Origin of the sequence: Aurantimonas endophytica, from assembly GCF_014196845.1 — a bacterium.
GTDB lineage: Bacteria > Pseudomonadota > Alphaproteobacteria > Rhizobiales > Rhizobiaceae > Aurantimonas > Aurantimonas endophytica.
The window spans coordinates 111,781-169,163 of the sequence record NZ_JACIEM010000007.1; the positions used below are offsets into that span (position 1 = coordinate 111,781).

Annotated in this window: 49 protein-coding genes, 1 tRNA gene and 7 pseudogenes (1 of these 57 running past the window's edge); 23 read left to right on the forward strand and 34 right to left on the reverse strand. The window is 62.2% G+C overall.

All coding sequences use genetic code 11. The annotated features are described in order from the left end of the window. The 7 genes and pseudogenes from GGR03_RS23230 to GGR03_RS23260 all read right to left on the reverse strand — a co-directional run. Positions 1 to 281: pseudogene (locus GGR03_RS23230) on the reverse strand (transposase) (its annotated part extends 234 nt beyond the left edge of the window); the annotation flags it as partial. Positions 282 to 471: 190 nt separating this feature from the next. After that, complete coding sequence (locus GGR03_RS23235; protein WP_246368447.1) at positions 472 to 1,137, reverse strand: NrsF family protein; 666 nt, start codon at positions 1,135 to 1,137, stop codon at positions 472 to 474. Continuing rightward, the gene (locus GGR03_RS23240; RefSeq protein ID WP_183211214.1) at positions 1,137 to 1,688 is read right to left on the reverse strand and encodes a sigma-70 family RNA polymerase sigma factor; all 552 of its coding nucleotides are present in this window, start codon (positions 1,686 to 1,688) and stop codon (positions 1,137 to 1,139) included. Before GGR03_RS23240 ends, GGR03_RS23235 begins: the two co-directional genes overlap by 1 nt. Before the next feature lie 207 nt (positions 1,689 to 1,895). Then, positions 1,896 to 2,663, reverse strand: a complete 768-nt coding sequence (locus GGR03_RS23245; protein WP_183211215.1) for a molybdopterin-binding protein — start codon at positions 2,661 to 2,663, stop codon at positions 1,896 to 1,898. A gap of 4 nt (positions 2,664 to 2,667) precedes the next feature. Further along, a complete protein-coding gene (locus GGR03_RS23250; protein WP_183211216.1) occupies positions 2,668 to 3,519 on the reverse strand; it encodes a cytochrome b/b6 domain-containing protein in 852 nt (283 codons plus the stop codon). 71 nt (positions 3,520 to 3,590) lie between these two features. After that, a complete protein-coding gene (locus GGR03_RS23255) occupies positions 3,591 to 3,911 on the reverse strand; it encodes a hypothetical protein (protein ID WP_183211217.1) in 321 nt (106 codons plus the stop codon). Further along, positions 3,908 to 4,786: a DUF1223 domain-containing protein gene (locus GGR03_RS23260; protein ID WP_183211218.1), complete on the reverse strand. Its 879-nt coding sequence runs from the start codon at positions 4,784 to 4,786 to the stop codon at positions 3,908 to 3,910. Before GGR03_RS23260 ends, GGR03_RS23255 begins: the two co-directional genes overlap by 4 nt. A gap of 201 nt (positions 4,787 to 4,987) precedes the next feature. Between GGR03_RS23260 and GGR03_RS24540 the strand changes: the two are divergent. The 3 genes and pseudogenes from GGR03_RS24540 to GGR03_RS24965 form a co-directional block, all read left to right on the forward strand. Next, positions 4,988 to 5,535 (forward strand): annotated as a pseudogene (locus GGR03_RS24540) (transposase); the annotation flags it as partial. A 401-nt stretch (positions 5,536 to 5,936) separates the two neighbouring features. Then, positions 5,937 to 6,479 carry a Ros/MucR family transcriptional regulator gene (locus GGR03_RS23270; RefSeq protein ID WP_343058977.1) on the forward strand — a complete coding sequence of 181 codons (543 nt, stop codon included), beginning with the start codon at positions 5,937 to 5,939 and terminating at the stop codon, positions 6,477 to 6,479. A gap of 181 nt (positions 6,480 to 6,660) precedes the next feature. Then, positions 6,661 to 6,753: pseudogene (locus GGR03_RS24965) on the forward strand (integrase core domain-containing protein); the annotation flags it as partial. A 108-nt stretch (positions 6,754 to 6,861) separates the two neighbouring features. On the opposite strand, the pseudogene GGR03_RS23280 reads toward GGR03_RS24965, so the two are convergent. Next, positions 6,862 to 7,110 (reverse strand): annotated as a pseudogene (locus GGR03_RS23280) (GMC oxidoreductase); the annotation flags it as partial. Between GGR03_RS23280 and GGR03_RS23285 the strand changes: the two are divergent. Continuing rightward, positions 7,057 to 7,407, forward strand: coding sequence for a hypothetical protein (locus GGR03_RS23285; RefSeq protein ID WP_246368495.1), 351 nt, complete (start codon positions 7,057 to 7,059; stop codon positions 7,405 to 7,407). The pseudogene GGR03_RS23280 and the gene GGR03_RS23285 overlap by 54 nt on opposite strands. 13 nt (positions 7,408 to 7,420) lie before the next feature. Beyond that, a complete protein-coding gene (locus tag GGR03_RS23290; protein WP_246368449.1) occupies positions 7,421 to 7,963 on the forward strand; it encodes an SDR family NAD(P)-dependent oxidoreductase in 543 nt (180 codons plus the stop codon). On the opposite strand, the gene GGR03_RS23295 is transcribed toward GGR03_RS23290, so the two are convergent. From GGR03_RS23295 to GGR03_RS23345, 11 genes are all read right to left on the reverse strand, one after another. Beyond that, a complete protein-coding gene (locus GGR03_RS23295) occupies positions 7,879 to 9,096 on the reverse strand; it encodes a YfcC family protein (RefSeq protein ID WP_183211220.1) in 1,218 nt (405 codons plus the stop codon). The two genes, GGR03_RS23290 and GGR03_RS23295, sit on opposite strands and share 85 nt — an antisense overlap. A 2-nt stretch (positions 9,097 to 9,098) precedes the next feature. Continuing rightward, positions 9,099 to 10,427: a BatD family protein gene (locus GGR03_RS23300; RefSeq protein ID WP_183211221.1), complete on the reverse strand. Its 1,329-nt coding sequence runs from the start codon at positions 10,425 to 10,427 to the stop codon at positions 9,099 to 9,101. Continuing rightward, positions 10,424 to 11,875, reverse strand: a complete 1,452-nt coding sequence (locus GGR03_RS23305; protein ID WP_210292272.1) for a VWA domain-containing protein — start codon at positions 11,873 to 11,875, stop codon at positions 10,424 to 10,426. Before GGR03_RS23305 ends, GGR03_RS23300 begins: the two co-directional genes overlap by 4 nt. 59 nt (positions 11,876 to 11,934) lie before the next feature. After that, a complete protein-coding gene (locus GGR03_RS23310; RefSeq protein ID WP_183211223.1) occupies positions 11,935 to 12,921 on the reverse strand; it encodes a VWA domain-containing protein in 987 nt (328 codons plus the stop codon). Continuing rightward, positions 12,918 to 13,391, reverse strand: coding sequence for a DUF4381 domain-containing protein (locus GGR03_RS23315; protein ID WP_183211224.1), 474 nt, complete (start codon positions 13,389 to 13,391; stop codon positions 12,918 to 12,920). Before GGR03_RS23315 ends, GGR03_RS23310 begins: the two co-directional genes overlap by 4 nt. Beyond that, the gene (locus tag GGR03_RS23320) at positions 13,388 to 14,374 is read right to left on the reverse strand and encodes a DUF58 domain-containing protein (RefSeq protein ID WP_183211225.1); all 987 of its coding nucleotides are present in this window, start codon (positions 14,372 to 14,374) and stop codon (positions 13,388 to 13,390) included. The genes GGR03_RS23315 and GGR03_RS23320 overlap by 4 nt, the downstream gene beginning before the upstream one ends. 8 nt (positions 14,375 to 14,382) lie before the next feature. Continuing rightward, positions 14,383 to 15,387: an AAA family ATPase gene (locus GGR03_RS23325; protein WP_183211226.1), complete on the reverse strand. Its 1,005-nt coding sequence runs from the start codon at positions 15,385 to 15,387 to the stop codon at positions 14,383 to 14,385. A gap of 284 nt (positions 15,388 to 15,671) precedes the next feature. Further along, the gene (locus GGR03_RS23330; RefSeq protein WP_246368450.1) at positions 15,672 to 17,324 is read right to left on the reverse strand and encodes an arylsulfatase; all 1,653 of its coding nucleotides are present in this window, start codon (positions 17,322 to 17,324) and stop codon (positions 15,672 to 15,674) included. A 418-nt stretch (positions 17,325 to 17,742) separates the two neighbouring features. Continuing rightward, positions 17,743 to 18,726 (reverse strand): formylglycine-generating enzyme family protein, encoded by a 984-nt coding sequence (locus tag GGR03_RS23335; protein WP_183211353.1) that lies wholly within the window; start codon positions 18,724 to 18,726, stop codon positions 17,743 to 17,745. Between the two features lie 190 nt (positions 18,727 to 18,916). After that, complete coding sequence (locus GGR03_RS23340) at positions 18,917 to 19,549, reverse strand: response regulator (protein WP_183211227.1); 633 nt, start codon at positions 19,547 to 19,549, stop codon at positions 18,917 to 18,919. 33 nt (positions 19,550 to 19,582) lie between these two features. After that, entirely contained in the window at positions 19,583 to 21,643 is a 2,061-nt protein-coding gene (locus GGR03_RS23345) for a sensor histidine kinase (protein ID WP_252920363.1), read from the reverse strand. A 610-nt stretch (positions 21,644 to 22,253) separates the two neighbouring features. Here GGR03_RS23345 and GGR03_RS23350 point away from each other — a divergent pair. The 9 genes and pseudogenes from GGR03_RS23350 to GGR03_RS23385 all read left to right on the forward strand — a co-directional run. Continuing rightward, the gene (locus GGR03_RS23350) at positions 22,254 to 24,239 is read left to right on the forward strand and encodes an alkyl/aryl-sulfatase (protein WP_183211229.1); all 1,986 of its coding nucleotides are present in this window, start codon (positions 22,254 to 22,256) and stop codon (positions 24,237 to 24,239) included. Positions 24,240 to 24,417: 178 nt separating this feature from the next. Then, positions 24,418 to 25,311, forward strand: a complete 894-nt coding sequence (locus tag GGR03_RS23355; protein ID WP_183211230.1) for a hypothetical protein — start codon at positions 24,418 to 24,420, stop codon at positions 25,309 to 25,311. A gap of 290 nt (positions 25,312 to 25,601) precedes the next feature. Next, entirely contained in the window at positions 25,602 to 26,423 is an 822-nt protein-coding gene (locus GGR03_RS23360; protein WP_246368451.1) for a DUF2092 domain-containing protein, read from the forward strand. Further along, positions 26,420 to 26,764 (forward strand): hypothetical protein, encoded by a 345-nt coding sequence (locus tag GGR03_RS24545; RefSeq protein ID WP_425486741.1) that lies wholly within the window; start codon positions 26,420 to 26,422, stop codon positions 26,762 to 26,764. Before GGR03_RS23360 ends, GGR03_RS24545 begins: the two co-directional genes overlap by 4 nt. Beyond that, positions 26,661 to 26,948 (forward strand): hypothetical protein, encoded by a 288-nt coding sequence (locus tag GGR03_RS23365; RefSeq protein WP_183211231.1) that lies wholly within the window; start codon positions 26,661 to 26,663, stop codon positions 26,946 to 26,948. The genes GGR03_RS24545 and GGR03_RS23365 overlap by 104 nt, the downstream gene beginning before the upstream one ends. A 66-nt stretch (positions 26,949 to 27,014) precedes the next feature. Further along, entirely contained in the window at positions 27,015 to 28,007 is a 993-nt protein-coding gene (locus GGR03_RS23370; protein WP_183211232.1) for an HAD family hydrolase, read from the forward strand. A gap of 449 nt (positions 28,008 to 28,456) precedes the next feature. Then, complete coding sequence (locus GGR03_RS23375; protein ID WP_425486751.1) at positions 28,457 to 29,863, forward strand: DUF3300 domain-containing protein; 1,407 nt, start codon at positions 28,457 to 28,459, stop codon at positions 29,861 to 29,863. 20 nt (positions 29,864 to 29,883) lie between these two features. Continuing rightward, on the forward strand, positions 29,884 to 30,855 hold the full coding sequence (locus tag GGR03_RS23380; protein ID WP_183211233.1) for a DUF2950 family protein: 972 nt from the start codon (positions 29,884 to 29,886) through the stop codon (positions 30,853 to 30,855). Positions 30,856 to 30,925: 70 nt separating this feature from the next. Next, a pseudogene (locus GGR03_RS23385) lies at positions 30,926 to 31,053 on the forward strand (IS3 family transposase); the annotation flags it as partial. 233 nt (positions 31,054 to 31,286) lie between these two features. Here GGR03_RS23385 and GGR03_RS23390 read toward each other — a convergent pair. After that, positions 31,287 to 32,181, reverse strand: a pseudogene (locus GGR03_RS23390) (IS110 family RNA-guided transposase); the annotation flags it as partial. On the opposite strand from GGR03_RS23390, the gene GGR03_RS23395 reads away from it, so the two are divergent. Then, a complete protein-coding gene (locus tag GGR03_RS23395; protein ID WP_210292273.1) occupies positions 32,178 to 32,732 on the forward strand; it encodes a hypothetical protein in 555 nt (184 codons plus the stop codon). The pseudogene GGR03_RS23390 and the gene GGR03_RS23395 sit on opposite strands and share 4 nt — an antisense overlap. Positions 32,733 to 32,887: 155 nt before the next feature. Then, entirely contained in the window at positions 32,888 to 33,127 is a 240-nt protein-coding gene (locus tag GGR03_RS23400) for a DUF202 domain-containing protein (protein ID WP_246368453.1), read from the forward strand. A gap of 15 nt (positions 33,128 to 33,142) precedes the next feature. Here GGR03_RS23400 and GGR03_RS23405 read toward each other — a convergent pair whose 3' ends face one another. The 4 genes from GGR03_RS23405 to GGR03_RS23420 form a co-directional block, all read right to left on the reverse strand. Then, a complete protein-coding gene (locus GGR03_RS23405) occupies positions 33,143 to 33,400 on the reverse strand; it encodes a hypothetical protein (protein ID WP_183211235.1) in 258 nt (85 codons plus the stop codon). Positions 33,401 to 33,447: 47 nt separating this feature from the next. Continuing rightward, positions 33,448 to 33,720 carry a mechanosensitive ion channel domain-containing protein gene (locus GGR03_RS23410; RefSeq protein ID WP_252920350.1) on the reverse strand — a complete coding sequence of 91 codons (273 nt, stop codon included), beginning with the start codon at positions 33,718 to 33,720 and terminating at the stop codon, positions 33,448 to 33,450. A gap of 1 nt (position 33,721) precedes the next feature. After that, positions 33,722 to 34,177, reverse strand: a complete 456-nt coding sequence (locus tag GGR03_RS24845; RefSeq protein WP_252920349.1) for a hypothetical protein — start codon at positions 34,175 to 34,177, stop codon at positions 33,722 to 33,724. Positions 34,178 to 34,386: 209 nt separating this feature from the next. Then, positions 34,387 to 34,722 (reverse strand): hypothetical protein, encoded by a 336-nt coding sequence (locus GGR03_RS23420; protein ID WP_183211238.1) that lies wholly within the window; start codon positions 34,720 to 34,722, stop codon positions 34,387 to 34,389. A 638-nt stretch (positions 34,723 to 35,360) separates the two neighbouring features. Between GGR03_RS23420 and GGR03_RS23425 the strand changes: the two genes are divergently transcribed. The 4 genes and pseudogenes from GGR03_RS23425 (at position 35,361) to GGR03_RS23440 (ending at position 39,153) form a co-directional block, all read left to right on the forward strand. Further along, entirely contained in the window at positions 35,361 to 35,771 is a 411-nt protein-coding gene (locus GGR03_RS23425; RefSeq protein WP_183211239.1) for a hypothetical protein, read from the forward strand. 2 nt (positions 35,772 to 35,773) lie between these two features. Continuing rightward, positions 35,774 to 37,008: pseudogene (locus tag GGR03_RS23430) on the forward strand (alpha/beta hydrolase). Between the two features lie 665 nt (positions 37,009 to 37,673). Further along, positions 37,674 to 38,480 carry a transporter gene (locus tag GGR03_RS23435; protein ID WP_183211240.1) on the forward strand — a complete coding sequence of 269 codons (807 nt, stop codon included), beginning with the start codon at positions 37,674 to 37,676 and terminating at the stop codon, positions 38,478 to 38,480. A 112-nt stretch (positions 38,481 to 38,592) separates the two neighbouring features. Next, on the forward strand, positions 38,593 to 39,153 hold the full coding sequence (locus tag GGR03_RS23440) for a hypothetical protein (RefSeq protein WP_183211241.1): 561 nt from the start codon (positions 38,593 to 38,595) through the stop codon (positions 39,151 to 39,153). A 150-nt stretch (positions 39,154 to 39,303) separates the two neighbouring features. On the opposite strand, the gene GGR03_RS23445 is transcribed toward GGR03_RS23440, so the two are convergent. The 3 genes from GGR03_RS23445 to GGR03_RS23455 form a co-directional block, all read right to left on the reverse strand. Next, positions 39,304 to 40,038: a DUF6065 family protein gene (locus tag GGR03_RS23445; protein WP_183211242.1), complete on the reverse strand. Its 735-nt coding sequence runs from the start codon at positions 40,036 to 40,038 to the stop codon at positions 39,304 to 39,306. 192 nt (positions 40,039 to 40,230) lie between these two features. After that, positions 40,231 to 43,209 carry an autotransporter family protein gene (locus GGR03_RS23450; RefSeq protein ID WP_183211243.1) on the reverse strand — a complete coding sequence of 993 codons (2,979 nt, stop codon included), beginning with the start codon at positions 43,207 to 43,209 and terminating at the stop codon, positions 40,231 to 40,233. A 798-nt stretch (positions 43,210 to 44,007) separates the two neighbouring features. Then, the gene (locus GGR03_RS23455) at positions 44,008 to 45,297 is read right to left on the reverse strand and encodes an SAM-dependent methyltransferase (protein WP_183211244.1); all 1,290 of its coding nucleotides are present in this window, start codon (positions 45,295 to 45,297) and stop codon (positions 44,008 to 44,010) included. Between the two features lie 464 nt (positions 45,298 to 45,761). On the opposite strand from GGR03_RS23455, the gene fabF reads away from it, so the two are divergent. Continuing rightward, positions 45,762 to 47,042, forward strand: coding sequence for a beta-ketoacyl-ACP synthase II (gene fabF, locus GGR03_RS23460; protein WP_183211245.1), 1,281 nt, complete (start codon positions 45,762 to 45,764; stop codon positions 47,040 to 47,042). Between the two features lie 369 nt (positions 47,043 to 47,411). On the opposite strand, the gene GGR03_RS23465 is transcribed toward fabF, so the two are convergent. The 4 genes from GGR03_RS23465 to GGR03_RS23480 all read right to left on the reverse strand — a co-directional run bounded on the left by GGR03_RS23465 (position 47,412) and on the right by GGR03_RS23480 (position 52,623). Then, positions 47,412 to 48,134, reverse strand: a complete 723-nt coding sequence (locus GGR03_RS23465) for a hypothetical protein (RefSeq protein ID WP_183211246.1) — start codon at positions 48,132 to 48,134, stop codon at positions 47,412 to 47,414. Positions 48,135 to 48,136: 2 nt separating this feature from the next. After that, entirely contained in the window at positions 48,137 to 50,380 is a 2,244-nt protein-coding gene (gene cap2-3 / locus GGR03_RS23470) for an anti-phage 6A-MBL system cap2_3 protein (protein WP_183211247.1), read from the reverse strand. A gap of 11 nt (positions 50,381 to 50,391) precedes the next feature. After that, positions 50,392 to 51,591, reverse strand: coding sequence for an anti-phage 6A-MBL system MBL-fold protein (gene mblB, locus GGR03_RS23475; protein WP_183211248.1), 1,200 nt, complete (start codon positions 51,589 to 51,591; stop codon positions 50,392 to 50,394). A gap of 947 nt (positions 51,592 to 52,538) precedes the next feature. Continuing rightward, positions 52,539 to 52,623: transfer RNA gene (locus tag GGR03_RS23480), tRNA-Leu, on the reverse strand. A gap of 409 nt (positions 52,624 to 53,032) precedes the next feature. Between GGR03_RS23480 and GGR03_RS23485 the strand changes: the two genes are divergently transcribed. Both GGR03_RS23485 and GGR03_RS23490 read left to right on the forward strand, forming a co-directional pair. Beyond that, positions 53,033 to 53,614: a YqaA family protein gene (locus GGR03_RS23485; RefSeq protein WP_183211249.1), complete on the forward strand. Its 582-nt coding sequence runs from the start codon at positions 53,033 to 53,035 to the stop codon at positions 53,612 to 53,614. A gap of 8 nt (positions 53,615 to 53,622) precedes the next feature. After that, positions 53,623 to 54,156, forward strand: coding sequence for a disulfide bond formation protein B (locus GGR03_RS23490; protein ID WP_183211250.1), 534 nt, complete (start codon positions 53,623 to 53,625; stop codon positions 54,154 to 54,156). Positions 54,157 to 54,164: 8 nt separating this feature from the next. Here GGR03_RS23490 and GGR03_RS23495 read toward each other — a convergent pair whose 3' ends face one another. The 3 genes from GGR03_RS23495 to GGR03_RS23505 form a co-directional block, all read right to left on the reverse strand. After that, on the reverse strand, positions 54,165 to 55,352 hold the full coding sequence (locus GGR03_RS23495; protein ID WP_252920348.1) for a DUF3095 family protein: 1,188 nt from the start codon (positions 55,350 to 55,352) through the stop codon (positions 54,165 to 54,167). 82 nt (positions 55,353 to 55,434) lie between these two features. Next, positions 55,435 to 56,577, reverse strand: coding sequence for a GGDEF domain-containing protein (locus tag GGR03_RS23500; RefSeq protein ID WP_183211251.1), 1,143 nt, complete (start codon positions 56,575 to 56,577; stop codon positions 55,435 to 55,437). A 163-nt stretch (positions 56,578 to 56,740) separates the two neighbouring features. Beyond that, positions 56,741 to 57,301, reverse strand: coding sequence for an HNH endonuclease (locus GGR03_RS23505; protein ID WP_183211252.1), 561 nt, complete (start codon positions 57,299 to 57,301; stop codon positions 56,741 to 56,743). Between the last annotated feature and the right edge of the window lie 82 nt (positions 57,302 to 57,383).

Sequence of the window (57,383 nt, forward strand, 5' to 3'; positions counted from 1 at the left end):
TTGGCGAAAAAAGTCGCGGCCCGCTTCAGGATCTCACGCTCCTGCCGCAGGATCTCGTTCTCGCGCCGCAACCGCTTTAGCTCCGCCGCCAGATCTTCCTGCCGATCAGGTGGGGGCGCTTCCAGATCGCGCTCGCGGCGTTTGTCGAGCCAGCGACGCAGCGTCGAAAGCCCGATGCCAAGATCCTCCGCGATCTCGCGCTGTGTTCGCCCGCTCGTCTCGACCAGACGCACGGCCTCCGCCTCGAATTCCTTGCCGAATCGGCGATGTGGCTTGCCCATGGCATGCTCCTCCTTCCATCAGAAGAGCTCTCCAGTATTGCGAGGCAAGTCCAGTGGGCCGCTCGATCTCGCGCAGGACGCCATTCAGGGCGACCTAGTTACCTCCTTTGTATGTTCTGCAGGCGGGGGCTGCGGCGATGCCACTGATATGACTTCAGAGAGGTCGAAGGTCGAAAGCGTCCGCCTGGGTTCACAGAAACCGCCGGCCAGCGGCATAGCCGCAGGCGGCGACGATGCAGGTGGCGAGCGTGTACCAGGTGGCCACGAACAACGGGCTGTCGTCCGGGCAGTGGGATGCGTAGAAGGCGGCGGCGATCGCACCTGACGCAATGCCCGCCGCAGCGCCGGCAAGCCCAGGATGCGTCGGCATTCCCTGGCGAAGCGCCACGATGAAGCAGAAAAGCGGTCCTATCGCGATCAGCGGAATGAACAGCATACAGTAACGGGCATTCGTGCCGATGAGGCTTGTAGCCCACTCTTCCGGGGGCAGCAACGCGAGTTCGGCACCGACGCCGACAGCGAGCATGGCGCCGATTCCGCCCAGCAGCCAGGGCCACGGCCCAAGCGGCGCGGCCGGGCGACCGATGCGGTCCAGAAGCCCGATCATGGCAATGGCGAGCGGTACGGTGATGATAAACTTGAAAAGAACGCGGGCGGTTCGCGCGGCAAGTTCGAGATCGGGGCGTGGTTGAACCAGGACGAAGAACACGATCGCGGCAATGCCTACCGCGAATGTCACCGCCCTCAGCAGGATCTTCTCGAAACGTCGCCGCCCACGAGCGTCCTTCGACAGCATCTCGATAAGACGATCGGTGCCCGTGGCAGGGCCGCTGGAGCTATCGTTGTCAGACATCATCATTCTCCTCCACGGTAGATGGCGGCCAGGCTTCGGAGCGCCCGATGCAACGCGACACGCACGGCGTTCTCCGTCATCGAGAGCCGCATGGCCGTGTCGCGGACGCTGTATCCGTCCAGCGATACGGATTTGACGATGTCTCTCTGCACCGGCCTGAGATGCGCCATCATCCGGCCGATGTCCTGCAGATCGGTGGAGGTGTCGGACTGTTCGTCCGCAATCGTATCGATGACGTCGTCGATCGGCACATTCACCAGGTGTCCCCGGCGGCGAAGCGCGTCAATAAGCTTGTTGCGCAAGATCACCGAGATCCACGGTCCGATCGGACGGCGAACGTCCCAGGTGCCGCGTTTGAGGTGGATGGCGAGAAGCGCCTCCTGCACGACGTCCTCATGGTCGTGAATGCCCACTCCGAATGCAGCAAGTCGTCTTCGAGCCAGCATCCGCAGATGCGGCGTTACTGCCTCCAGAAAGCGCCGGTAGGCGACTTCGTCACCGTGCAACGCTGCGGCCATCCAGGCGGACCATTCCGTCTCGCGTCGATGCGTCATCGAAAAGCCTCGCCTGCCACTACGCGGCGCGTTCGACATGCGACGATCATGCGAAGGCAGACCGCTTGCCTTTCCGCCATCCGTCGGATCCTTTCGGCTGCCAGACTGCCGGTTGCCATCACATCACGCATCGCAAAGTTCGCTACACATGAACGTCGAGGTCAGCGGAGGGAATGCGCTGACCTGATTTTGAAGACGAGCCGGCAATCAGATGCCCGCGTACCAGTCGTAGCCGATTGCGTCCTCCCAATAGCCACCGCGGCCGCCGCCAATCCCGGCAAGGCTGGAGACGACCTCGATCCGCATCACGAATTTCGCATGTTTGTAGCCAAGCTGCCGCTCGACCCGCAGGCGCAACGGTGCGCCGTGTCCAATGGGAAGGGGTGCTCCGTTCATGGCGTAGGCCAGGATCGTCTGTGGATGGTCCTTGTCGACCAGGTCGATGCTCTCGTAGTACTGCGCACCGTTGAAATCATCCGCGCAGTGGAAGACGACATACCGCGCCTGCGGCCGTAAGCCGGCCTCGTCGAGGAGCCTTGCAAGCGGCACGCCGGTCCATTTGCCTATCGCGCTCCAGCCCTCGACGCAGTCGTGCCGGGTGATCTGGGTCCTGGAGGGCATTGCCATGATCTGGGCCAGAGAGAAGCGGACCGGCCGCTCGACAAGGCCGTCAACGGCAAGCGACCAGTCGACAAAGTTGCGTTCCGCCAGCGCCTGATAGGCCGGGTCTGCAGGCATCGTATTCCCGTTCATCCGAAAGATCGGCGACATTTCCGAATCTTCGAATTCCGGTGCAAGCGCATTCCCGCCCAGCAAGCGCTGCACCCGCCGCGCAAGATTGTCAGCGGAGCCAAGCGCTTCGGTGACACGCTGCGACTGCGCAAGGCCGAAAACGTCGCAACCCGACAGAACCATGGGGGCGGCGCCGACAAGTCCCGCTGTCAGAAATCCGCGACGCGTTGGTGAAAAGACCATCCGATCATTCCTTTGGAAGACGATACCGGCCGGTGACCATCGAACGGAGCTCATTGATGGGTCCGGCAAGTAGGACCATCGCCACATGGACGAGGATGAAGAGCACGAGGAGGACTGCGGCGATGAAGTGGATCGAGCGTGCCGATTGCCGGCCGCCGAACAGATCCAGCAACCACGGCCAGGCGGCGTTCATCGCCGGCGACATCGTCAGACCTGTCAGCACGATGGCGGGCAGGAGCACCAGCAACACGCCGCAATAGGCGAGCTTCTGAAGAACGTTGTAGTGGCGCGCTGCTTCGCCTTTCGGAAAGCGCAACCGGGCGTGTTGCGCCAGATCGTGGAGGATATGAGACGGCGCGATTTCCGCGCGTGGGGGCACGAGGTCCCTCGTCAGATGTCGGCTGGCTAGGCTCCACAAGCCGTAAAGCAGAATGCCACCGGCGAAGATCCACGCAAAGAACAGGTGCCAAAGCCGGGCCAGGGCGAGGTTGTAGCTGGACGGAATCGTCGCCCAGGAGGGAAAGGCGCGGTTGACCGTATTGCCTGAGGGGTTCGTCCAGCGCCCGAGCACGCCCGTCGTATCGACGGTGACGCTGCCGACCCGCAGGTAGCCTCGATCCTCTGCCGCGCCTATCTGGAGCCAGGCATAATCGTGGTTCGCGCCGTATGAACCCCAGTAGAGGCGAGGGTGGGCGTTGAAGATCGTGAGCCCGCTCATCAGCATGATGAAGAGCGCCACGACATTCGTCCAATGCCAGATCCGGGTCGGGAGTCTGTGCCGATAAACGGTGGTTGGCTCACCTGTCTTCAGATGGCCCGGAACAGTCTCGTCGATGTGCAGGCCGGTGTCAGTCATATCCGCCATCCTCTTATGGGAAACACGCCCGGGCCGAAGGCCCGGACGCTGAAGCCCCGTTAGTTCTTCGGCTACGGCTGATCCGGCGCCATGGCATCGGGTGCCATCGCATCATCGGCCTGCATGGCTCCGTCCGGGGCCATAGCCGCATCGGGCTCCATGCTGTCTTCCGGCGCCATCGCGTCGGCCGGCGCCATCTCATCTGGCGCCATGGCATCGGGAGCCATCGCGTCCGGCGCCATTGCGTCCGGTGCCATTGCATCCGGCGCCATTGCGTCTTCGGAATGCGGTGTCATGGCGTCCTGTGCGGATGCGGCCGGCGCGAATGCTGCGCCTACAGCAATCAGAACTGCGCCGAATGGCAGCGCAAGACGGTTTGAGACCTTGGTCATACGTCTACTCCTGGAAGAGGGAAGCCGTGCCCTTCAGGCAGCTTCCGATTGAGCCGGCCATCAGGCGCGGCATGGGAACGGCGTAGCCGTCGGCCTCGGGTTGGCGCGGTCCCGGGCTGTTCAAGGCGTCTGGTCTGCGCTCGGGTAGGGTAGTTGGTTGCCGCCGACAGGATCGGCCCACCGGGCTCTTGAACAAGCACAGCAGTGCGCACCCCTTCCTCGAAGGATGGCGCGGAAAACGACATCGCTTCGCCGAGCCAGCGCCCGACATGTCGGATGCCTGTCATGACGTTCGGAACACCAAGTGTCGTGCCGGCATTCTCGCCGCGCTCGATGTCGACGGTCTGGACTCCGGGTTTGTAGCGGACAACCCAGACGTCAGCACCGGATGCCGGTACCGTACCCAACCCGATCTCGATGAAATTCGCCTGGATATCGATCGAGACCGCGGCGGGCGGCCTGGCGCCTGCCACCATTGCGCGCAGGGCATCGGCCTTGTTGCCGGCGGTGTCACGGGCGCCGTTAACGACCACCTGCGGGGTAAACGGGCCTTCATTCCCAAGACCTTGCGCGTAGTCGCGTTGCCGTCTCGTAAAGGCCTCGGAGCCGAACGTGTGCTTCCAGCCGAGACGATCCCAGTAGGTTACGCTGAAGCTCAGCGGCAGGAGATCGGGTTCTTTCTGCAACTCCATCACGTTGCGGTTTGCCGGTGGAACCGAACTGCACCCCTGGCTCGTGAAAAGTTCGACAACCGTGACAGGCCGGCTTGCGGCAGCAGACGGATGGGTCAGCGTCGCGGTAGTCAACAAGGATGCCAATACGAAACTCACCGGCTTGGCGAGATGAATACGATTTCTCATGGCTGATGGGGTCATCGAAAGTCTCCCGGAAATCGGGCCATCACCGAGGGTGATAGCCGTGTCTATGGGGGACTACGCAAGGCCATATCGAAGCATTACACTGCGCAGCGAACTATTTTAACTTTCTCTATTCATGTGACGTGCCTCCCGGAATTCGGACCGTTCTGAGTTGGATTTTTCCATTTATGATCCCGGGATCGGAACGAGGAGAATTCCATGAAGAAGTCGAAGTTCACCGAGGCGCAGATCGCGTTCGTTCTGAAGCAGGCCGATGAGGGCACGGCGGTGGCGGAGGTCTGCCGCAAGGCCGGGATTTCGGATGCCACCTTCTACAATTGGCGCAAGCGCTACGGCGGAATGATGCCGTCGGAGGTGAAGAAGCTGCGCCAGCTCGAGGAGGAGAACGGCAAGCTGAAGCGGCTGGTGGCGGACCTGTCTCTCGACAAGGCGATGTTGCAGGACGTGCTGCAAAAAAAGCTCTGAGGCCTGCTCGTCGGCGCCGGCTGGTGGACGAGGTTCGAGCGTACTGGAAGGTGTCGGTCAGGCGGGCCTGCTCTGCCCTGAAGATCGATCGCTCGCTCTACACCTACCGATCCCGGCGCGGCGATCAGGCCGCTCTCATGAAGCGTATCCGGGAGATCACCGAGACGCGGGTGCGCTATGGCTATCGCCGCGTCCACGTCCTGCTGCGGCGGGAGGGCTGGCCGGTGAACCCAAAACGAATCTACAGGCTTTACGAGATGGGCGCCGCGCTTCGCCACCGCATGGAACTCCTCTACGGCGCTGGGGGAACTTGAAGTGCTGCAGCACGGCGTTTACCGGCGAGACATCGCGCCGGATCGCCACATGAGGTTCGCGCACGCGGCGTCCTTGCGCAACAGCGGCGCAAACCGCCGGGGTCAATCAACTGTACCTGGGCCGGTTCGGCGAGAGTCTTTTGAGCCGCCATTCCGATGGTCTTGCCGTTTCAGAACCAGATGCGAAGGCCCTTGCCCACCTGTTGGGGGTCAGCCTCAGAAGTGTGCCCTGCATCTTCGCCGCAACCGGGTGGTGAAATGAGAATGCGTGACTTGCTTCTTGTGATGTGTGTCTACGGTTGTGCGCGGGGGTATGTTAAAGGTTGGTTATTCAGATTCTTCGGACGACAACAAGGATGGCGAGAAGCATGAACATGACCGGCAGGAATGTGCAAAAGGGATTCGATGAGGCGGTGGCGGATGGGAACATTTCGATCGAGCTGGCCGCAAGGATCGTGGCAGCTTTTGTTTCGCAAAATTCGCTGCCCGCCGCGGGCGTTCCTGATCTAATTGCCACAGTTCAGAGCGCTTTGGCGGATTTGGGGCACTCAACCTTATCTGAGGTCGAGACGCTTGTTCCGGCTGTCTCCATCCGGAAGTCAATAAAGGGCGAACAGATCTTCTGCATGGATTGCGGAAAGCCACATGCTTCGCTGAAACGACATCTCGGGAAAGCCCATGGCCTTGATCCCGCAGAGTATCGTGAGAAATGGGGCCTTCGTCCGGATTACCCAATGGTTGCACCAGCGTACTCGGCACGACGGTCTGCTCTGGCGAAGCAACTCGGGCTGGGACGCAGACCCAACGCCCCTGCTGCTTCTGAGGCTAGCTCGAAAGTCGAAACGACGAGCAGTCCTTCCAAGGAAAAGAAGGCGCGGCCAGCCCCCCGTCGGAAAGTGGCCAAGTCGTAGAGACATTTCCCCAACGGCCAGGGGCGGATAAGTAGCCAAGCCCGGCATGCCGTGACGCTGCACCTACTAAGACCCGACACCACCTCCTTAGTGCCGAAGCTCCGACGGATTGCAGCCGGTGCTGACGGATCTCACGGCACGACCGGAGAGGCGTCCACTAGCACTACTTTGGCAGTATTTCGCCGAGGCCCGGATCCTCATCAAGAGCTGGCGCCGCCATTACAACAACGTGCGTCGGCGCTCCTCGATCGGCAAGATGCCAGCGGTGCTGGAAGTCTATCTTTCGGCCTTTGCTTCAGTGTAAACCGTTCAGTTACCATCTGCTAGCAATCCACTGAAAGTCTAACCGGATTCGTCGGTGGGGCCGATCACTATAGTCTGCTCAAGATTCTATGTTCATGGTCCGTGCGAAGGTCTCGGCGATCACGAGAACGGCAGCGTGAATCGGCCCGGCGGTTAGGCTGGGCATGATCGATGCGTCCACGACAAAGAGATTGTCGAGCGCTTTGAGCCGCAGATCGGCGTCGACGACGGCGCCCGCGTCCTTGCCCATCCGGCAGGTGCCGCAGGGATGATGGTGCGTGATGACCGACTGCGCGATGAAGTCGTCGATCTCGGCTGCACTGTTCGCGAGGAGATCGCCTCGCCGACGACCACAGCGTTCAGGACGCCCCAGGGCATCGACGAGGCAGTCCTTCGGCGCGAGGTGCGTTCGCGCTATGGCGTCGTCTTCTCGTCGGGCCGGGGCGAGACGCTCGGCAAGCTGACGCGCATCGGGCACATGGGCCCGACGGCCCAGCCGATCTACGCCGTCGCCGCGCTCGCAGCCCTTGGCGGGTCGCTCGACGCGGCTGGTGTGAAGACAGATACAGCGGCCGGCGTCGCGGCCGCCATCGCCGAAATCAACGCAGATGAACCAGTCGGGTAACAGGGGATCCAGGATGAGCGGAAGACTTTCAGGGCGCACGGCGCTGGTCAAGGGCGCGGCACAGGGCATCGGCAAGGCGATCGCCGCAAGGCTGGCGGCCGATGGCGCGACGGTCGTGGTGAGCGATATCAATGCCGAAGGCGCAGCCGCCGCGGCCGCGTCGATCGGCAATGGGGCGTTCGCGATCGCCGCGGACATTTCGGACCCCGATGCCGTCGCATCCATGTTCGCGCAGATCGACAGCAGGACCGGTGGCGTCGATGTCCTCGTCAACAACGCCGCCATCGTGCCCTTCGTGGCATGGGACGACGTGGACCTTGCCCACTGGCGCAAGATCATCGACGTCAACCTGACCGGAACGTTCATCGTCACGCGCGCCGCGACGGACCAGATGCGCGCGAAGAAGAAGGCCGGGCGGGTGATCTCCATCGCATCCAACACCTTCTTCGCCGGCACGCCCAACATGGCCGCCTATGTGGACAGCGGCGCCAGGATCGGCATGGTCAGTACGGCCAAGCCCGAAGATGAGGGAACGAGGAACGACAGGATCATTTGAAAGAAGAGCATCGTGTTGATGAAGAGCACGTTGCCGAGCCCTGCTAGCGAGCCTGCCAGCGTATGCAGGATCGTGTCGGTGATCTTACCCGCGTCCATGACGACGACGATGCCGCGGGCCACGCCTATGATGAGGGCGACACCGAGCAGATCCCGCGCGCCGTTGAGAAAAGTGTCAACGAAGGCATGCTCATCCATCCGCGTGCTGTCGTCGATCTTGCCGACAAGCCAGGTGAGGATCGCCATTCCGAGGAACAGCGCAGACATTTCGCCCATCCACCAGTCCAGGGCGACGACGCCGTAAAGCATCGTCACGAAAGTCAGCCCGAACAGGGCCAGGATAATGCCGCGAGCGCGATTGAGTTCGGGCAGCGCCGCGCCCTTCCCGGCGCCCTTGAGGAAATGTCCGATGTTCTCCTCGCGCTGGGCGGCGACGATGGACGATTCGGGGTCGTCTCTCACACGCATCGCATAGCGCATCACGAACAGGATGCCCGCGGCCAGGCAAACAGTCAGGATGAAGACGCGCAGCAGCAGTCCCTCGGTGAAAGGCACGCCGGCAGCGTTCGAGGCAATGACGGTGGCAAAGGCGTTGAAGGTCGAGCCGAGCGTGCCGATCCCGGCGCCGAGCATGATCACCGCCACGCCCGTGAGAGCATCGTAGCCCGCGCGGATGAACACCGGCAGCACGATCGTATAGAAGGCGAGACTTTCCTCCGCCATGCCGTAACTGGTGCCGCCGGCAGCGAAGGCCGTCATGAGGATGGGGACCATCCAGATCTCGCGACCCTTTAGGGCGTTGAGCAGCGCGCCGATGCGAGCATCGATAGCCCCGGTCTTGGTGACGACGCCAAGAAAGCCGCCGATAACCAGCACGAAGACCGCAATGTCCACGGCATTGGCGGTCTTGGTGGCCGGGTCGTAAAGGCCGCCAATCGGCGCCATCAGGATGGCTAGCAGGCCCTGTGGGCTAGGCTCGACCTCTTTATACGTGCCTGCCACCGGGGCTTCGTGCCCGATCGCCTCGTTGTATGCGCGGTCGAATTGACCAGCCGGAATAACCCAGGTCAGGGCGGCCACGACCGCGATAAGGATGAACAGGATCGTAAAGGCGGTCGGAAATTTTTTGGCCATGGCTATGCCTCCCCGAAAGAAACGGGAGCATCCGCAGGATGCGTAGCTTGGGCAACAGCCGGGGCAGTTCCCGGATTGAGGGGCGGAAGCAAATAAACGCCGTTGCCGACAGGCGCAGCCAAGGCCCGCCTCACCGCTTCACTTACGGCTCGCCAGTCGCTGGACCGAGGTCTCCCTTTGGTTTGACCGTAGATCGATCGGCCGATTCCCGTCAGAGCCTGATGGACGGGGGCGAGCCGCGCCGCCTCCGTGACCGGCGGGCGTGAGGCCCATTCATCGACCGCGCGCAATGTCGCAGGATAGTCGTGCCTGTGAATGGCCTTCAACATCACGCTTTGCGCCCAGGCCTTGCTGGCAAGGCGACGGGCACGCCTGAGATGATATGCGGACGCTGCCCGGGGCCAGGCCCACCGGATCAGGAGCGCGAGCACTGCAAGTCCGACAAGGGCCGCAAGCCCGGCAGCCGCCAACATCAGCGTCGAGCGTTCGGGAGCCGGCCTCGAGGCAGGCGGCCCCTCGACGGATATGTCGAAGCCGTCGAGCGTGGCCATTTCGATCGCGCCCGACTTCAGGTTGAACCAGCGCAGCTCGATTCCAGACACATGGCCCGCAGAGCCTCCTTCTGCCATCAGGGTGACGGTCTCGGTCCGCGTCCCTGAAAGGACGCTGCGATCGTCCACTTCGCTGACCGACGGCTCATCGGGGTAGACGGCGATCCCGTCGATCCGGACTTCGGGCATCAGTTGGGGAAGCACGATCGGCGATGCGCCAACGATTTGCGCCGTCACGGTCCGCTTGACGCTCTGCCCCGGCTGCAGGACGGTCGTAGGTTGTGTCACCTCCTGCGTCAGCTCCAGGCTGTCTGCCGCAATGAAGGGGGCAAGACCCTCGGCGCCTTGCGGCACGATGCCCGTGATCCTGACGGGTTGCGTTTGCAGAATCGCCTGAGCGACGTCGGAACTTCCGGGAATGGCGTATGTGACGACGATATTCTGGGCAGGAATGTCAAACCTTCCCGCCAGCATGGGCGAAATCAGGTAGCTCCGGCTCACTCCCGACCATTCCGTGCCGTCGATTGTGCGGCTCGTCGGATTGGTCGACCGCTCCGGCAGGCGCACCCGCATGTTGGGCGTCTCCATGGAGGGAAATTCCACCGGACGCGGCAGCCAGGTCGGCACGAGGACCCTCACGCGAAGCGTCGCGTACTGGCCCGGCACTACTTCCGACTTGTCCAACTCGGTTTCGACAATTGGCTGCTGGTCCAGCTGCTGCGCGCGAACAGCGCCGACCGACATCGCAATCGAAATGATGATGCAAAAGAGCAGCCTCATTGTCTTGTCGCGTCCTCGATTGCGAAGCGCTGGCGCAGAAAGTCGCCGGGATCGGTGTCGACCGTGTTCATCCACTGGTCGGCAGTCAGCAGTTCGCCTTCGTCTCCGCTCTGGATCTGGGTATCGGCCCCGCGTGCATCCTCATTGTCCAGGACGATGTCGTCAGCGCCCTCGCCGGATTCTTCGCCAGTATCGGACTGCTCCCGGCTTGTTTCGACGTAGTCGAGGATCTCCTTGGCGGTCTCGAGATTTTCGGCCGCACCAGGGAAATTCGGGTCCCGCTCGAGAGCGGTTTCGAAAGCGGCGATCCCTTCCCGGTATTCGCGCCCCCTTAGATGCGCCATCCCTGCGTGGAAGGCGGCATCCGCCGTGTCCAGACGGGCGAATACTTTCGCGGCCTCGCTATACTGGCCGTCCCGGTAGAGCGCCTCGCCCTTCCACATCGGATCGGCGAACAGTTCCGCTGCGCGATCGTAATCCTTGCGCTGATAAGCCAGGCGGCCTTGCTGGTCCAAAGTCAGGAACCAGTCTGCGATGCCTTCGGCATGAGCGGGCGGGGACGGCATCATGCCAATGCAAAGCGCAAGCAGGAACGACCAGCGCATCGTCCAGCCGTGGCGAAACCAGAGGAGACCAAGCAACGCGGCCGGCCAGCCGAGCATCCACCCGCGATCGTCCCAGGGCTGGCTCCCCTCCTCGGTCAAGGCGCGCTCATAGGCGGCATTCAGCGTGCCTTCGAGCGTGTGCACATCGTCGTCATCCGGAGTGACGCGGACAACTGGGATGCTGAGGCGGTCCATGCCCTGGTCGTTCACGCCCTCCGGCAGCATGGCGAGCAGCGCGAGGCTGGTGCCCTCTATATTGCCGAGTGCGTTGACATCGGCCGTGTCGACGGAATCGGCCACGAACAATATTCCTCCGAGCGAATTCTCCTTGGCGAGTGTGCTGCGGGCGAGTTCGAGAGCCGCTGCCGCATCGGCGCCGTCCTTCGGCATGACGTCGGGTGTCAGGCCTTGGAGGTAAGGCCGCACGACGCCCGGATCTTCGGTCATGGGCACCACCGAATGCGCCGAGCCGGCATAGGCGATCAGGGCGGTGCGCCCGCCGGCCCGCAATTCTAGGAGATCGCGGATCTTCTGCTTCGCCCGTTCCAGCCGAGTAGGGGCCAGGTCGTCATCCGTCATGGACGAAGTGACTTTCAGCGCAACCACAAGGGGAGCGGTCTGCGCAACAAAGGGGTCGGGCATGCGCGACCAGGTCGGCCCGGCGGCTCCGAGCGCCGCGAGCATCAGACCCAGCGCCACTCCGTCGATTGGCAGCACATGGCCCTTGCGCCTGCCGCCGACTGTCAGCGCCTTGCGCAGATGCGAAGCGATCCCTTCCGTCTCCTGCACGGGACGCGACGCGCGATGCCGCACGAAGAACCAGATCAATCCGATCACCGGCACCAGCAGGAGCCCAGCAGGTCGGAGGAAATGGAACGCGTCGAGGAAGAGCTGGATTTCCGTCATGCCCGCAGCCTCCTGCGCGCACTGCCCAGGGAAAGCCATGCAATGGTGATCGTTCCGATCACGCCGGCCGCCGCCAGGGGCAGGAAGGCGAGGGCCTGCCGCGGCCGGTAGGATAGTGTCTCCACCTGGCGCGGCGCGAGTTGGTCGATCCTGTCGTAGACCTGCTGCAGGCCTGCCTCGTTTTCGGCAAAGAAATACGCTCCGCCTGTGCGGCTTGCGATGTCTTTCAGCGTCGCGAGATCGACGCGATTCTCGCCTGAGGCGTTCGGATCGCCAACCCCGATCGTGTAAATTTCAATATCCTGATCATTCGCGATTTCGGCAGCGTTCACGGGGCTCATGCGGCTGCCCGTATCCGTTCCGTCCGAAAGCAGGATCAGGAGCCGCTGTTCGATATTGCTGGCCTCGAAGGTGCGGATCGCCAGGCCGATCGCATCGCCGAGCGCCGTGTGCGGCCCAGCCATGCCCACCTCCGTCTGGCTTAACAGCTCGCTGATGGTCTGGAGGTCTTCCGTCAGCGGGGCCTGCACATAGGCCTTGGAACCGAACACGATGAGCGCCATGCGGTCGCCTTCGCGCCCGGCGATGAAATTTTCGACGACGCCGCGAACTCCCTCCAGCCGCTGCTTTTGCGTGCCGTTGGGGGCGATGAAGTCCTTCGCGTCCATCGAGCCCGATATGTCTATGGCGAGAATGACGTCCCTCGCGGATTTGTTGATTTCGACCGGCTCGCCCAAGCGCTCCGGCCGGGCCAGGGCGAGGACCAGCAGTGCCCACACCAATATGGCCGCAGCCATCTGCAGGCGCGTTCGCGACAGAACGACTGCGCCCTCGCCCGGCCTGAAGCCGGCGGTCTCGACGATCTGCCTGAAGAAGGGGAAGCGCAGCGCCGGCACACGCTCGCGATGCGGCGGAAACAACAGCCATAGGAGAAGCGGCAGTGGCAGTAGAAGCAGCGCCCAGGGAAAAGCCAGCGTGATCATGGCATCTTCTCCGGCCGGTGCCGAACGATCCAGTCTTTCGCGACTGCGTAGAGCGCCGGCTCGCGTTGCGTGGCTCGATACGGAGCGGCCGCCACCAACCGCCCGGACCCTTCCGAAAAGTCTTTCCTGGAAACCTGCGCGTCCAGAAAATACAGCCAGTCGTCGCCGGCAAGCCCCGCGACCTCGCTCCGCGGATAGGCGGCGAGCGCGGTGCGCCGGAGGATTGCAGCGATCGCTGCGGGGTCATTCCTCGCCGCTTCCAGTTCCTTGATCGCATACCGGCGATAGGCGTTGGCGCGGTAACGGCGCCGCATGTGAATCGCGACGAAAATGCAGACTGCCAGGAGGATCAGCGCCAGCACCGCCCAGCCCCAGGTCTGCGGCATCATCGAGACTGGCGGCGGCTCCGATGGCTCGACCAGCCGATCGAGCAGATCGAGCAGCGTGACGGGTTGAGACTCGCCATTCATCGCCTTCGCCCGGGCAGGCCCATCAGCCGCCGCATCTGCTCGACGCTGTCTTGGGCCGTCGTCAGCGGCAGCACCGGCACCCCGAGTTGCCGCTGCCAATTGAGGATCTCGGCCAGCCGGCCCTGCGCCATATCCTTGAGCCGGCGGTGCACCGTCTTGTCGGCGGTGTCGATTTCTGCCTGCAGCATGCCGTCCGAGACGACCACTTTCACGCCCGACGGCATCTCTTCGACATACGGGTCGGAGACGAGCACGATCACCAGGTCGTTATGTTGCGACAAGCCGGTGACCAGAAGACGCGTGGTCTCGTCGACCTGATCGAAATCGCTGAACAGCAGCACCAGGTGATTGCGTGGCGCGATCCGCGCCACCGATTGCAGAACCTGGTTCATCGATATCGGCGTCACCGCAGGCTGGTTGGCGTTCAGCAACCCATTGGCGTCGCTCAGTGCCGTCAGGAAGACCGTCAGCGACTTGCGGCTGCGCCCGGGCCGGATCTCGGCAATCGCCGTGTCGCCGAATACGATTCCTCCCACCCGGTCGCCCTGGTCGAAGATGCGGAAGGCGGCAAGCGCGGCGCATTCGGCGGCGGTCACCGATTTCATGTTCAGGACCGACCCAAAGAACATCGACATGCGTTGATCAACCACGATCAGGGCCGGACGGTCGCGCTCCTCCGTGTATACGCGGACGTGGGGCTTGCCGGTGCGGGCCGTCACTTTCCAGTCGATGGTGCGGACATCGTCGCCTGGAAGGTAGCCGCGCAATTCCTCGAAATTCAGTCCCCGTCCGCGCAGCCGCGAGGCATGCCGGCCGTTGAGCACGCTGCGCGCGGGCTGGCGCGGCAGAAAGTCGATCCGGCGAGCACGCGCCTCCAGCGCCCGCAGATGTGCGAGATCGACATGGATGCGCGCATCCTCGACCTCAGTCGCGCCTGCCGGGCGTACGGTGCCTGCGCGTATTCGTGCCGGCCTGTCGTGCATGTTTCAGCTCAGGTTAGTGCGACTTGCTTGAGCAACTCGCTGACCACTTTATTCGGGGTGACGCCTTCGCCCTGCGCCTCGAATGTAAGACCCAACCGATGGCGAAGGACATCGGGTGCAATGGCGCGCACATCCTCGGGATCGACATAGTCGCGACCGGCCAGCCATGCATGGGTGCGACCGCATTTGTCGAGCGCGAGCGAGGCGCGAGGGCTAGCGCCGATCTCGATCCAGCGCGCCAAGTCTTCGCCAAATTTGGAGGGAATGCGCGTGGCGTTCACCAAATCCGCCATGTAGCGTTCGATCGCTTCGGACGCGTGGATCGCGCCAATCTCGCGCCGTGCCGCGAAGACGGCATCCTGCGGAATGGCGGACGGAGTTTCGGAAACCGTCTTTGTCTGCTGCACCTCCATCGCGGCGATCTCCTCGCCGCGTACAAGACGGATCACCTCCACCTCGTCTTCAACTGGCGGATAGGTGATGAGCACATGCATGAGGAAGCGGTCCATCTGCGCCTCCGGCAGCGGATAGGTGCCTTCCTGCTCAATCGGATTCTGCGTCGCCATCACCATGAACAGCGGCTCCATGGTGTGGGTATTGCCCGCCACTGTGACCTGACGTTCCTCCATCGCCTCGAGAAGCGCCGCCTGCACCTTTGCCGGTGCGCGGTTGATCTCGTCCGCTAGCACGATGTTGGCGAAGATAGGGCCCGGTTCGAAGCGGAACTCGGCCTTATCGCCTGACTGGTGGTAAACCTCAGTGCCCGTCACGTCCGACGGAAGAAGGTCGGGTGTGAACTGGATGCGGCTGAATTTGGCTTCTAGATTGTGCGCGAGCGCCTTAATAGCCCGGGTCTTGGCAAGGCCCGGAAGGCCCTCTACCAGCAGATTGCCGTTAGCCAGCAGCCCAATCAGCAGCCGGTCGATCACCTCCCGCTGACCGATAATGGCGTGCCCCATACGAGTACTGAGGTCCTTAATCTGCTCCCGCGCGTCTGTTACTTGCCCGACCATATATGGCTCCAACCTTTGGCCAATTCGACGAGCAGCCAACCGAGCATTTCTGCCTCATCCTGATCCATTAACAGGATGCCGAAAATGGCTGCCGGAGCTATTGGAGAATTCGTGCTCGGCTTCGATGTGAGGCACGATCAGGGGGAAGCATGATCCCTCGCCGGATGTCGACCACCCGAGCATTTCATGATCGTCGCTCTATACCTACGGGCAGCTCGCGAGCTGTACCGGTTCAAATGCCCGCGGGGAGGCAGTCCCCCCGCGGGAGCCAGGCTGGTAGATTCTCACTGCCCGTGAAAGCTACTAAAGCTGTTCTCGAGCTGCTCCTGAATCTGGTCGACCGTGAAGCTTGCCGCCCGCTGTGACGGCGGATACTCTCCGAAGGTCGATAGGAACTGCGCAACCTGAGCTTGCGCTGGGACGACTAGGAAAGCGTGCTCGAACACCCAGTCCCAATAGGTGTTAGATGTTATGTCGGCCACCTCGTACGGATCGGCGCGCAGGTCGAACATCTTCGGAATACGAAGGTTGGTGAAGGGCTCGGCCCAAATCTGCAGCGTACCTCTCGCGCGCTGCTCGGCGAAAACGAGCTTCCAGTTCTCGTACCGCATCGCGACGAGAGCACCGTCATCGTTGAAGTAGAAGAACTCGTTGCGCGCGGACTCGTCGGTTTCACCGGTCAGATACGGCAACTGGTTGTAGCCGTCGAGATGGACCTTATAGTCACGACCGTCGATTGTGGTGCCTTCGAGCAGCCGGTCTTTGATGTCCTCGTCGCCGGCGGCCGTCAGGAGCGTCGGGAACCAGTCGAGGCCGGAGAAGATGCCGTTTCTGACCGTTCCGGGCTCGATGCGTCCCGGCCAGCGGATCATGGCGGGCACGCGGAAGGCGCCTTCCCAGTTCGTGTTCTTTTCGCTGCGGAATGGGGAGGTTCCGGCATCGGGCCACGTGTTCTTGTGCGGGCCGTTGTCGGTCGTGTAGATCACGATCGTATTGTCCGCGACGCCCATCTCGTCAAGCGAACCGAGCACCTCTCCGATCAGCGCGTCGTGCTCGATCATACCGTCCGCATACTCAGTCAACGCGGTCAACCCGGGTTCGCTGCGGTTCTCCTCACGCACATGGGTTCGGGCGTGCATCCGCGTCGTGTTGTACCAGACGAAAAACGGCGTGCCCTGGTCCGCCTGGCGCTGCATGAAGTCGGTCGCGGCGGCGGCGGTCTCTTCGTCGACCGTTTCCATCCGCTGCCTGGTCAGCGGCCCGGTATCCTCGATCTCTCCATCGGCGGACGAGCGGATCACCCCGCGCGGGCCGAACTGCTCGCGGAAGGCCGGATCTCTCGGATAGTTGCGGTTCTCGGGCTCCTCCTCGGCGTTGAGGTGATAGAGATTTCCGAAGAACTCGTCGAAACCGTGGTTCGTCGGCAGGAACTCGTCCCTGTCGCCGAGGTGGTTCTTGCCGAACTGGCCGGTGGCATAGCCGAGATCCTTAAGGGCAGACGCTATGGTCACGTCGTCGGCACGCAGCCCCAGATCGGCACCGGGCAGACCGACCTTAGACAGGCCGGTACGCAACGTCGACTGCCCGGTGATGAAAGTCGACCGGCCTGCCGTGCAGCTTTGCTCAGCGTAGTAATCGGTGAATAAAACTCCTTCTTCAGCGATTCTGTTGATATTCGGCGTCTCATAGCCCATCACCCCGAAGCTGAAGGCCGAAACGTTGGTCCGGCCTATATCGTCGCCGAAGATGACCAGAATGTTTGGTTTTTGCTGCTCACCTTCGGCGGCGGGCCGCTGCTGCTGCCCTGGTGTCGCAGGCTGCTGCCCTTCCGGGGCGGGCTGCTCCTGCGTGAGGCCCGAACCGGACATAAAAAGACACATCGTACCCAGCGCAATCGCCGTAGTCCGAAGCGTGGTCGTTAAAGCTGCAGTTTTCATCGATGACTCCCGATTTTCACTCGCAAGGACTCGCGTCTGAAGGCGGGCGGGCCGCCTCCGGAGCGCCTTGCTGCTTTGTACATCGCCGACATTCTTGAATGAATCTTCCATGTTCTCCTGTATCTGGGATCTCCTGGATCTGTCATTGAGAAGCTCGCCGAACGCTGCGGCGCTTGCGCACTTGCTTCGGCTCTCACGGTCATATTGCTAGCCAGGCGTTCCCTGCTGGCCTGTAAGATGTTCGAGAATTTCGTATTCCAGTTCCCTTATCAGTTGGCCGTCGTCCTCCGCTTTCGAATGGTCATTCTGCCAATATTCGAGCGCCCGCGTCGCGACCGCATAGTCTTCGCAAATCGCTCTGTATTCTGGGTCGCGTGCATATCGGCGATTATCCGGGTGGGCGTGACTGTCTCCGCCATCATGCACCGCCATTTGGACGGACCACGCACCGGAAACCGATGTGGCTGGTCGACGTATCGACGGGTTGGGCATGACGCGCGGCAGGACGGTACCGGCGGCAGTAGTTCGGGGCGCACAGGTGGGAGCCGCCCTTCAGGACCCGGCGCGGGATGCGGATCTCCGGCTGGCGCGGGTCGTAGCTCTGGTCCTCGTTTCCGCCGCGAGGATTTTCGGGGATGCAGCAGGCTTTCGGAGCGTCGGCGGGGTGCTTCGGCCTGTACCAGTCCGAGGTCCACTCCCAGACATTGCCGATCATGTCGACGAGGCCGTAGCCGTTGGACGGAAACGCGCCGATCGGCGTTGTGCGCTTGTAGGACTGGAGGGAGAGGTTCCGGTGGGGGAACTCGCCCTGCCAGGTATTGGCCATCTGGCGACCATCCGGCTCAAGCTCGTCACCCCAAGCGAATTCGGCGCCGTCGAAACCGCCACGGGCAGCGAACTCCCATTCGGCCTCCGTCGGCAGGCTGCGGCACGCCCATGCCGCGTAGGCTTCGGCATCGGCAGAGGTCACGTGCACCACGGGGTGGTCGTCCAACCCCTTGATTGATGAGCCCGAGCCGTACGGCTTGCGCCACGTTGCGCCGAAACGGAAGCTCCACCACTGACTCCAGTTGCGAAGGTCGACCGGATGGCCAGGCGGGCTGAAGACGAGCGAACCCGCCTTTAGCATGTGCGGCAGGGCGCCGGGGTACTCACGGGGATCGGGATCGCGCTCGGCGAAGGTGACATGACCCGTCGACTCGACGAAGCGACGGAACTCGCGATTGGTCACAGGCGCCCGGTCGATCCAGAAACCGTTGACCGTCACTCGGTGCACCGGAGACTCCTCGGGATAGTGGCGGTCGGAGCCCATTCGGAAGGTGCCACCGGGAATCCAGACCATGTTCCGACCCTGGACGTCATGTGGGACAGGATCGACATCAATCCGCTGGCTGGGCGTCATGACACTCATGACTTGAGCTCCCCAGATCGCGTTGGCGCGTGAGCTGGCGGATGAGAGGCAAGGACACGAGACCGTTGCATGGACGGCGCCCCTTACGAACGTTTCCGATGCGCCATGATGGACAGGACTCGAATGCGGCTTCTATCGGGGTAGACCCCGAGTTCGCCTCAGGTTCTTGCGACTTTTTCGCCTATACTTCGATCATGCGGTTGCGGATCGCGTAGCGGATCAGATCGGCCGTGTTCCTGGCACCGAGCTTGCGCAAGGCGGAGGCTCGGTGTGTCTCGACCGTTTTGATGCTGATGCGGAGGATCGGGCCGATCTCCTTGTTCGTCCGCCCTTCGCCAATGAGCTGGACGATGGTGCGCTCGCGTGGGGTGAGCGGACTTGCCGCCCTGCTTCGACCGTCCAGGGCGGCATCGAGAAGCGCCCCAGAAACCTTGCCAGAGATGTAGGGCTTGTGCCGGGCCAGTGTTTCGATCGCCTCGAACAGGTGACTGCGGGCATCGGCCTTGAGCAGACACCCCCTTACCCCTGCCTGGAGTGCATCGCGTATCAAGGCATCGTCGTCGTGCATGGTAAATATCAGCACTTCCGCCCGGAGGCGGCGTGCCCGGAGTTGTCTTGCCACCTCGACCCCATTCATAATCGGCATCGCGTAGTCGAGGATGACGACGTCCGGCTGGGTCGCGGTCGCGAGCTCCAGGGCCTCTTGGCCGTTGCGGGCCTCTGCCACTACCGTCCAGTCGCCCCGGGTTTCGATCAGAGCGCGCAGTCCGTCCCGGACAACGTCGTGGTCGTCGGCGATCAGGATTCGGGTCATTGGGCCGCCCCCGTTCTCAAGCGGTAGACGAGACTACCGTGGTGGTTTGTTCCCCGCCATTGGTGCAAACCCTGAGTTCGGTTCAGGCCACTCCTCCGGGAATCGCGATACCTCGCCAACCGGCGGGGCCGACAAGGGCATCGTTGCGCTGACAGTCACGCCCTTCCGACCACCTGTCACCGACAGCTCGCCTCCGAGTTGCCGGACCCGAGCCTGCATGCCGGGAATACCCACACCAAGCTTTGGTCGGGAGGCCGAGGACGACATTTGCGGCAACCCGACTCCGTCGTCCGCTACGCGCAGGCGAAGCATGTTGCCTTCGGTACGGGCGTCGACGGTAATCCGGGTCGCCCGGGCGTGACGGCGGACGTTCGCCAGGCACTCCTGCGTCACCCGGAGAGCCGCCCAGCACACCTGGGCGTCGGCCGCGTCGATGGTCAGATCGATGCGCGCGCGGACCGTCAGTCCTGCCCGGCGCGCGAAGCCATGGACGAAGTCGCGCAGTGTGAGCGCCAGCCCGTCGCGTTGGAGATCGGGGGGATAGAGCAGGAACGACAGCGTCCTGATCTCCCGCTGCGCCTCGTCGATGTTCGTCCCGACACTGCCCAAGGCCGCATCGATGTCGGGGTGCTCGACGGCCAATACGTGTGCGCGGGCCAGGCAAAGTCCCGCAGCAGTGAGATGCTGGGTCGTGGAATCGTGGAGCTCGACGCCAATTCGTTGTCGCTCCTCGACCTGGAGGTGCAGGAGGCGATCGGCGGTCTCGGCGAGATCCCGCTTCGTGATGATGAGATCGGTGATGTCCTCATGGGCAACGACGACATGTACCGCTCCCTCGTGCCTGAACCTCGCCGCCCGCAGCAGGAACCAGCGATCACCGCAGGGATATTGCGTCCCGAACTCCAAACGCTCGCCGGACAGGAGGGCGGAAAGGCCATCGGCGACCAGTAGGGCAGCCTTCTCGTTGGGCCCCGCAGAACGGCAGACATCGACGTAGTTGAGGCCGACGCCGTGTCCGGGCGAGGTGTATTCGTTACGCTTCGCGAAGCTGTGCCATGCCCGATTTACCGAGATTACCGTTCCGCTGGCGTCCAAAATAGCGATATGAGCCGAAAGCGCGTCGAGCGATGCCTTGAGCAGGCCCTTGGCGCGCCGTTCCTCGCCCTTATGAACGAGGAGCTGGCCAGATAAGACGCTGAGTGCAGCCTCGGCCTGGCGCGCCGTGAATACGGTTGCCAATCCTCCGGCTATCATCAACAGGGCCGCGGGCGCTATCATCTGCCAGAGCGCGCCGACCAAGGGTGCCCGGAGATCCGCGAGCGGCATCGCGACGGTCGTTGTCCAATTCGTCGCCCCCGAACGGCGGAATGCAATTAGGACGGGGACACCCCGGTCGTCCACAGCCTCGACCGCTCCTTCGATCGTGCTGGCGGGGCCAGCGTCGGTCAGGTGCGCGACCAGCTCGGCAGGGGCCTCAATGTCGAACCCTTTCTGCCCGTCGCGTTCGGTCGCGATCGGCAGGAACTTGCGGTCGTACAGGCCCTTTGTCCAGCCAACGGGGACCGCTTGGTCGGCCAAGATCTGACTGAGCCGAGCCTGCGAAAGGAATGTCGTGATGAAGCCCGTCATCCGCCCTTCCGCGTCGTCGAGCCGCAGGCTCAGGGCAATGACCGTTTCCCCTTTCACCAAGCCTAGCATGCGGCCGGAGACGCTCCACCGCCGGTCCCGGATCCGGTCGAGTTGCTCCTGATAGTTCGCGAAGTCCGTGTGACGCGGCAGCGTCGTCCCAAACGGACGCAGAGTATTGACGAGTTGCCGCTCGAGATCGTTGAGGTTTAGCCACGAGCCCTCAGGAACAGGCGTTGCCTTGAACTGGTCGTAAACTGCTTTGGCATCGCTCGATAGCAACGCCGGAGACTTCGACAGTCCCTTTAGGAGGTAATTTAGCGCAGCCACTTCCTGATCGAGAGCGAAGGACAGCGCTACTGAAGCTTGGCCGGCACGGTGCCGGATCTCATCTTGCTCCGCAATCACGCGTGAGACCAAGAGGATCGCCGCGAGGACGCAGGCGACGAGGACTATGGCGGTGAACACCAAGGCGACCTGCCCCCCCAAGCGGGGCAGCGAACCCTTAAACGCTCGCCGGGACGATGGGGCGGCGCCCTCCATCATGCAATCGACACCCAGCCGCAGGGCCAACGCAACGGACACTGGGGGCGCGACTGGAACCCACAACATCTCGAACCAGGTTAAACCCTCGCCCGACGCCTGTCGATCACCCGTCCAGACAAGAGTTAATTCTCTTTCAACGCGTTGCATTCGATGCCGCGGCGGGCGGCCGGACTGACCGGCAGTGGTTCGGCGACCCGTTCAGCGCAGGCTCAGGTCTCAGGGTCTACCCGCGCGACCCTCAGGATTTTCCCGACTGGTTTTCCGTTGGGAAGCCGAACGATACTGCCAGGCATAGCCGCCAGGAGAAGCACCCATCTGGCGGATGCGGATCTACCAGGCGCGCCAACGATGCGTAGTCGCCTCCTCCGATACTCGCTTGCGCCCCTTTTACGGCATGGGGCGCCGCGGCCGTAGTCTAGAGCGATCCGCTGCCCTCATGGAACGACGGTCCGGCAAAGCAGACAGACTTCGGCTCCGTCACGAAAGGCTGAGGAACGACGCCAACACGCGAAACGACAGAAGGGAAATTCAAATGCGGAAATCCTATCTCTCCAGCATCTCGGCGATCGCGATTTTGGCTACCGGGCTTGCAAGCCCGGCACTCGGTCAGGATCAGGACGCTCGGAAGGATGCAACCGCGGCAACCACGGCTGCCAACGCGGAACTTCTGAACGAGCTGCCGTTTGACGACACTTCCGATTTCGAAAACGCCAAGCGTGGTTTGATCGCTCCTTTGCCGACCGACATGATTGAGGGGCAGGACGGGAACGCCGTCTGGAATCCGCAGCAATACGACTTCATAACGGAGGGTGGCGAAGCGCCGGACACTGTAAATCCTAGCCTCTGGCGTCAGTCGCAACTGATCAACATCAGCGGTCTCTTCGAGGTAGTGCCGGACGGCATCTACCAAATCCGCAACCTCGATCTGTCGAACATGACAATCCTCGAGGGCGAGGAAGGGATTACCGTGGTCGATCCTCTCGTCTCCGAGGAGACGGCAAGGGTCGCCTTAGAACTCTACTACGAGCATCGAGGCCGGAAGCCGGTGAAGGCGGTGATCTACACCCACAGCCACGTCGACCACTACGGTGGCGTGCGAGGTGTCGTCGACGAAGCCGACGTGGAGTCGGGCGATGTCAAGATTTACGCGCCCGAGGGCTTCCTCGAAGCGGCGGTGGCCGAGAACGTATTCGCTGGCAACGCTATGAGCCGCCGGGCAAGCTACATGTATGGCAACCTGCTGCCCGCTGACGAGAAGGGCCAGGTGGGTGCCGGCCTCGGCACCACTACCTCCGCGGGCACGGTCACGTTGATCCCACCCACGGACATCATCTCGGAGACGGGCCACACTGAGACGATCGACGGCCTTACCTACGAGTTCCTCATGGCGCCGGGCTCAGAGGCGCCCGCGGAGATGCTTTGGTACGTCCGGGAGTACAAAGCGATCGAGGCGGCCGAGGACGTTACGCACACACTGCACAACACGTATTCGTTGCGCGGCGCCAAGATCCGCGAGCCGCTGCCCTGGTCCAAGTACATCAACACCGCGCTGCAAATGTGGGGCGACGAGGCTGAGGTAATCTTCGCACAGCACCACTGGCCGACCTGGGGCAACGAGAACGTCGTCGAACTTATGGAGAGCCAGCGCGATCTCTACCGCTACATCAATGACCAGACGCTTCACATGGTCAACCAAGGAATGACCATGCGGGAGATCGCGGATGCGTTCGAGCTGCCCGAGAGCCTCGCCAACGTCTGGGCGAACCGCGGCTACTACGGCTCAATTTACCACAATGTCGCTGCTACTTACGTCCTTTATCTTGGCTGGTTCTCGGGCAACCCGGCGACCCTCCACGAATTGCCGCCGGAGGAAGCGAGTCAAAAATACGTCGAGTTCATGGGTGGCGCTGATGCGATCATCGAGAAGGCCAAGCAGTCCTATGAACAGGGAGAATATCGCTGGGTGGCACAGGTCCTCAATCACGTCGTCTTCGCCGACCCCGACAACCAGGCAGCTAAGGACCTCGAGGCTGACGCGCTCGAGCAGCTTGGCTACCAGGCCGAGTCGGGGCCGTGGCGGAACTTCTACTTGACCGGGGCCAAGGAGCTGCGAGACGGCGTCGAGGAGCTGCCAACGCCGAACACGGCAAGTCCGGACACGGTTCGCGCTATGACACCGGAAATGTTCTTCGACTATCTGAGCATCCGCCTCGACAGCGGGGCGGCGGCCAATGCCGAGATCACGCTGAACGTCGACCTCGGCAACGAGGGCGGGCAGTACGTCCTCGAGTTGCAGAACGGTGTGCTCAACAACACCGCCGACACGCAAGCCGATGATGCGGACGCGACCTTGACGCTGTCGCGCGACACGCTGAACCGGATGATTCTTGGCGAGGCGACAGCACCGGATCTCGTCAGCTCGGGCGACATTCAGCTCGAGGGCGAAGCCACCAAGCTCGAGGAACTAGTATCCTATCTCGGCACGTTCGAGTTCTGGTTCGGTATCGTAACGCCCTAGGCGTCGCCAGTTGGCCTGCTTCCGCGGCTGTTGCTGCCGGAAGCAGGCCACGAGGCCCACCTGGCACAAAGGATAGCCGGAAGGGAAAAATCCGTCGACCCTTGGGCCGTGTCGGCTTGGATGGGAGCACGCCTCAATCGGATGTGAGAAGCGGCGGACCTGAAACGGGGGAAGTTTGATGCATCATCTTATGCGACGGCTCACCGGAGGATTGGCGATCTACGCCATTATGGCCGTCTCAGGTGTGGCGGCTCTTGCTGCGGACGTACCTACAGTCCCGCCCGCTGACGGCCCGGTGCCCACGGCCTCTTCATGGAGCTTTCGCTTCGTGCCGTATGGCTGGGTCATCGCCATGGACGGTACGCAGACGGTGCGGGGACGTTCGGTGAGCGTTGATGCGAGCTTCATCGACATCCTAGAGAAGAGCGACAGCCTTCTGGCCTTGATGGGCACCTTCGAGGCGCGCCGGGGCCCGCTCGCCTTCTACAGCGACGTGGTCTGGACCAAGATCGGCGTGGAGAGCAGCAATGTCCGCAACCGGGCGCCGGCGCCCGGCGTGGCCGGAGAACTCGGTACGTCCGTCAGCCTCGACATCGAGATGGCCATCGTCGAGGGAGGGGTCGCGTATGAGGTAGCCCGCTCGGGCGGACTGGCACTCGATGTCCTTGGCGGGGCCCGGTATTGGCATCAAGAGGCTGCCGTCTCCTCTGAGATTTCCGCCTCGGTGGATGTCGGGGACCTGGAGCTTTCCGGTTCCCGGGCTTTTGCCCGCTCCGGATCCGTAGACTGGATCGATCCGGTGATCGGCGCCCGCGTGCGCCATGAGGTGGCGCCGGGGCATGAACTCTTCCTGCGCGGGGACATCGGCGGCTTCGGCGTCGGCAGCGACTTCTCCTGGCAGGCTGTCGGCGGCTACGGCTTCGAGTTCGGCACCTATCAGGGAGTAACGTTTTCTGGTGTGCTCGGTTACCGGGCGCTCTCCGTGGACTACTCCGAGGGACAGGGACCGGAGCGGTACGAGTTCGACATGCTCCAGCATGGAACGATCCTGGGCATCAGCGCCCGATTTTGATGCCCGTTCGGACTACAGCCGCATCCGAGGCGGACCCCGATCAGCCACCGAGCAGGACTGCCACCCCTACGCGAGATCGAATGGCTTCTTGCGTTCACTCAAGGGCGAAACTGAAACCCGAGCGGAGCGGCACAGGCGGCAACCGCGATTAGTACTGGAAACGCCGCTGGAACAGGGCGCCACCACTAGGCGTCGATTCGGTAGGCGGGGCAGTCTAGGTCGACGGAGACTACGCAAGTCGGCATCTCGGATCCGCCGGCCAATAAGACATCGGCACAGGAGACAACGAGATGATGGATGTTACCAACGTTTCGACAGTGGTCAGACAGACGTGGCGAGGCATCATGACGGCCTTCAACACGGCAACAATAGCCTCGTTCTTTGTCTTGGTGGGCCTCTCCAGCGCAGCGAGGGCAGAGGATGGCCGTGCGTTGCTGAGAGATATGTCCGATTATATGGCGGATCAGCAGGCCTTCTCCTTCACCTACCGATCCAGCATCGGTGTCGTCACCGAGGATTTCCAGAAGCTTCAATTCGTTAGCTCGGGAGCAGTGACCGTCAACCGTCCCGACAAGCTTTGCGCCACTCGTACGGGAGGCTTCGCGGACATCGAGCTTCTCTTCGATGGCCGCACGTTGACCGTAGTCGGTAAGAATCTTGAGGCTTATGCGCAGTTCGAGGCCGAAGGTACATTGGACGACACGCTTGACCTCCTTTACAATGCTGGCGCAAACGCGCCCGGCGCCGACATTGTCTCTTCCGACATTTACAGTCTGCTGATGAAGGATGCGTCTGGCGTAGAGCACGTGGCAAGCGCGAACGTTGGCGGCATCCCATGCGAGTACCTGACCATTCGCAAGAGTGACGTGGGCCTTCAAATCTGGATCGAAGTGGGGGAACGGCCGATACCGCGCCGCTATGTGATCACCTCAAAGCACGTTTCCCAAGCTCCCGAGTACATCCTGGAGATCGACGAGTTCGGTTCGGGCACGTTGCTTGAAGCGGCCGAGTTCCGTTTTGAAGCAAACGAAGGAATGCGGAAGGTCGATATGAGCGCGCTGGTGGCGATAGACGGATTGCCCAACCCATCGGAAGCCGGAGACATTGAATGAGCAAGCTGAGAAGGTGCCTATTTCTGCCACTTGCGTTCATGTTCGGGCTCGGCGATTTGGAGATCGATCGTAGTACTTCAGCCGGAATTGACGTGGCTATCGGCACGCCCGCCCAAGCCCGTATCGGGCGGCCGCTTACGCCGCTCTCGTACGCGGGTGTAGCTCGCCGGACAGCCCGTCGAACCATACGGCGTCAAACGGCTCTGCCTGCTGGGTGTATCTACGGACCATATCGCGGTGGTTACTACTATAACTGCGGCGGCGATTATTACATTAAAAACGGCGGACTTTACGTTCAAGTGTTCGTTGATTGGCCTGGGCGGAAAGAGGAATCCGAATAGCGGGAATGACCTGCATAGTTTATCCCCTCATGAGCCGACGGCCCTGCTTCTTGAGTTGCTGCGCCAACTGATCAAGGAAGGCTATTCGGGTCAAATTACATTGAGCCAGTTCCAGCGGTTCCAAGATGTCCGCGACCAACTGGAGAAGGACGGGTTCAAGTTCGGGCTGCCGTCAGGCAATTGAAGCATCGGTCGCAGACCGCCAGAGGCACAACCGGCGGCCTGCGAATCCCAGCAACGGAGAAGAGCCATGTTCGACATCGGACGCACTATCGCCAAACTTGCAGCCGCGGGCGCTCTGATGCTCGCGTTGGCGTTTTCAGCAACTGCGCAGGATCTGCTATCCTGGAATGAGGGGACGGCCAAGAAGAGTATCGTGGATTTCGTCACCGCTGTGACGACCGACGGAGGCGCCGACTATGTCGAGCCGGCCAACCGCATCGCCGTTTTCGACAATGACGGCACGCTGTGGAGCGAGCAGCCGATGTATGTGCAACTCGCCTTCGCACTGGACCGAGTAAAGACCCTCGCTCCCGACCATCCCGAATGGAAGGAAACCGAGCCGTTCAAGTCGGTACTCGCCGGAGACATGAAGGGCGTGGCCGCATTCGGCATCAAGGGCCTGGTCGAGATCGTCGCCGCCACGCATTCGGGCATGACCAGCGACGAGTTCACCGCTATCGCCAAGGATTGGATCGCGTCCGCGACGCACCCGACGACCGGCAAGCCCTATACGTCGATGATCTATCAGCCAATGCGGGAACTCATCGACTATCTCAAGGCGAACGATTTCCGGGTTTTCATAGTGTCCGGCGGCGGCATAGAGTTCATGCGGCCCTGGACGGAAGTTACATACGCCATCCCTCCCGAGAACGTCGTCGGCTCGTCCATCAAGACTAAATACGAGATGCATGATGGCAAGCCGGCCGTCGTGCGGCTCCCGGAGATCGAGTTCATCGATGACGGCGCAGGCAAACCTGTCGGCATTCAGAAATTCATCGGCAAGCGCCCCATCGCGGCCTTCGGCAATTCGGACGGCGACTTCCAGATGCTGGAGTGGACAACCGGCGGAGAAGGCCGCCGCTTCGGGCTGATCGTTCACCATGACGATGCCGACCGCGACGTCGCCTACGACCGCGATTCGACGTTCGGCAAGCTCGACAGGGGCCTCGACGACGGCCCAAGGCAGGGCTGGACCATCGTCAGCATGAAGAACGACTGGAAGCAGGTGTTTCCGGAGTAGGGCGTGGAATAAGGCTTGAATGCAGGAAAGTTGCGCTGACGTCGTTGCGGTTGTCGTGCCGGCGAACGACCAGATGTGGTTGGCCAGCCGCCGCCGCTCGATATTCTGGCGAGGATGCCGGAGGGAAAGGAGATCTATGGAGATTTGAAAAATTCATACGAAGAAACCTATCTCTCGACGAAAGTCGAACCTTTGTGTGTAGTGGAATTGGCGCGCAAAATCGCAGTACGGTATTGAGAAATCGTGATGTGGCGGCGATGTATCGCTGTGCGTGTCCAATAGTTTACCGCGGGGATGAAGTTACCCGCTGATTGTTTTAAATTTATTCAGAACCTCGGGGAGGTTGTTTAGGATCAGCGTGGACCGCAGAGGAGGCAACGATGGCAAAGCAGATCCGGGCGCATCGAAAGTCCCGCGTACACTCAGCAGTTGAAATGAGGGCGACCACAATGAGGAATCGAAGGTTTGTTTCGGCCGGTGCCATGGCCATCGCCATCCTCCTGGCAGCCAATGGCTCCGACATGACCACGATCGCTCAGGAGCAGACGGCTGCCGCCGACCCGGGCGCGGCTGCTGCGCAGGCGCCGGAGCCGCTGAGCGCCGACGAATTAGAAGTGCTGGTGGCGCGCATCGCGCTCTATCCGGACGAACTGATCGCGTTGATCTCGAGTGCCTCGCTCTATCCGCTGCAGATCGTGGAGGCGGCGCGTTTCCTTGACGAACATGCCAAGGATAGCAGCCTGCAGGCCAAGGAGAGCTGGGACGGCAGCGTGATCTCGCTGCTTAACTATCCCGAGATAGTGAAGATGATGAGCGTTGATCTCGACTGGACGCAGGCGCTCGCCGATGTGCTCGCCTACCAGCAGAAGGACGTGCTCATCGCCATCCAGCAACTGCGCGAGGAGGCGGTGGCCAAGGGCATCATCAAGACTGACGACAAGGTCAAGGTGGAGAATTCGGGCGGTAACATCATCATCCAGCCGGCGAGCCCGGAGACGGTTTATGTACCACGCTACGAGCCGCAGATGCTGTACGAGCCGAACTATGTTGCGGCGCCGATCGCCTACTATCCCGACCCCTATCCCACCTATTGGTATCCGACAGCGCCCTTCTTCGCCGCGGCGGTCACCGGCGTGGTGTGGGCGGCCGCGGTCGACTGGGACGATTGGGACTTGTGGGGCGGCCACTGGGACGGCGGCGATATCGACGTTGACTGCAACAATTGCTTCAACAACCGCTATTTCGATGGCAATATCAACTTCAACGACGTCGACTGGAAGAATGTCGACCGCTCGAAGCTTAACTTCGACCGCGACCAGTTCGCCAAGTTCGACCGCACCAACATCAAGAACCGGGTCGCGACCAACCGCGCCAATTCCATCGGCAACCGGGCGAGCGAGATCAAGCGCGACCGTACCTCGAATTTGTCAAACCTGACGGTCAAAGCCCACGATATACGCAAGAGCACGCTGGACGGCCTCAAGAAGCCGGGGGGCGCACAGGCAAGGGCTCGTCCGAACGTCCAGCGGCCGGCGGCGCGCCCGAATGTCCCACGGCCGACGGCGCGCCCGGACGGGAACCGGCGCGAGGCTTCGCGTCCGAATGTGCAACGGCCCGCCAACGTCCACCGCCCGGCCGGCAAGCCGAAAATGGCGCACAAGGTCGACCACAGGCCGAAACACCACGGGGCGCTGGGTCACCCGCATCGCGGCAAGGTAACGAAGGTGCATTCCAACCGCGGTCACCATGCTATGGGCGGCGGTCATCGCGGCGGTGGAAGAGCCGTTCACCATGCCGGGGGCAGACGAACCATGCATCATGGCGGCGGACATCGCGGCGGCGGCCGCAGGCGTTGAAATCGATGAGGATCAGGACAATGAACGTGATCCTTTACAAGCTGCACACGACCTGCATCGCTGCCCTTACGGTCGGCCTAGCAGGCGCACTGCCGGCTCTGACACGCGCGCAAGAGCCTGACCAGGCGACCCGGCAAGCCGCGCCGGAAGGCATCTTCGCCTTCGAGGCCGAGGACGAGCCCCCGCTTTTCGACGATGCGGCGCCCGCGATCGACGCCCTCAAGAAGGCACTGGCCGATAACGACTTCGACGGCCTGGCCAAGCTGCTCGGACTCGACGTCGTCAAACTCAAAGAGGCGGAAGGCGTAACGGACACTTTCGTGCAAATCCGCAACGGCGCGGCCAAGCAGGTGGTGGTCGAAGACATCGAGAACGGCAAACTGCTGCAAATCGGCGAAAAGCTTTGGCCGTTCCCGTTTCCGCTCCTGAAAGGGGAAGACGGCAAATGGGCCTTTGATACCCAAGCGGGCCTGGAGGAAATCGTCAACCGCCGCGTTGGCGAGAACGAGCTGGAGGCAATCGCTACGATGCGCGCCTATGTCGAGGCGCAGAAGGACTATGCCGGACAGGACCGCGACGGTGACGGGGTCGAGGAATTTGCGCAGAAGCTGATCAGCACCGAGGGCACCACCGACGGTCTCTACTGGCCGGCGGATGACGTCAACGACGAAAGTCCGGCGGGCGACCTTAGCAAGGCGGATGTGGATGACGCCGCGCAGGGCGACGGTTATTTCGGCTACCGCTTCAAGATCCTGACCGGTCAGGGCGACCGGATCGCAGGCGGCGCCTACGACTACGTGATCAACGGCAACATGATCGGCGGCTTCGCGCTCATCGCCTGGCCCGTCAGATATACAGAGACCGGCGTGCACACGTTCGCGGTCAACCAGCACGGCATCATCTACGAAGCCGATCTCGGCCCGGCGACCGAAACGATCGTCAAATACATCAACCGCTTCGATCCCGACGATAGCTGGAGCGTCGCCGACTAATGGGGTGGCCTAACCCCTGAAAAGTGGTCCTACCTGAGGTAGGCTTTTGAGTCTTTGGAGGATGTCAGGAATGCCGAGGAAGAAGCACCAGCCCGAAGAGATTGTCGCGAAGCTGAGGCAGGTCGACGTGTTGTTGTCGCAGGGCGTCCTGTGGCGGAAGCGATCCGCACAATTTCCGTAACGCCGTTCACCTACTACCTCTATGGACGGCTCTCCCGTTGCAAGCGGGCTTTGATCTGATCCGCGTGGTCCGTTGCAAACATCTATCCGGCGTCACCCTGTGCCGGGGCGCCCAAATGGCAAATCCGCTCGCGCACGCCTCTACAGCTGGTAGGCCTCGAAGGCCTCGATAGTAGTCAGGCTCTTTGCGCGCCGGTCCGACCTGTGCGTCTCATTTCTCCGTCAGCTCGCAATCATGATGGGCAGGCTCTTCAGGCGGCGACGCGGTATGGTTCGCCCGTGCGAAGCACGGCCCAGATGATCCGCGCGTTCTTGTTGGCGACGGCAACCGTTGCTCGGTTGAAGCCGCGTCGCTCCCGAAGTTGATTGACCCACTGGTTCAGTGAGTCGGCCTTGTTCACGCAGGCTCTCACCACGGCTCTGGCGCCATGGACTAGAAGGCTGCGCAGATGCTGATTACCGCGCTTGGAGATACCCATCAGCAGGGTACGATCGCCGCTTGAAAACTGGCGCGGCACCAGGCCGACCCAAGCCGCGAGATGACGGCCGCTCTTGAACTCGGCGCCGTTGCCGACGGCCGCGATGATGGCCGTGGCGATCTTCGAACCAACGCCTTCGATCCTGGCGACACGCTGGCAAGGTTCGCTCTCGCGAAACACCCGTTCGATCTTCTTGTCGAACGATGTGATGTGGCGGTCGAGATCGCGGAAGAGATCGTAGAGCTCGTGGATGGCCTCGCGGGCCATCGGCGTCAGCTCGTTGCTGAAGTCAGTCAGGATGTCGGGGATCAGCCGCCGGGCACAGGTGATGCTCTTGGGCATCGCCAAACCGCGGTCGAGCAGAAGACCCCTGATCTGGCTAACAACGGCCGTGCGATGGTTCACTATGCGCTGGCGAGCCCGGTGCAAAGCTTGGATGTCCTGCTGCTCGATCGTCTTTTTCGGCACCAGCGGGATGTGGGGCTGCCTGGCGGCGGTGCAGATCGCCTCGGCACCGTTGCCGTCGTTCTTACGCCGACGCGCGAAAGGCTTCACATACTGCGGGCTGACGATCTTCACCCGATGTCCGAGAGCCTCAAACTTGCGGCCCAGGTAAAGCGCCGGTGCAGGCCTCGACGACGATCGTGCAGGGCTGGTTTGCGCATGTCTATTATCCCGGCACCTCCGGTTCCGGAGGGGGTGGCCATGAATATACGGGGGGGGGGATCGTACAAGATCCTCGTTGACGTCGAAACCACCGTACCCGACTGCTCTGGCGTGATCTTCGCGCACGGCTCCCGTTTCGGTGGTCACAGCCTTTTCATCAAGGATAGGAAGCTCCACTACATCTACAATTTCCTCGGCATCAAGCCGGAGCAGAAGTTCGTCTCCGAGGAACTCGCGCCGGGAAGCTACACCCTCGGCATGGAGTTCATCCGCGACAAGGCCGGCCAGTACGGCGAATCTCTCGGCAAGGCGAAGCTCTACGTCAACGACCAGATCGTGGCGCAGGGCGAGATGAAGACGCAACCCGGCAAGTTCACGCTGTCTGGCGACGGCCTGTGCATCGGCCGCGACAGCGGCGATGCTGTGAGCAAGGAATCCGCCACGCCTGCTGCGTTCAAGGGTGGGGTCATCAAGTTCGTCGCCATCACCGTGGAGGCGGCGCAGTATCTCGATCTTGAAAAGCTGACAGCTGCCGCGATGGCGGTTGACTGAGAACCTTCTGCAGACGCGCCGGGCGGGTTCTCGCAGAGCCGCCCGGTGCCCAGGAGGCAAGTCCAGATGGCACCCGTCCCCCGCCTCCGACTTCCGACGAGATTTCCGTCGAGCTGTCATCACTCCGCACCGGCATGTCGTTCCAGCGGACCCGGATGAGCGCAGACCGCATCTTGATGTCGGTGATCCGCACATCGCTGTCGCTGATCGGCTTCGGCTTCACGATCTTCCAACTCTTCCAGAAGCTGCGCGACATGTGCCCGCTCGCTCATGCCGAAGCGCCGCGGAACTTTGGCATATGCCTCGTGGCGCTCGGTATCGCCATGCTGACCAGTCCGAGCCATGAAGCTTTGCGCAACCTGAGCACAAGCCGGCTTGGCCTGCGAGCGGAATGATCCGGAGGACGGCGCTCAAACCTGCCCGGGCGAGTTAACGGTCCGGGGCACCAACCGAATACCGTTTTCGTTGAAGGCGTTCTGCACGCCCTCGAGCACAGCCTTGCGGATGCCGAACTGCCTGCCGGCCTTGGCCTTGAATTTGCCCCTGATCAGCAGGGTGCCGTCCTCGACCGCGGCGATGCCCTGGCTCTTGAACGGCTCGATCAGGTCCGGCTTCAAGATCGGATTCGCCGCGATGTCGTTGCCGATCTGCTTGAACAGCTTGCGCACCTTCTCGACGTCGGTCTCGAGGGCTACGCGAAACGCCAGTTTCTCGATCACCAATCCCGACTGTAGTTCTGGATCTTTCCAATCTGGCCGTAGGGAACGGTGGCCAGGGCGCCGCGCGAATGGCGCAACGTGACCGCGCGCGCCGAAATCTTCTCGACGGTTCCCTTGGCACCCGATGTTTCGATGTACTCACCGAGGCGGAAAGCGTCGTTGAGCAGGAAGAAGAGACCCGACACGAGATCCTTCACGAGGGTCTGCGAGCCTAGGCCGATGGCCAGCCCGAAGACGCCAAGGCCGGTGACGAGGGGCCAGACGTTCACCTCAAGAATCAGGAGAATGGTAAGGGCCGACAGGATCAGGATGCCTGTCTTGGCCAAGCCGGCGAGAAGCGGAAGCAGGGTCTCCAGTCGCGTATGAGCCGGGGGGGGCGTGGCCTTCGGCGCCGGGCACCTGATGTTCTCGGCGATCGAGGCGCCGGACCGCGACGGCAACCACGTTCCACAGGAATGCCCCCACCAGAACCACCAGACCGATCTGAAGCGCCTTGGCGCGGATGACGCTCACATCGACCTCGAGCGCCGTCAAGCCAGGCAGCGCCCATTCGTATCCGAGCAGGACTATCACGAGAGAAAGGAACGCAAACCGCGCCATCCGTCGCAGCGCCGCCGGCAACAGGGAGCCGGAGCCAGAGCCCGCGCGTTCTTTCCGCTGCGCCCAGGCAGCAATCGCGCTGTCGACGTGAGGCGCCACGAGCACCAGCAACAGGGTCGCGATCATCGCAAGGCTCGGCAAGGGGCGACCAAGCGTCAAGGCAAGCTGGAGGCTCAGGGCAGTCCCGGCCAGGGCAAGAACTGCCAGAGCCGGCCATGCGTGCGCGAACCCGGCGCGCCGGGGAGATACGGGTGCAGGACCTGCCACGGCGTGCCGGACTGCCCAGTTGAATCGGCAGTAGGCGAAGACGAGAATGAACGTTCCGGGAAGGGTGATCAGGAAGGTGCCGAAAAGATCGCGAAGCCCGGGCCGGCGCTCCAAACGGTCATCGTCGAGAGTGCTGCAAGGCCGAACAGGCCCCAGGCGATACCGAAGGAGAGGGTGTCGGCAAAGGCATGAAGCTTTGACCCCAGACGGGGCGCCTTGATGGCGCTGCTCATCAGCCCTGCCAGGAATTGGCGCACCATGAGGGCGAGGATCGCAGCAAGGCCCCACACTTGCGCTATATGGCGTTCGCTTGCCCCCGGCAGCGCGATCCGCGCGAACATGATGACAGTAATGACCGCAAGCACACCTCCTGCGAGCCTTGCTATTTCGGGATGGGCGGCCATGTATCCCGCGTCCCGCATCAACAGTGTCCGAAAGCCGAGGAATGTCATGCTGGCCAAAGCGGCCGCGATAAGTGCGACGACGGCAATCCCCGCAATCCGTGTCCATCGGCGGCGAGAACCCTCAGGGACGCGCTCCACTCCGTGCCGACCTCGGCCAGGTTCGTCAGCCGGGCGTTGAGTCCTGCTGTAAAAAGGCCTGCGCAACTCCGTCGAGGCGTCCGACAATGGCTGTGGCGCCTTCCGACACGTCGTCCACATCATGCTCCCATCAGCAACCACCTCGCCTTGCTGGCGAGGCGGTCGCAAGTCTTGCCCGTTCCCTTGATCCCGGCCAATCGGGGTTTGCCCATAGCCGGCGTCGGGAATTCCCTGATCTGCTCTCGATATTCATGATGATAAAGCGGGGGCATCCTTCCTCACTGCACGAGCCTCGGGGTTTTCCCCGATAGGCAGCGCTGCTGCGGGGCCGTACTCTTGGCGTATGGTCAACCGCGGGCATGTGCATAGGCAACCGCCGTGTCGGGCACGAGCGGTCTCGCGAAGCGGCGGCCGGTAATCGTTCGGTCGTTAGCGGCTGTTGCCGCGGCGACCGACAGGATGCGACGTTCGTCGACAAGCAAGGGATCCGGACGAGTAAGATGTTGAACAACCGCTCCGTCCTCGTCCTTGCCGCGATGGCCGCGTCGGCGACCTTGGCCCATGCTGCCTCGCTCGAAGCCTTGCAGGGGGCATGGGTCGAGGTGCAGTCCGAGTGCGGCGACATCTTCGAAGGGCAGGGCGGCGAGCTCGCCTTTCGGGACAAGGGGTCGTCGCTGAACACCGGGCTCATCATTTCCGGCAGCCGCATCGAAGGTCCCAATGCCACCTGCACGGCGGAGAGGGTTCATGAAGGAGATCAGGGCCTGATGACCGTGCTCATGACCTGCGCCACGCAGATCATGTCCGGCGGCATCTCGACCTCTTTCCGGGTCATCGACGCGGACCATTTCGAGCGTTACGAGAACGCCTTTCCCGACATCGCCGTGCGCTACCAGCGATGCGAGCCGTAGCGATGGCGTCGCGCCCGCTGGGGGCGGTCGCGCTTCTGCTCGTTTTCGCGGGGTGCTCCGGACGTCCCGAAGGCGTCCTGAAGCGCTGGCGGCTGCTCTCCCGGTTCCCGGGGCCAACGAAATCTCGATGCTGGTGGCGACCACGCGCGCGCCGGTCGACGATCCCGCCTTCCTGTATTCCGGGGAGCGCGGCGCGAGGGTATCACTGACCGACATCGGGGTGTCGATACCGCCCGCCACGGTCCGCCGAGTGGGTGAGGTGCAGTGGCCACGAAGGTTGCCGCCGGATCCCCGCACGGAATTCGCGGTTCTGCGAGCGGCGCCTGTCGACATCAGCGACAGCCGCAGGTGGATGGACGAGCATCTCCATGCCAAGCGCAACGTGCTGATCTTCGTGCACGGCTTCAACAATCGTTACGAGGACTCCGTCTACCGCTTCGCGCAGATCGTCCACGATTCCGGCGGCGACGTAACCCCCGTGCTGTTCACCTGGCCATCACGAGCCAGCGTCTTCGATTACAGCTAGGACAAGGAGAGCACCAACTACTCGCGCGACGGTCTCGAATTGGTGCTCCGCGCGGTCGCCACTGACCCCAACGTGGGAGAGGTGACGGTGATGGCCCGCTCCATGGGCACATGGCTGGCGGTCGAGGCGCTGCGCCAGATGGCGATCCGGGACGGCCGCATCGCCCCGAAAATCCGTAACGTCATCCTCGCGTCGCCGGATATCGACATCGACGTTTTCCGCGAGCAGTGGGTCCAGTTCGGCGAGGAGAAGCCGAAGTTCACCGTCTTCGTGTCGACCGACGACAGGGCGCTGAAGGTTTCGCGGCTCATCTCCGGCGACAGGGCGCGGCTCGGGGCGGTCGACCCGTCGGTCGAGCCTTACCGCACCGAGTTCGAAAGGGCTGGCATCGACGTGATCGATCTCACGACCTACGACAGCGCCGACTACCTCAATCACTCGAAGTTCGCCGAGAGCCCGGAGATCGTCAGGCTGATCGGACAGCGCCTGCTGGACGGACAGCCCATCACCGATTCCCGGGTGGGCATCGGCGATACCATCGGCGCCGTGGCGGTGGGGGCGACGCAAGCCGTCGGCCACACCGCGGCCGCGGCGGTCAGCATACCGCTGGCGGTGGTCGACCCGACGACCCGCCGCAATCTCGGCAGCCAGATGAACGCGGTGGCTGAAAGCACCGGCGCCACGCTTGACATCGCGCAGCCCGGAAGCTGATCAAGGAACCGGAATGCCGTCGCCTATGCGCTCGCATCTGACGAGTCAAAGAGTGCATATGGGTCGACCGTGAACGACGGAAGGGGCACCTTTCGACAAATCGTCCCATACTGCTTCCTTGGGCTTTGCGCCCCCTGCTGGCGTGGCGGTCGTCTCGCCCATGCCCCGGTTATCGACCAATGACGGCTTCGCCCCTTGTCAGCATGCGGGCTTCCCGATCTGCCCGTGCTCATGGCAAAGATAGGCGCGTCCCTTTGCCCTCACGCATTACCTCGGGGTTTTCCCCAATAGGCAGAAGCTGCTGCGGGATTGTAGGCTTGGCGTCTGGTGAGTCGGAGGTATCCGCCCATGCACCCGTCCCGTCGGGCAAGGCCGTACCCACAACGCGGCGTCCGGACATCGGCTCATTCGGCAACTGTCGTTGCGCTGGCAATTTCCACGCCGCGAATTTCGGAGCCGTGCCGACTGTCGACACGCCAAGGGGTGGTGATCTCCCTCTGCATCGGCGCCGATAGAGCGTGATGACTACCTCCGGCGCCTCGAGTTATCGGCCAAAGGCGACGACGTTCCTCCAACAAGTCCAAGGCCATCAAGCGCGAGAGCACTGGCGGACGGCATGATCGTTTCCTGCCCGGAAACGGGTGATGAGAAGAAGGACTCCGAGAATGATATCAACGGCCCGCCACCTCCTGTCGACCCTGACGGTTTTTGCCTTTGTGCTGGGAAGCTCCGCTGCCGCGCAGGAGGCTGACCTTGCAAAGCAGTTGTCGAACCCGATCGCCTCCCTGGTAAGCGTCCCATTCCAGTTCAACTACGACGGCGGCTTCGGTCCGGACGATGGCGACCGGGTGACGCTGAACATCCAGCCGGTGATCCCGATAACGCTGAACGAGGACTGGAACCTGATCTCGCGCACGATCGTGCCCGTCATCTGGCAAAACGATGTCGCTGGGCGCTCGGGCGACCAGTTCGGCCTGGGCGATACCGTCCAGAGCCTGTTTCTCTCGCCCAAAGCGCCGGGTCCGGGTGGCGTGATCTGGGGCGTCGGACCGGTATTTCTGCTGCCGACCGGCACCGATCCCTTGCTTGGCGGCGAGAAATGGGGCGCCGGCCCCACCGGCGTGGCGCTGAAGCAGTCAGGCCCCTGGACCTATGGCGTGCTGGCCAATCAAATCTGGTCGTTCGCAGGGGAGGGCGACCGCGATGATGTCAACGCAACCTTCCTTCAGCCCTTCGTCTCTTATACGACCCCAGACGCTTGGACCTTCGCCCTCAATACCGAGACGACCTATGACTGGGAGCATGAAGCCTGGTCCGTGCCGGTGAACTTCACGGTCAGCAAATTGGTTAAGTTCGGCGACCAGCCGGTCAGCTTGCAGGCTGGTGTCCGCTATTGGGCAGAAAGTCCGGAAGGCGGAGCGGAGGGCGTCGGCTTTCGCACCTCCGTCACTTTCCTGTTTCCGAAGACTTAGGGAACGTCGAAAAGCGGCGGCGGCGCAAGAACTCGCCTCGCTGAACGGTTGCCTCGCAACGTCCATCGGCCGATCGCCAACGCCGTCGGCGCCTTATGACGCGGTACCAATCGTGATCAAGCTGGCTGCGCTTTTTGCCCGACCCCTGCTCAGCAAGTTTCGGCTTCCCGACACGGCGAAGGATAAGATTGCCACTGTTAACACATTCCTGGCTGGCGGCTCCGGCGACGAATGGGTCCCGCTTGCGAGGCAGGATGCGACCCTGCCGATCGTGAACCAAATCAAAGCCAGATCCATCACATGCGGACGGGGGAGCCGTGATCACGAAGATCGAGCGGTTCGTTGGATCCAATTCGACTGGCCGGAGCAACAGGTAGATGATTGTACTTTTCACAAGTCACGCTGGCGCGTCTACCAGAACGGCCTGATTTGTCTCGAACTGGTCGCCAGCAAGGATGCGACAGGTGTGGATATGCGCGATCTCGTGGGCCACCGTCTCGAGCTTCGCGATAACAGCGGTTTTCTCATTGGCATTTGGTCGGCGGCGTTCTCGATCCAGAGGCGTACAGAGCGGGTAGTCTTCAGTGCCGCAGCAATTGACAAGTTTCTTCCGCTCGTCTTGCACTTTGACAACATCGACGATGTACAGGACGGTAGCGCATATAGGATCTGACGGACAGAGGTGGTGACTGCCAACCAGTGCAAGTCCTCGTGCGGCAGGGTTTCTCGAAGGAGACGGCGTTGCCCACGATGCGATTGCGGCGCGCCAGTTCCCGGCACTCAGGTCCCTACTGCGGACGACAACGCGACCAGTATAGTTTATTTATTTCGATACAAACGGCCGCAGACGCAAACGGCTGCGATGCCCTTCCGGGGCAAGTGCTCCGGAAGGCGACTTGCCCTTAAAATATGTCTTTTGCCATTGATCCTGCGCGGCTTTCGAGGCTGGATCTGCCAGCGCAGCATTGAACGTGTAGCGGCTTCCAGCCCACAATTTGTGTTCGCTTTCCAGATCGGGATTTTCCGATAGGGGACAGAGGGCGGGACGCAACTCCTCAAGGTGGCCGCGTCCCACTGGAAAAAGGTGACAAATCGGTTCGTCGACGTCGAAATTTACTGGGTGATGGGGCCGCGTGAACTGCCAGTTCATCGTGAACGTGTACGGCGACCAGTCGGTTTCGATCACGCCAGAAAGCGCGGAGATCGCGTCTTTCGGTCGATTGATCGGACCTGTGACGAACAAATTCACGCCTGGATCGGTCTTGAACAGGCAAGGGACGTGAAGTGTCAGGATACCACTGCCGAAGTGGCTGACGGCAGTTGTTACAACGCCAGATTCACTTGTAATTCGTACCGAATCTTTGGCTTTCTGCCCATTCCATACCGCTGAGAAGGCTGCGGTACATAAAATCTCCCAGCCATGCGAATTAGCGATGTTCAACGGCAGGCAACGGTAGGCGAAGCGCTGCTCGCTATCGTCCATCCATTGTCGTTCGAGGGGCGCTGGCCGAATGCGGAGTTCATGTCCGTCAATGACGTAGGCGATCAGTTCATTCATGTACAAACGCTCGGAATGAGGAGGAGATACGACGTTTCTCGCGGCAATCAAATTTATTGACCGGGTCTCGCCGAACGGCAAGTCCTCCTATTCATTCGGTGACGTCGTCAGACGCTGGAACGTCGTTCCAGGCCCGCGCCATATGTTCCTTAATATTTTCAGTTGGCGCCGAGAGTACTTTCGGAGACCATCCTACCACCGCCACTTGACTGCGACTTGGCCACCTATCGAGTTGTGGTCGCTGCCTTCGACATCAAAGGAATAGCTGACGTCGCCGGAAATGGTCACATTCTCGCTAGCCGCGAACGCCGCTCCCCCATTCATCTCGAGCCAGGTTCCCTCGCTTTCGACCGAGACCGGGATCGTGTTGAACGTTACATTGGACGTCCCCTGCGGGAAGCCGTGCCACAGGTTCAAGCTGGCGTGCATCAGCAGCGCCTGCTTGTCGAACGCCAGGCGAACGCCGGCACGTCCCGTCAACGCGTCGTAATCGTCATGGATTATGTCGGAGAATGGATCGCTGCTGTCGTCGAAGTCGATGCGCTGCCAGATCAGTTGCGCCTGCGGTTCGATCCTCCATCCGTCCGCGATGACGAAGGGAACCCCGGTCTCGATCGAGCCGGCGATGCTGTTGCCGGCGAGATCCGTGCTGATCCCCCGGAACGAGTCGCTGGAACCGTCGAGCCACGCATATTTGGCCACGACATCGACATAGGACCCACCGGGCCAGAGATGTGTCCAGTAACCGGCGATGCTGTCCTCGGTCATATCGAGGTCGCCAGCATCGCGTTGCAGTCTACCCAGCACATTGCCGCCGATGTCGCCGGAAACGTCGGCGTGAGTATAGAAAAATCCGAAGCGGTCAAGATGACCGTTGCCATGATCAATGCCGATCAGGTCGGCGCCGGTCTGAAGTCCCCAATAGTGACCGTCGAATGTCGGCGCGATAGCGAAACCTGCGACGCTGATGTTTGCGCCGGTGCTCAGGTCGCTCTCTGACCCGAATACTCGCCCCCAGACGGCGGGCGGCGGTGTCACGACGTCCTCTTGCGGAATGTCCGCACCTTGGGCCTCCGGCACGCGATAGAAGGGTGCGCCGTCGCCGATGAGGCGTGATTGATCCCCGCGCCGCTGGTGGAAGGTCCCCATCGTCAAAAGTCCCAGCCTCTGGGTTACGAGCGGCGCCATCACATGCCCCGGCACCTCCGGTCGAACATTCGGCACCGGTCGCGGGTCGGGAGGCGACGGAGGTCCGGGCGGCGGCGGCGGCGGCGGCGGCGACGGTGGCGGTGGCGGTGGCGCCGGCGCCGGTGGAGGAGGCGGTGGCGGCGGTGGCGGCGGTGGCGACGGCGGAGGAGGCGGAGGAGGCGCCGGCGGCGACGGAGGTGCGGGCGGCGGCGGCGGAGGCGGCGGCGGAGGCGGCGGTGGAGCAGGCGGCGGAGGCGGCGGCGGAGGCGGCGGTGGAGGCGGCGGTGGAGGAGGCGGAGGAGGCGGAGGAGGCGGAGGCGGCGAAAGGGTGTTGCGCAGGAACCAGTCGCTGTCGCTCTCGGCGTCAGACGTCATGCCACCGCGATAAAGCAGATATTCGAAAGGGCCGGCTGCGACAGGACCACTAAGTTGAAACGCCCCGGTGGTGGTCGTGGCACCATTGATGGCGTCGACCACACGAATGCCATTGGCGAGCGTGAGAGCACCCGGGCCACCCACGTTCGTTATGGCAAGACTGGTCAGCCCGCTTCCTTGGCCGCCATCGATAACCATACGATCGGATGGCGAGTCGTCGGACGCAAGGTAGGTCTGAAGATCCACGCTGCCGTCATATCCGATATAGTTGCCCAGAACGACGAAAGCGTCGGCGGCGTTCGAATTATTGTTCGTGAGGTCTATCGTACCCCAGTTGTGAACCGCGACTTGCTGCCCGCTGTCGAACGGCGCGACGCTGTGCGTGCCGTTGCCTGCAAATACAGTGCTCATCTCGTCGATAGCGAGCGTTCCGGTGCCCGTGACCGCATCGCCGAGCCTGAGGGTCGCGAAGTTGTCGAACGTCAGCTCTGAGCCGTCCGTTACATCGAACTGCTCCCAATTCACGTAGCGAGCTACATCACCGGCGACCGTGTCTGTCCACAACAGCACATCGTCGGCGCCCAGGCCGCCATCAATCGGCAGTCCGGTTTTGAGGTTCGTGGAGGTCAGGCCTATGAAATGTGCGAAATCGGTGTCGGCGCCGGTATCGAGGCCGATGATTTCGCCACCCGTCCAGACAACATAGTCGTTGCCGTCTTGGCCCAGCAGTGTGTTGGTGATGGTCCCGTTTCGAAGGACAGCCTGGTCCGCGCCCGAGCCCAGCAGCACGTTGCCGTTGACCGTGCCGCCGACCAAGTCGAACGCATCGCCGCCATCGCCCAGGTCGACAACATTTGAGACGATGCCGCGATTGATGAACACGTCATCGCCATCGCCCAGGGTGACGGTTTGATTGATACTCCCGTCGTTGAAGAAAAATTCGTTAGTTATCCCGTTGCTTGTAATCCCCTGCATAACTCCGACTTGACGGTTGACAACCAGGCTTATCCCGTCACCCGCTAAGGTGATGCCGCCATTGAATATGCCGAAGTTATCGAGAAACGTTCTTGGACCCGCTAGATTGAAGGTGCCGCTCACCGCGCCGCCGGAGCGCAAGATTACCGCGTTCAATCCGGTGCTTGTCATCGTCAAGCCGGCGTTGAATGTTCCTTGACTGTCTACAAAATTCACAGCGCCGGAAATATCAGCCAGGCCGTTGACGCTCCGGCCGGCGAAGATGGTTATCCTATTATCGCCGATCCCGTCGATCGTTATGCCACCACTGTTGATGACACCGTCATGGTTGATGATCGTTGTGCCATTGCCGCTGGCGGCGAGGCCGCTTTGCAATGTTCCGCTGTTGTTAAGTGTAAAAAAATCATTGTCTGAAGCAAATAGACCGTCGGATAGTGTGCCAGCATTGTTGAATGTACTTGTACCCGGGCCCGTGATCGAGACATCGTCGTTGAAAACCGCGCTGGGTTGCGCAGTGACCGTTACCGACGCCCCGGTTGAGGTGAAGCCTTGGGGAATCTGTCCTTCGCACTCAAAGGTTCCTGAGCCGGGAGGTGTTTCCTGGCATGCGGCATGCGCGCTTTGGTCGTACAAGCATAGAAGTGTCACCCATGCGACGGACTGCAGTAGGAAATTTTGGCAGATGTGCTCGCGTGCGAGACCAGGATTTGGACGGTAGGGCGGTGCGATGGCGATGGTCGCGGCCCATGGGACGGGGAGCTTGGGAGGCTCGATCGACGCCGTAACGGCCGAGCTGCCCACCTTAGAGACAACAGGATGCCTTTCGCGCGGGGGGGGAAGTCCTGCCATGCGACACGCTCCTGGGAAGCCAATCCTTTCTGCAAGCTTGCCTTGGAGTGATCACGCGTCAATATTTGACCGCTCGAAGGATGCTGTAACGAATGACTAGTTGCATCCGCGCAACATCGGTGGACTATGAAAAGCTGCAGCTGTCCAAGGCGCTTCTATCGGCGTGTACATATGGCCGAGCAAGAAATAGACCGAGGTAATCGATCTGGCGCATTATCTGCGAACGTGAGAGACTCGCCATCCGCGACGCTGCATTCTATCTTGACCGCATCGTCTGCGTTTATCCCCGCTCGTGCGGCTGCGTAAACCAGCATCCAAACTTCTCGGCAGCCGCCTTGAAGTATTTTTTTGGTAGGATGCGGAGTTGACGTGGTCGGGCGGACGGCGAGATTCTAGTCAGATTAGGGATACCTTCTGATTGCAGTAAGGGGCCGGCAACAGATCGTCCGCTTTTGGCGGGCGAAAGAAAAGCTGCCGTCCGGCTCTCATTGCAGCCACTTCTGAGAAGCTCCGCGGTTCCTGAAGCCACCTTCCTTCCGCAACTACGAGCGGTCGGGCCCGCGAAAGAGTCACGTGCCCCTTTCATTCGGTTTGACGGGCCAACTCCACGTTGTTGCCTGCGAAACTAAAATCGATTCCATTTCCGTCGTGGGCATCGATCAACTGGTAAGCTTGCGTCGCTTCAGAGATATAGTCGCGACTGATCGGCACCGCGTCGCGTTCGCGGCCGATCTGGATCTGAACGACGTTGCCCGACCCGTACATGAAGACGCACTCGCATGCCGAGAGATAGAACTCCCACATCCGTGCGAATCGCTCGTCGTACAGCTTCACCACCTCCGCCCGGTTTGCCGCAAAGCGTCGCCGCCATTCCCGCAGTGTAAATCCGTAGTGCTTGCGCCAAACCTCCACGTCGAGGACCCACAGGCCTGAGAGTTCGATCGCCGCGGTGATTTCCGACAGCGAGGGGCTGTAGCCTCCCGGGAAGATGTATTTGCGGATGAACGGCCCGGTTATGCCCGGCGGCGACTTGGTGCTGATGGAATGGATCAGCGCGACGCCATCCGGCAATAACCGGTCCCGGACCGTCCGGAAGTATCCGTCGAGATGATGTGCGCCGACATGCTCCAGCATGCCGACCGACACGATCCGATCGAACTTCTTGTCCATCTCGCGGTAATCCCGGACCTCGAACCGGACGCGATCGGCGAGGCCCATCGCCTCCGCACGGGCCGTCGCGACCCTCGCCTGGTCCGGCGACAGCGTCACGCCCAGCACCTCGACCCCGGCCACCCGCGCCATGTAGAGGGCAAGTCCGCCCCAGCCGCAGCCGATGTCGAGGACGCGCTGACCGTCGGCGAGATTCAGCTTCGCGGCGACATGGCGCATCTTCGCCGTCTGGGCCTCTTCCAGCGACTCGTCGCCTCTCGGGAAATAGGCACAGGAATATTGCGTGGCGTCGTCCAGAAACAGCCGGTACAGGTCGTCGCCGAGTTCGTAGTGGTGCTTGACGTTGGCCCGCGAGCGGGAGACCGGGTTGTGCTGGTGAAGCCGCTTGGCGCGCCGCGCCACCGTACGCCAGAACGCCTGCCCGGCACTGAGATCGAAGCTTCGCTTGTTGGCGAAAAAGACCTCGAGAAAATCGTGGACGTCGCCCTCTTCTACAATGAGCGCCCCGTCCATGTAGGCCTCAGCAGCTTTCAGTTCGGGGTTGAAGGCGATCTTCCAGTCATAGGCCGGATCGTTGATGCGGATCGTCGCCGCTGGCCCCGACTCCGTCCCGCCGAATGTCTCCACCTCGCCCCGGGGACCGATGACGGTGAGGCGCCCCTTGCGCACCGCCCTTCGCAACAACAGCGGGAGAAACCTCATCCATCGATCCCCGTAATGCCGCTGCCGGCGAGTAGAGCGCTACTGGTATATTAAGTGTTGGCGCGAAGCGCTTGGCAACAGGAAGTGCCTCGATAACGACGCGTTCGGTCCGTTGCGCGATCAGGAGTTATTTCCGTTTCGGGAGAATTTGCTCCCTCTCAGCCGCAGGCTTTGTCGCGATATCCGGAGAACCGCGCGTTGCCCTTTTCGTGTCCTGTTTCCGTCAAGCAATGAGAACGACAGGCGCTGAGCCTTTCGCACATTGAGCCACGCAACGGAGTTGCAATGGGGCGATTTTGGCTCGTCTATCGTCGATTGCCCTTCTGGAAGGCAATCGCGGGTGCCAAAGCAGCCGGCTTGCTTTATGAGAGCGGGGCCGCGGAAGCGCGCCTCCTTCCACCGATCTTTCTCCTTCCAACACGATTATGGATCGCTCGCCCACGGTCCACTGCTCGGGTGTGCTCATGTTCTCGGATGACCCCAAACGTATTGTCGCCACTGGCATGGGTGTCGTGTCGCCTTTGGGCGTCGGTGTCGAGACGGCCTGGGAGCGCCTCGTGTCGCATCGATCCGGCATCCGCCGCCTTCCCGACGCGGCGGTACCGGATGTCGCGTCGAAGATCGCCGCGATCGTGCCGGAACTGACGGAGGACGCAGCCGGCTTCGATATCGAGGGTCTGGTCCCGTTCAAGGACCGCAAGAAGATGGACCGGTTCATCCACTTTTCGCTTGAGGCGGCTCGCCAGGCGATCGGTCAGGCCAATTGGCATCCGGACGAAGACGGCAAGGATCGCACCGCGACGATCGTGGCCTCCGGGATCGGCGGTTTTCACAGCATGCTGGATGCCGTGACGACCGTTCAGACGCGAGGCGCAAGGCGTCTGTCGCCCTTTACGGTCTCGTCCTTTCTGGTCAATCTCGCCGCTGGCCAGATCTCGATCCAGTATGGGTTCAAAGGGCCATTGGGTGCGCCCGTCACGGCTTGCGCCGCTAGTGTCCAGGCGATCGGCGACGGGATGCGGCTGATTCGGAGCGGGGAGGTCGACGTCGTGGTGTGCGGTGGCGCGGAGGCCTGCATCAACCGCGTCACGCTCGGCAGCTTCGGTGCTGCTCGGGCGTTGTCGACGGGCTTCAACGACCGGCCAGAACTCGCATCGCGGCCCTTCGATCGCGCCCGGGACGGGTTCGTGATGGGGGAGGGCGCCGGCATGCTCGTCCTGGAGAGCCTGGCCCATGCCCGCGAGCGCGGGGCGACGCCGCTGGGGGAGCTCATCGGTTATGCGACCACCGCAGACGCGCATCATCCCACCGCCGCGCGGTCGGACGGCGCCGGCGCCCAGCGGGCCATGCGGCTCGCCCTAGGCATGGCGCGCGTCCCGCCGGAGGAGGTCGATTACATCAACGCCCATGCAACCTCGACGCAGATCGGCGACGCCAGCGAGTTGGCAGCCATCAAGGCGGTGTTCGGCACGAAGGCCGGGCCTGCCATCTCGTCGACCAAGTCCGCCAGCGGCCATCTCCTGGGAGCGGCCGGCGTGTTCGAAGTCATCGTTACGCTCCTGGCGCTGAGGGATGGCCGTCTTCCGCCCAATCTGAACCTCACGGACCCTGACGAAATGGCCGACGGCCTCGATCTGGTCGGGCCGACCACGCGCTCGTCCGACGCCCGGATCGCTCTCTCCAATGCCTTCGGCTTCGGCGGCGTCAACGCCTCGATCGTCCTGAAGCGCTGGATGGACGAGTAAGACGCCGGATGCCGGATGCCGGGGCCCTGACCGGCAATCCGCAGACCACTCGGGTTAGGAATCATTTTCAATTGCCGGAAGGGGCCGATTGCGGACAGGCAACTTTAGACCGCCCCTGCGCAAATAGCTGCCGTTCCGCTCGCGACCCAAATGGCCACGGTTCACAAGGCACCCCCACTCTAGTCTAGGCATGCGAGGACACATGGGCCGGACCTTATCCCCTCGGGCAGGAGGTCTGGCGCCTTAAGGTTGTCGTACTGCAGCATGAGAAGCGCCAGCATCGGAAAAAGCCGCGAACCATCTTACACGCAGTCCGATGTGCCTAAACCTAACCGCCGCCTGTCCGGTGAGAGGCGGAGTTCACTTGATTCACGCCCTCCTCATTAGCGTCTCGAGGCTCAGGACAAGCTGTCGGGCATAGATATGCGATGCATCGAGCATTGCCTTTCTTCTCACCCCGAATATGAAGTAGAGAAGGTGAAGCAGCGACAGGATACCCAATAAAACAAGCTTCCCCTCACTCAACGCAGCAAACTCCGCTTGCCAGTAAACAATTGCAGCAGCGGCGGCCAGGGATAGGAAGTTGAGTGTGATGCCGACCGACTTAAGCCCGAGAAGGTTACGATAGTAGCCATAGGCGATGTTTTCGGTGAACAGGAGCCGGAAGGCTTGGGTGTCGCGTGTGTTCTCGCGAAGCCACCCGTAGGCTTGGTCGTAGAACGCCTGCGCCTCGTCCGGGTGGTTCTTTTCGTCTTCGGCGGTGGGCGGCTTCAAGCCCAATTGCACGGCGAGGTAGGAACGGTATCGTTCCTTCTGCGACGCCGGAAGGGTTCTATCGGCATGGGTGAGCTCACGGTTCCGAGGCTTTCCGCCGGTGTCGGCGAAGATCACCTCCTCCTTCGCTCGACCAAACCTTCGAGCGAGATTGGCGGCCGCGAAGAAGAGTACCATCACGGCCACCGTCGCGACCGCTTCCGGTAGGCCCGGATCGACCCAGCTCGCGCAGAGCAGGCAAAGGACGACCGCCGGAGCCACCGCCAGGACCGCCGGGAAGAGCCGGGCCTTAAGGGAATAGGTGTCCAAGAAATCCATGGTCAGCCCCCATTCGTTCCGGTGATGGCAAGGAAACGTGTAGGCGTGCAGATCAGCAGCACCGCTGGCGGTGGACGCTCCTCCGCAAGTGACTTGGCGGTCTTCCAGTCGAGCGCGGATGCACCCTGCTCGGCTAGATGGCTGTGCCATGTGCCCACGTCGAACAAGCTACCGCCGCTTTCGCGGAACCGTCGATCGACCATCTTCTTCAAGCCCGCAGTGCCAAGCTGGAATAGGCTAGCAGTGCGCGTGCTGTCTGCAGGGGCTGGTAGAATGTCCACCACCGTGATCACGCGACGCCGCGAATTGCAGGTGCCGATCATCAGGCCGCCTGTTTCAACGGTAGGATAGGCCGCGATCTCGCTACGGATTCGGTTCACGACATCGTCCGAGACGTCGAGGGTCCAACTGCCGCCTTCGACCGGAACGCGATGGAAGGCGGGGACAGTCATTCGGCGCCAACACGTCGACAGCCCCGTTCGCTCCCTCACGCCGATTGCCACCTGCCCTTTGCTAGAGGAGTCGGGGCCGACGATGCGGGTGAGCTCCTCAGTTGCCATCGCAGTCGAGGCGGAAAGCCGCGCGTCGTCCATGGGCATGGTCAAGGAACCACACCCTTCTCCAATCTGAACCTGGGCCAAGCCCGTCGCCGGATCGAAGAGCAGCTGCCGTTCTCGCTTAGAAACGGTGGCGTAAAGGCTTGCCTCGAGTTGCGTGAGGGTCGGGTTGCCGTCCTTGCCTTCGACAAAGACGAACGCACCATCTCCGCGACCGAACAACGCAACTTCGGCGACCCTTGCCGTGATCTTGCCGCCGGCGCATCCGACCAAGGCCTCTCGCACGAGCCGCGAGGCCGTGGTGTTGACAACCAGTTCGGTCTGCATCGGGATAAAGCGCTTTAGCTCGTCGGGCTTATCGAGCGCTGGGATAATGTTGCCGACATAGGATCGGGGGGAAGCCCCGATCTGACCAAGTTCATCCGCGAGCTCTGGGGCTTTGAACCGAGGAAAGGGCCCTCGAGCAAGCGCGTGCCGCGCCATGTTATGCGGCTGCAACAGGTCGTTGTCCGAGACAGCAAGGATGGATGCGCCTGTCCGGGCAAGGTGCATCGCCAATTTCGATCCGACGCTGCCGCAGCCGATCACGCTCGTCTTGGGAATCTCCGGTGCGTTGCTGATGCTGCGGAACAGTACCGCCGACGGCATGTCGACTTGCCGCAAGGGGTAAACCTGTTCGGCGGCACGCAACGCCGGTGGCGGCTCCACTGCCTTTGGCCGGTGGAACTTGAACCAGTAAGCGAGGAGTTCGATGCTGGACTTGCGTCCGGTCAGCGCGAACGGTCTGCGAACGCACAAGATGACGGCCACGGGCAGTGGTGCCGACGTCCATTTGGTCTCGAATCGTCGCTCGAGATCCCTCAGAAAGCGACGGAACTGGTCTCCCATGCCATAGATTGCGGCTCGGGCCTCAAGTTGACCGATCGTGGTGATATCATCGGCGAGGATTTCGTCGCTGACGGCTTTGTGGTTCGGCCAGAGCACTGTGGTGACGGTCTGGCCAGGCTCCCTCAGCGTCTCGAAAACGAAGGGGAACGTCGCGTCGGGCCCGATCTTGGGTGCAAGTTCGCCGCTGACCCAAAAGCCCGGTGTTTCCTCGTCGACCTCGTATAGTTTACCGAGGTAGCGCGAGCGCAGCCAGACTTCGCCTGCGTCTTTGGCGATCCGCGAAATGATCAGCGACTCGCGATCGACGAAAACCGGCGCGAGCACAGTCGCACGATTAATCGGTTCCCAACCGGACCGTTCATCGGCTAGGCGGCCGATTGCAGCCCGTTTGAGCCAGACGCACATCTGTTCGACGATGGCCATGATGCCAGCATCGACGAGATCGTGCTGTGCAAAGAATTCGTCGGGTGAACCGTCCACGAGGCAAGGCACTGGTCCCGATTTGTCTTTGCCGGGAGCTAGATGGTGCGTCGCGGGCGGAAAATCCGGCCGTAGCCGAAATCCGGGACAGCGCCGAGGATAGCCGTCGCGCAGCACCACCTCGACAGGTTCGACCGCACGCACACCGGTGTCACTATATCCGACGAGGCGTGCTGCGTTGGGCAACTCCACGGCGACATCCAGGGCGAGGACCGCCTTTTCGTCGCCCACGTCGCCGAGACTGGCGCTGACGACATAGGGATAGGCGGAAGCGACCCGCAGAAAGTGCTCCGCGTGTCGAAGGAGCTCTGCCTTTGCCACGGCTTTCTTACCTACCCGCGGCCTTGCACCCCATGCCCTCGCACCACCGTGGGGATTGCCGAAATGCCAATCGTCGCTGCAACCTTCTTCGCCGCAACCCGATGACTGAACGAAGGACCGGCGTGGGAGATCGTGAACTCGATGGGACGCGAGTTTTCCGCCCAGTATTCCTCGGTGCAGTGAAAACGATCGGGAGCCGTGATCGACACGTACTCGCGCTTGGCGCGCTCGTGCGGCGGGTTAGTCTCTTCCTTTTTGATCGGGTTGCAACTGGCGACGATATGAGCACCTTCCCGGGTCTGAGACAAAGCATTGCGAGCGTCCGGCGAGACCTTCACGTCCTCGCCCATCTGCGACCAGCGATCATGGCTGAGTGTACGCCACGAGCAGTGGTGTGGCGTTTCCATGACATCATAGCTAAGCCAGTCTACGTTGTCGTCCTTGTGCCGGCGCCATAGGCGGTCCCAGATTTCGACGCTTGCATCACCCCCTGAAAGAAAGTGGCAGGCATCGTCTGTTCCATCGGCCATGATAGAGAACCGGAGGATCACCGATGAGTTGTTTTTCGAGAAGAGCTCGATCAGTTCCTCGGCGTCCTCCTGTTCCGGGTCGATGTAAACCGGAGCCAGCAAGCGCGCCTCGAACTGGCCGTCTTCCACGCGGTTCGCTGAGGTGATCAAATCGTCCTGCAGGACGACGATCTCTATGATGTCATCCGTCTTGCCGTCGCGGTCCTTGCCCAGGATCAATATCCGCTCGCCGTCGCCAGTTCCGGCCAAACCCTTCTCCTTGAACAAAGCGACGCGCCTGCGCGCTTCCTTCGCCCATGCTTTGGCATCATCACCCAATTTGTGCTGCGAGCTCGCTCGACGAAACACGATCGGCGAGGACCACATCTCGTGAATGACGATCCGGTCGTTGTTCTCGTCGTCCGGGTACTTGTCGAGTGGTCCGAGATGAAAATGGTTGCGCAGGCCGCTGACGTGGTCGACGTCGGGATGCGAGATCAGAAAGGCGTCGACGTAAGGGCGGTCATCCTCATCTCGCGGAAGCCGATCCTTCAAATCCTGCGCGACATCATGAACATCCTCGTCCTCGCCGTCAGCAGACCCCCTGATATTGACGTCGATGAGAATGTTCTGGCCATTGTCGAGAGTGATGAGTGCCATGTCCCCGTTGCCTACGGGATAAAACGTAAGTCCAGCCGCCATTTATCTGTCACCCCTCTCATACATATTATCTACTACCTGGGCATGTCGTGATCGCATCGATCCGATGCCATAGCTCCGTCGCACCAAGTCGCGTTTTGCGTCGCAATCATGTCGTTTTGGCCGATGCTCTAGCAAGGTCAGGATCAGACCTTTTCAAGGTGATGCCTGCGCATACTTAATGGCACGCCGAACTCGACCGCGCCAGAAAGACACGCGCTCGCACAGGGGGAGGCGAACAGGTCGATGCAATTTCTCTGGAACGCCTCTTTCCATGAGCGAAGTAAGCTGTCCCAAAGGTCGTAGAAAAGTCGAAACCCGCTAGTTCACAAGTCTAGCACAGAGCTGCCTTTTGGGTATACCTCGCGGAGACCAAGCGAATTGCCGTCTTGTGAATATGCAAAGAAAGTAGGAAAAGACAAAAGGCAAAAAATTTACCGAAAACGGATCGAGCCGCGATCGATCCAGCCCAAGACTGGAACTTACGGGTCATTGGCAGTTCGACTTTCATGTGGCTTGGGTAGCGTCCGCTTTCGGGAAGCCGAAAGCGCCGCCCCGAACGACCGGGATGGGCGCACTGCTGCCGTATCCCAGCGAGCATATCACAACAAGACGGCCAACAATCCCGCGAGCGAGGTTGGACGTGGGGAGAGTTCGCCGTCCGACGAAAAAACGAACTCGGCGAGGCTTGGGCATGCGCCAACATGCAGAAGATGCAGGCGTTTCCGGTTCCGTACTTTTCGGGTGCAGTGCAGAGCCTCGGAGAATATCCGGAGGAGAGAGAGCCTGACGGGCTCCCACGGCCAACGCGCAGTCAATAGGTTGCAAGCCAGAGCCTGCAGATCAGGGCCCGTGCTCACAGCCACTGCGCATCAGAGGGCGTTCGACTGTGAGATGATGGCGAGGCGGAAGAGATTCGAACTCCACGACCCTCGCATCGACAAAGAAGGTGGTGCGGGTGGCCGGGGTCGAACCGGCACTCCTCTCGGAACTGGATTTTGAATCCAGCGCGTCTACCAATTCCACCACACCCGCACATTTGCCGCCGACTCTAGCCGTCGCTCTCTGCACCTATACTGCACCTAGAGCGATTTCTAAACTCTGGCAGCGTAAACTCCTATCTCTCTAACCCGCTCAACTCACTGCACTTTCTGCCCGCTGCAAAACCTGTGGATATGGTAGACAAACCACTTTTTGAGTCCGGCGCGTCTACCAGTTCCACCACACCCGCACGCTGCAGCTCGCCGGCGCAAGGCGCCGCGTGGCTGCTGCAAATCCCCGTACATGATCCGCCGGTCATTTTCCAGCGAAAGCCGGAGGCTCGTGCGTGGCCGATGAGCGACGGGTCCGGGAAGTCGATGCGCCGCCGCCCGAAGTCATTTGCGTTCATGCGGGGTTCGGCTTAAGCGCTCGCCCTGTTGCCGATCCCTCCAGGAACCGCCTTATGCTCCGCCGCCTCTACGACTGGGTCATGTCGCTCGCCGCGACACGCCATGCCGAGCGCGCTCTCGCCGGGGTGTCCTTCATCGAGAGCTCGGTGTTTCCGATACCGCCGGATGCGCTGCTGATCCCGATGGTCATCGCCGACCGGGCGAAGTGGTTCCGGATCGCGATGATCTGCACGGTCTCCTCGGTGCTGGGCGCCTTCCTCGGCTACGCCATCGGCGCGCTCGCCTTCGATCTGATCGGGCGCCCGGTCCTGGAGCTCTACGGCAAGGCCGATGCGTTCGACCAGATGGCCGCGCGCTACAACGACTGGGGCGGCTGGGCGGTGCTGTTCGCGGCGCTGACACCCTTTCCCTACAAGGTGCTGACGATCTTTTCCGGCGCCACGCACCTCAATCTCCTGACCTTCACCGTCGTCTCTATCATCGGGCGCGGCGCGCGCTTCTTCCTGGTGGCCTGGCTGCTCCAGCGCTACGGTGCGCCGATCCAGGGCTTCATCGAGAAGAATCTCGGCCTTCTCTTCACCCTGTTCATGGTGCTGCTGATCGGCGGCTTCCTCGCCGTGCGCTATCTTTTCTGACGGTCCCGATGCAACTCCTCGCCCAGTTCCAGCGCCCCACCGGTTTTCGCCAGTCGCTGGCGGCCAGCTTCCTCCTCGTCGGCATGGCCGCGACCGTGGGCACGGCGCTGATCTTCGAGCATGTCGGGGGTTACATCCCCTGCGCCCTCTGCCTTGAGCAGCGCATCCCTTATTACGTGGCGATCCCGGTGGCGCTGGTAGCCTTCGTCGCCGCTGCCGGCCGGGCGCCGGCAATGTTCACGAGACTGCTGATCCTCGCCATCGGCGCGATCATGCTGGTCTCGCTCTATCTCGCCGTGGTGCATGCCGGGGTCGAGTGGGGCTTCTGGCCAGGGCCCGCCGACTGTGCCCAGGTCGCAGGCGGCGATCTCCTGGGCGGCGACCTTCTCGCCACGATCGACGCCATCCGCCCGCCCGCCTGCGACGAGGCGGCGGGCCGTTTCCTCGGCCTCTCCTTCGCCGGCTGGAACGCCGTCGCATCCGCGCTGTTTGCGGCGGTGGCGCTCCGCGCGGCTTTCGCGCGGGCCGACCGCTTCGCCTGAGCGGCCGGTCAGCCCTGCCGCGTCGCCCGGCGGAACGCCATTGCCGCGGCGGCCGCATAGCCGCCCATGGCGCCATCGACGAAATGCAGATGGTCACTGCGACTTGCCACCGGCACGAAACAGGTCATCAGCGCCGCCTGCTGGCGATGCGTGCCGGCAAAGGCAACGCCCTCTGCCTCGGCCTTGGCGAGGCGAGCGGTGATGCGGTCGGCCAGTTCCAGCGTGCAATCCAGCGTCATGCGCAGCCCGTCGTCGAACTTCCTGAAATCGCTGTTGCCGGCGAGCTCGACCCGATAGCGGTCGGGCTCGAAGGCGCCGACCCGCACGCCGCTGCGAAACGTCAGATGGGCGAGCAGGCTGCGCAGGCCGACCGACAGCTGCGATAGCCAGAGCGGCCGGCCTGTCGAGGCGGCGGCGGTGCGCGCCTCGATCGCCAGACCGGCCGTCGGCCAGTGCAAAGGCGGCCCGCCGGGGGGAACCGGATTGGCGTCATCGCCGCCTTCTGCCGCCATCGCGAGAAGGTCATGCACCAATGTGGCGAAGTCCGCGCCCGGCTCGGCGGCGGGGACGGCAATGACCGAGAGCACCAGCCCGCGCTTCGCCGGCATTGCCGAAAACCGGCAGGACAGGCCGTCGAGATCGGGCCGTGCAGCCTCGCCTTCGGCCGCGGGGATACGGTACTGCCCCTGCTTCATGCACCGCTCCGCAAAGGCCAACCCGCCGCCGTCGAACATCGCATAGGCGACGCCGCCGGACGGCGTGAATCGCGCGACGCGGACATCGCGCCCACTGGCGCGGATTTCCGCGACGCTGACCATGGCGGTGCGGAGCTCGAAGCCGAAGGCCTCGCCGGCCCAGCCGGCAACGGCGGCAAGGGTCTGGCGCCCGGTCCCCGATTCGCTGGCGGGCAAGGCGAAGCCCGCACCATCGCCACTGAACACGAACGGGAAGTCGCGGCCGCCCAGCGCATTCGCCAGCGCCGCGATCACCGCCGCGGCAACGGTGTTCACCGCCTTGTAGCCGCCATTCACGACGGCCTCGGTGGAGCGCACGATATCGGCAACGCCGATGACCCAGTCTGCCGGCAAGGGCGCATAGACCGCCGGGTCGGCCAGACGGCGGAAATCCTGCAGCCGCGGCAGCGCCTCGTAGAAGGCGAGATCGGTGGTTTTGTTGCTGATATTCTGGACCGTCACGATGGCGGTACTCCGAGGCGAGGCGGCCGGCCCACTCCTACCACGCCCGCCGATGCCGGCGAAGCGCCTGCCGGCCAGCTTGCTAGGCCGCCATCTCCTGCCTGTCGCGTTCGGTCGCCATGGCCGGATCCCGCTGCGCCCGCTTGGCCGCATACATTGCGTCGTCCGCCTCGCCGATCAGCCGGTCGATGTCGACCCTGCCCGCGGGGATGCGGGCGATCCCGATGCTGGCGCCGATCGTCACGCTGGCATTGGCGAGGCGGAAGGGCTCGTCGAGACTGTCGCGGATGCGGGTCGCCAGCGTCTCGGCTCCGGTCAGGGCTTCGGCGGTCCGGCTCTCGCAGACGATGACGAACTCATCGCCGCCGAAGCGGGCGAGCAGGTCCCTTTCGCCGATACAGCGGCGCAGCCTGACCGCCAGCTGGGCAAGCAGCTCGTCGCCGGCCTGATGCCCGTGCTCGTCGTTCACCGGCTTGAACCGGTCGAGATCGATGAAGAGCAGCGCTCGCGAACCGGCCGCACAGCGTTCGGGATCATCGATCTGGCGGAGCAGCGAGTTGCGGTTCAGGAGCCCGGTGAGCGGATCGGTGGTGGCGAAGCGCTCCAGCGACCGCCGGCTTTCCAGCATCTCCCGGATCGTCAGATATTGCCGTCGCAGATTGATCATCAGCGCCACCACGGCGAGTACCAGGTTGAGGCCCAGTATCGTCAGATCGAAGCGGCCGGAGGTCAGGCACACCAGGGTGATGGGCAACAGGGTCAGGGTAACCTGCGTCATCGCGACGGCGGGCCGGACCGCGACGTACATGACCAGCCCATAGGCATTCGCGATCAGGAAGCCGCCACACCAGGCGAAGACGTAGGGATCGCCGGAATACATGGCGACGACGACGAGAAGGCCATTGGTCAAGCTGTAGGGGATGCCTCCCAGCGCGTAGAGGTTCTGCCAGCGCCGCGCGCCAAGCCGGTCGAGCCAGCGCCGCCTGCGAAAGCGATAGGCGAGCCCGAACCCGATGCGGGCATAGCCGATGCAGCACCCAAAAACGGCAAGGAAGACGAAAAGCGGATCGCTGGTGCGGAAACCGGCGAAGACGGCGATCAGATGCAGGCCGACGACAGAGGCGATGAGGGGCACGAGCGAGCCGTACATCAGCTCGATCATCTCCGCGAACACCGGAAGTACGACGTCGTCGCCGCGTATCCACCGTTTCAATCGCTTGCGCATGGTGTCCCCCAGATCACACTGGCGACAATACCACTTTACGACTGAAGGTTGCCTCGCGGACTGAATTTCCACTGTACTTCAGTGTTACAGGCTTAACCACTTCCTGCGATGGGCGCGAGGATTGCGAATATTGGCATGTAACCCCTCTAGCAGAGGGTGTTGATCACTCCGGATCCAGTTCGGAGTCCCAGTAGAGATAGTCGACCCAGCTCTCGTGGAGATGGTTGGGCGGGAACAACCGGCCGTTGTTGTGCAGATCGTGGACGGTCGGCTGATAGGGCTTCTGCTGCGGGATCATTCCGGCCGCCTTCGGCATCAGCCCACCCTTGCGCAGATTGCAGGGGGAGCAGGCGGCGACGACGTTGTCCCATGTCGTCAGGCCGCCGCGGGACCGCGGCACGACGTGGTCGAAGGTCAGTTCATGCGGCGAGCCGCAATACTGGCACTGGAAACGGTCGCGCAGGAAGACGTTGAATCTCGTGAAGGCCGGATGCCGGGCCGGCTTCACATAGGTCTTGAGGCAGACCACCGAGGGCAGCCGCATCGAGTAGGTGGGGCTGCGGACAGCCCGGTCGTATTCCGCCAGGATGGTCACGCGGTCGAGAAATACCGCCTTGATCGAATCCTGCCAGGACCATAGCGAAAGCGGATAGTAGCTGAGCGGCCGGAAGTCGGCGTTCAGGACGAGCGCTGGGGATAACTCTTGAGTGACAGCAATCGTCACCTGCCAATCTCCTTGCCTCTGCATGTCCCGATGGCCGGAACACGGGGACTATCGTGCTCTATCGTGTCGCCTTTGTGAAGCC

Excerpts from the sequence above, each read along its gene's own strand:
- GGR03_RS23235 (WP_246368447.1), bottom strand. The coding sequence starts at position 1,137 with ATGATGTCTGACAACGATAGCTCCAGCGGCCCTGCCACGGGCACCGAT.
- GGR03_RS23240 (WP_183211214.1), bottom strand. The coding sequence starts at position 1,688 with ATGACGCATCGACGCGAGACGGAATGGTCCGCCTGGATGGCCGCAGCG.
- GGR03_RS23245 (WP_183211215.1), bottom strand. The coding sequence starts at position 2,663 with ATGGTCTTTTCACCAACGCGTCGCGGATTTCTGACAGCGGGACTTGTC.
- GGR03_RS23250 (WP_183211216.1), bottom strand. The coding sequence starts at position 3,519 with ATGACTGACACCGGCCTGCACATCGACGAGACTGTTCCGGGCCATCTG.
- GGR03_RS23255 (WP_183211217.1), bottom strand. The coding sequence starts at position 3,911 with ATGACCAAGGTCTCAAACCGTCTTGCGCTGCCATTCGGCGCAGTTCTG.
- GGR03_RS23260 (WP_183211218.1), bottom strand. The coding sequence starts at position 4,786 with ATGACCCCATCAGCCATGAGAAATCGTATTCATCTCGCCAAGCCGGTG.
- GGR03_RS23270 (WP_343058977.1), top strand. The coding sequence starts at position 5,937 with ATGAACATGACCGGCAGGAATGTGCAAAAGGGATTCGATGAGGCGGTG.
- GGR03_RS23290 (WP_246368449.1), top strand. The coding sequence starts at position 7,421 with ATGAGCGGAAGACTTTCAGGGCGCACGGCGCTGGTCAAGGGCGCGGCA.
- GGR03_RS23295 (WP_183211220.1), bottom strand. The coding sequence starts at position 9,096 with ATGGCCAAAAAATTTCCGACCGCCTTTACGATCCTGTTCATCCTTATC.
- GGR03_RS23300 (WP_183211221.1), bottom strand. The coding sequence starts at position 10,427 with ATGAGGCTGCTCTTTTGCATCATCATTTCGATTGCGATGTCGGTCGGC.
- GGR03_RS23310 (WP_183211223.1), bottom strand. The coding sequence starts at position 12,921 with ATGATCACGCTGGCTTTTCCCTGGGCGCTGCTTCTACTGCCACTGCCG.
- GGR03_RS23315 (WP_183211224.1), bottom strand. The coding sequence starts at position 13,391 with ATGAATGGCGAGTCTCAACCCGTCACGCTGCTCGATCTGCTCGATCGG.
- GGR03_RS23320 (WP_183211225.1), bottom strand. The coding sequence starts at position 14,374 with ATGCACGACAGGCCGGCACGAATACGCGCAGGCACCGTACGCCCGGCA.
- GGR03_RS23325 (WP_183211226.1), bottom strand. The coding sequence starts at position 15,387 with ATGGTCGGGCAAGTAACAGACGCGCGGGAGCAGATTAAGGACCTCAGT.
- GGR03_RS23330 (WP_246368450.1), bottom strand. The coding sequence starts at position 17,324 with ATGAAAACTGCAGCTTTAACGACCACGCTTCGGACTACGGCGATTGCG.
- GGR03_RS23335 (WP_183211353.1), bottom strand. The coding sequence starts at position 18,726 with ATGACGCCCAGCCAGCGGATTGATGTCGATCCTGTCCCACATGACGTC.
- GGR03_RS23340 (WP_183211227.1), bottom strand. The coding sequence starts at position 19,549 with ATGACCCGAATCCTGATCGCCGACGACCACGACGTTGTCCGGGACGGA.
- GGR03_RS23350 (WP_183211229.1), top strand. The coding sequence starts at position 22,254 with ATGCGGAAATCCTATCTCTCCAGCATCTCGGCGATCGCGATTTTGGCT.
- GGR03_RS23355 (WP_183211230.1), top strand. The coding sequence starts at position 24,418 with ATGCATCATCTTATGCGACGGCTCACCGGAGGATTGGCGATCTACGCC.
- GGR03_RS23360 (WP_246368451.1), top strand. The coding sequence starts at position 25,602 with ATGATGGATGTTACCAACGTTTCGACAGTGGTCAGACAGACGTGGCGA.
- GGR03_RS24545 (WP_425486741.1), top strand. The coding sequence starts at position 26,420 with ATGAGCAAGCTGAGAAGGTGCCTATTTCTGCCACTTGCGTTCATGTTC.
- GGR03_RS23370 (WP_183211232.1), top strand. The coding sequence starts at position 27,015 with ATGTTCGACATCGGACGCACTATCGCCAAACTTGCAGCCGCGGGCGCT.
- GGR03_RS23375 (WP_425486751.1), top strand. The coding sequence starts at position 28,457 with ATGAGGAATCGAAGGTTTGTTTCGGCCGGTGCCATGGCCATCGCCATC.
- GGR03_RS23380 (WP_183211233.1), top strand. The coding sequence starts at position 29,884 with ATGAACGTGATCCTTTACAAGCTGCACACGACCTGCATCGCTGCCCTT.
- GGR03_RS23395 (WP_210292273.1), top strand. The coding sequence starts at position 32,178 with ATGTCTATTATCCCGGCACCTCCGGTTCCGGAGGGGGTGGCCATGAAT.
- GGR03_RS23400 (WP_246368453.1), top strand. The coding sequence starts at position 32,888 with ATGAGCGCAGACCGCATCTTGATGTCGGTGATCCGCACATCGCTGTCG.
- GGR03_RS24845 (WP_252920349.1), bottom strand. The coding sequence starts at position 34,177 with ATGATCGCGACCCTGTTGCTGGTGCTCGTGGCGCCTCACGTCGACAGC.
- GGR03_RS23420 (WP_183211238.1), bottom strand. The coding sequence starts at position 34,722 with ATGGCCGCCCATCCCGAAATAGCAAGGCTCGCAGGAGGTGTGCTTGCG.
- GGR03_RS23425 (WP_183211239.1), top strand. The coding sequence starts at position 35,361 with ATGTTGAACAACCGCTCCGTCCTCGTCCTTGCCGCGATGGCCGCGTCG.
- GGR03_RS23435 (WP_183211240.1), top strand. The coding sequence starts at position 37,674 with ATGATATCAACGGCCCGCCACCTCCTGTCGACCCTGACGGTTTTTGCC.
- GGR03_RS23445 (WP_183211242.1), bottom strand. The coding sequence starts at position 40,038 with ATGAATGAACTGATCGCCTACGTCATTGACGGACATGAACTCCGCATT.
- GGR03_RS23455 (WP_183211244.1), bottom strand. The coding sequence starts at position 45,297 with ATGAGGTTTCTCCCGCTGTTGTTGCGAAGGGCGGTGCGCAAGGGGCGC.
- fabF (WP_183211245.1), top strand. The coding sequence starts at position 45,762 with ATGTTCTCGGATGACCCCAAACGTATTGTCGCCACTGGCATGGGTGTC.
- GGR03_RS23465 (WP_183211246.1), bottom strand. The coding sequence starts at position 48,134 with ATGGATTTCTTGGACACCTATTCCCTTAAGGCCCGGCTCTTCCCGGCG.
- mblB (WP_183211248.1), bottom strand. The coding sequence starts at position 51,591 with ATGGCGGCTGGACTTACGTTTTATCCCGTAGGCAACGGGGACATGGCA.
- GGR03_RS23485 (WP_183211249.1), top strand. The coding sequence starts at position 53,033 with ATGCTCCGCCGCCTCTACGACTGGGTCATGTCGCTCGCCGCGACACGC.
- GGR03_RS23490 (WP_183211250.1), top strand. The coding sequence starts at position 53,623 with ATGCAACTCCTCGCCCAGTTCCAGCGCCCCACCGGTTTTCGCCAGTCG.
- GGR03_RS23500 (WP_183211251.1), bottom strand. The coding sequence starts at position 56,577 with ATGCGCAAGCGATTGAAACGGTGGATACGCGGCGACGACGTCGTACTT.